Here is a 41,103-nt window from a genome sequence, read left to right as displayed (position 1 = left end):
GTGAAGCGATGCTCGAAAATTAACTTTCGTAATAATTCAACTAAATGAATTACTGCTTGGTCACTCTTCAAGACTTGATATTTTTTCGAACCCGAGGGTTCTGGATATCGTCTTGTGGAGTGCCCACACAGATTGTCTGATAAATTGTTAAAGAGCGTTCGTTACTGAGATAACTCTCGGTAACGCGGGAGGTGCATATTACGCTTTCCCGCTGAAGAGTCAAGCTTTTTTCTTATTAAGAAACGGTGTTTTCACCGGCTTGATTCTTCCTGGCTGGGCGACTGGTTCTCGTTAGAGGAGTCGTTGTTCCCGGTCAGTGGAGGCGCATTATAGGGAGTTCTCAGAAGGCCGCAACCCCTAAATGCAAAAAACTTTTCAAGCGCTCAAATAACCACCAAAAAGGCCATTTTAGGATATTTATTAGTCAGAAAATGGGAGTTTTAAGGCTGTTACCCCGCAAAAAATCGGAAGCCCAATAAAAACAGATAAAGAAAAGGGAGCGGTTTCCCGCTCCCTATTATCGTAATCACTCTATATAGACATTACTGCCTGGCGACGATGTGCTCGTTTTCCACATCCAGCGTAACCAACTTGCCTGGAATCAGTTTGCCAGAAAGGATTTGCTGCGCCAGCGGGTTTTCTATCTCCTGCTGGATAGCACGTTTCAACGGACGCGCCCCATATACAGGGTCGAAACCCGTTTTGCCTAGCAGCTCCAGTGCAGGTTCGGTCATCGTTACTGCATAACCACGCTCTTCCAGACGTTTGTACAGACGCGCCAACTGGATCTTGGCAATCTCGGCAATGTGTTTCTGACCGAGAGGATGGAACACGACCACCTCATCTATACGGTTGATGAATTCCGGACGGAAGTGGTGGCTCACCATTTCCATGACGGATTCCTTCATCTGTGCGTAGTTCATCTGACCAAAGTGCTCCTGAATGAGATCGGACCCCAGGTTAGATGTCATGATCACCACGGTATTACGGAAATCAACAGTACGTCCCTGGCCATCGGTCAGGCGCCCATCATCCAACACCTGCAGCAGGATGTTGAACACATCCGGATGCGCCTTCTCCACTTCATCCAGCAGAATCACGGAATAAGGTCTACGGCGCACCGCCTCAGTCAGGTACCCACCTTCTTCATAACCGACATAACCTGGAGGTGCACCCACCAGCCGCGATACCGAATGTTTTTCCATAAACTCGGACATATCAATACGCACCATCGCGTCGTCACTGTCGAACAGGAACGAAGCTAACGCCTTACATAGCTCGGTTTTACCTACCCCGGTCGGCCCGAGGAACAGGAATGAACCTATTGGCCGGTTTGGATCTGACAGACCAGCGCGGCTACGGCGAATAGCGTTGGATACGGCGCTCACCGCTTCATCCTGGCCAATGACCCGGGTATGTAGTTCATGCTCCAGGCGCAATAGCTTGTCACGCTCACCTTCCAGCATTCTGGCGACCGGAATACCGGTGGCGCGAGCCAGTACCTCAGCGATTTCTGCGTCAGTTACACGGTTACGCAACAGCTTCATGGTTTTGCCTTCAGCCAATGTGGCCGCAGCAAGCTGTTTTTCCAACTCAGGGATCTTACCGTATTGCAATTCTGACATCCGCCCCAGATCGCCGACGCGACGCGCCTGCTCCAGAGAGATTTTGGCCTGCTCAAGATCCGCTTTGATATTCTGCGTACCGGAAAGTGACGCCTTCTCGGCTTTCCATTCTTCTTCCAGCTCTGAATATTCGCGTTCTTTCTGCTCCAATTCACCACTGAGCATTTCCAGCCGTTTCTTACTGGCGTCGTCAGACTCTTTACTCAGCGCCTGCTGCTCCAGTTTAAGCTGTATGATGCGGCGCTCCAGACGATCAAGTGATTCTGGTTTCGAGTCCATCTGCATACGGATGCTGGACGCAGCCTCATCGATCAGGTCAATGGCCTTATCCGGCAATTGGCGATCGGAGATGTATCGATGCGACAGCGTCGCCGCCGCGACTATCGCCGGGTCCGTGATCTGCACATGGTGATGCAGTTCATAACGTTCTTTCAGGCCACGCAAGATGGCGATAGTGTCTTCAACGCTAGGCTCTGCCACATAGACTTTCTGGAAACGACGTTCGAGCGCCGCATCCTTCTCTATATACTGGCGATATTCATCCAGCGTTGTCGCACCGACGCAATGCAGTTCCCCGCGCGCCAGCGCAGGTTTCAACATATTACCTGCATCCATCGCGCCGTCGGCCTTACCTGCACCAACCATAGTGTGCAATTCGTCAATGAAAAGGATAACGCTGCCTTCCTGTTTGGACAGGTCGCTCAGCACGCCTTTCAAACGTTCTTCGAATTCACCGCGGTATTTAGCACCTGCAATTAATGCCCCCATATCGAGGGAAAGTACGCGTTTATGCTTCAGGCCTTCCGGCACTTCACCATTAATGATGCGCTGTGCGAGGCCTTCGACGATGGCGGTTTTACCCACGCCAGGTTCGCCGATCAATACCGGGTTGTTTTTGGTACGGCGTTGCAGTACCTGAATAGTACGACGAATCTCTTCGTCACGACCGATAACCGGGTCAAGTTTGCCCTGCTCAGCACGTTCTGTCAGATCAATCGTGTATTTCTTCAACGCCTGACGTTGGTCTTCAGCACCTTGATCTTCCACGCTGTCACCGCCTCGCATTTGCTCAATGGCCTTACTGATTTTATCGGTTGTCGCGCCAGCCGCTTTCAACAGATCGGTCAATGTTCCGCGATCTTCAAGCACCGCTAACACAAACAGTTCGGATGAAATGAATTTGTCCGCCCGCTTTTGCGCCAGCTTGTCGCACAGGTTCAGGACACGTACCAGCTCATGGGACGGTTGAACGTCACCACCGGTACCTTCAACTTGAGGCAGTCGAGACAAAGCCTGTTCGATTTCGGTGCGCACGCGCCCGGCATCGATACCGGCAGAAGTTAAGAGTGGACGAACCGTGCCCCCTTCCTGATTAAGCAAGGCGCTCATCAGATGTAACGGCTCAATAAACTGGTTGTCGCGCCCAAGTGCGAGAGATTGGGCATCGGCGAGGGCAAGCTGGAATTTGTTGGTAAGACGATCCAGACGCATAACACCTCCAAGTTTGGTCGAAATTGCTACTGGAGATTAAATGAGGTCATCCCTCAAATTTTCAAGGTTATTTCGACTGTATATTTTCGGTACTACATCATGCGTCTTTGGACCGTCCTAATTCAATAGGTTATATCAGCCAGATTAAACTTGCCAGACGTCCGGTTATTCCATCGCGGCGATAGGAGAAAAAATGACTCATTTCGCTCACCGTACAGCGATCACCACCGTAGATGGCGTAGATACCTGCACGCTGTAAGCGCTGACGGGCCAACAGATAGATGTTAGCCAGGAATTTATCGCCGTGTGGGATAAAGGCAGCCGCAGCGGCGCCATCAACATTTATAAACGCGGCACGCACTTCGGGGCCGACTTCAAACTGCTCTGGACCAATCGCCGGGCCGAGCCAGGCGTTAATGTTTGCTGGCTCAGTGGCAAATTCTGCCACCGTGTGTTCCAGCACACCATTACATAACCCGCGCCAACCGGCATGGGCTGCGGCCACTTCATCACCGGCCTGCGAGCAAAACAGCACCGGCAAGCAATCTGCCGTCATCACTGCACACACCTGCCCAGGCACATTACTGTAAACCGCATCCGCACGCAGATCGGTCGGCGTTCGCCCATCTAACCGCACGACACCTGTACCATGTATCTGTTCCAACCAAACCGGCATCCGCGGTAGTTCAGCCCCTTCCACCAGCCGTTGGCGGTTATCCGCGACTGCCCAAGCCTCATCACCAACGTGAGTGCCGAGGTTAAGCGAATCGTAGGGCGGCGCACTCACGCCACCACCACGGGTTGTGCTACAGGCTTTTACGCCAGCAGGCAGCGGCCAATCCGGTAAGATGAGCGAATCCATTACCAGTTCATCTGATCTTTGAATTCTTCGGTATCAGCTTTCAGCGCGTTAATCAGATCGACCATATCCTGTGGCAGCGGCGCATGCCACTCCATTTGGATACCGCTGATCGGATGATATAAACGCAGCATGGTAGCGTGCAGTGCCTGGCGATCGAAACCGCGCAGTGCGGCAATAAATGCCTCTGACGCGCCTTTTGGCGGACGCGGACGGCCACCGTAAAGCTGATCACCCACCAGCGGGTGGTTAATGTGCGACATATGCACACGGATCTGGTGAGTACGGCCGGTTTCCAGGCGCAAACGCAGACGAGTGTGCGCGCGGAAATGCTCCATAATACGGTAATGCGTCACCGCCGGCTTACCCATTGGGTGAACCGCCATATGGGTGCGTTTGGTTGAGTGGCGCGAAATAGGCTCCTCAACGGTACCGCCTGCGGTCATGGTGCCGATAGCAACCGCTTCATATTCACGCGTGATTTCACGCGCCTGCAGCGCTTCGACCAGTCGAGTTTGTGCTGGAACGGTTTTCGCCACCACCATTAGACCTGTGGTGTCTTTGTCCAGACGGTGCACGATGCCGGCACGCGGCACATCGGCAATTTCAGGATAGTAATGCAGCAACGCATTGAGCACAGTACCGTCCGGGTTACCGGCACCGGGGTGCACAACCAGATCGCGTGGTTTGTTAATCACCAAAATATCACTGTCTTCATAGACGATATTGAGGGCGATATCCTGCGGTTCCCAGCGTGCTTCTTCTTCTATCTGTGCATCAATGGCGACCGTCTCTCCCCCCAGCACCTTCTCTTTCGGTTTGTTTATCGTTTTGCCATTGACCTGCACCCGATTGTCCAGGATCCAATCTTTTATGCGAGATCGTGAATAATCAGGGAACAATTCGGCCAAAGCCTGATCTAAACGTTGTCCGAGTTGAGATTCGGCCACCGTTGCGGTGAGTTGTACTTGTTGTGCCATATGCAGCTTCTTCGTTAACGTTGGGTTTTCACGGCGATGCCGTTTAATATAATGTGCTATTGTACCTGGTCTTTGTCGGGAGCTTAACGGACAGTCTCCCGGAATAACACCCTGAGGATAATCAAAACGTCATGACGCGTATGAAATATCTGGTGGCGGCAGCCACGTTGAGCCTGGCGCTGGCAGGTTGCTCCACATCCAAGGATGCGGTTCCCGACAACCCACCTTCGGAAATCTATGCTACTGCCCAGCAAAAACTGCAGGACGGTAACTTTAAGGGCGCGATTACGCAACTCGAAGCGTTAGATAACCGCTATCCTTTCGGGCCGTACTCTCAACAGGTCCAGTTGGATCTGATTTATGCCTACTACAAATCTGCCGATTTACCGCTGGCTCAGGCGTCTATCGATCGTTTCATGCGTCTGAATCCAACGCACCCGAACATTGACTACGTGATGTACATGCGTGGTCTGACCGATATGGCGTTGGATGACAGTGCATTGCAAGGCTTCTTCGGGGTCGATCGTTCAGACCGAGATCCTCAGCATGCACGCGCTGCGTTTCGCGACTTCAGCCAGCTGATTCAACAGTATCCGAACAGCCAGTACGTGACCGATGCAAACAAGCGTTTGGTGTACCTGAAAGACCGCCTGGCCAAGTATGAGCTTTCGGTGGTGGAATACTACACTAAACGCGGTGCCTACGTCGCGGTCGTTAATCGCGCCGAGCAGATGCTGCGTGAATTCCCGGATACCAAAGCGACACGCGATGCGTTGCCGCTGATGGAAAACGCGTATAAGCAATTGCAACTGAACGGCCAGGCCGACAAAGTGAGCAAAGTGATCGCTGCCAACCCGGCATAACCTGATTGGCAACAGCAGAAAAACAAAACGGCAGCCTCGGCTGCCGTTTTCATTTGCCGAATACTTAACCAAATCAGGATAAATACACAAGCAAAAACACGGCGTTAGCACATATGCCTCACCGCTTATCCTTTCAATAATGCGCGTTCCGCTCTCTAGACTCAAGCGTTAGATAGCCAATTCAAAGCTTGAATCACAGATTGAACTAACTTTGCAAAAAGTGACAAAAAAATGTGATTTTCATCACGCATTTAAGCAAAAAGCGGGGTATGCTGGACTCATCCAAGACGGAAAGACAGAGAGGTAAGTTATATGACATTGAACATTACCAGCAAACAAATGGATATCACTCCCGCAATCCGCAGTCACGTCGAAGACCGTCTCACCAAACTGGAAAAATGGCAGGCCCAACTGATTAACCCGCATATCGTCTTATCGAAAGAACCGAAAGGGTTTGTTGCCGACGCCACCATTACCACACCTAACGGCCCGCTGGTTGCCAGCGCCAAACATGATGACATGTACACCGCCGTTAACGATTTGATCGCCAAGTTAGAGCGCCAGTTGAACAAGGTGCAGCATAAAGGCGAAGCACGCCGTGCCGCGACCAGCGTGAAGGACATTATTCCGGAAGTAGAGCCGGAACAGGAATAACCGTTTAGCGGCTGTTTCACATCGAACGCGCCTGAGGGCGCGTTTTTTGTCTGGTTTTTTTATTGACGAGATAAAAGCCTGCGGTTACTTTAAAACCTGTCACACACACTTTGGATATCACATGGCTCGTAAACCGTTTTTCTTCGCATTCTTTTTTACCTTCCCCTGATTGGGAGGCGTTTCGTCGTGTGATAAAGAATGCGAAGACGAACAGCAAAGCCTCCTGAAAACAGGGGGCTTTTTTTATGGCTATTTTACAACGTATAAAAATACAAGGCAGAAGCTGATTATGACTGACAACCCGTTACTCGTGCTGCGCAAACGCATCAGCGCACTGGATCTGAAATTGCTGTCCTTGCTGGCAGAGCGCCGTGAGCTGGCGGTAGAAGTAGGGAAAACCAAACTTCATTCCCATCGGCCAATCCGCGACAAAGAGCGTGAACGCGATCTGCTGGATGCCTTAATTGCCGCCGCCAAGCCCTACGACCTGGACGGATTTTACGTCACTCGCCTGTTCCAACTGATTATTGAAGATTCTGTGTTGACCCAGCAGGCGCTATTACAGAACCAACTCAATCAAGTCAGCCAACATTCTGCCCGTATCGCGTTCCTTGGCCCTAAAGGGTCCTATTCACACTTGGCAGCACGTCAATACGCCGCCCGCCATTTCGATCAATTGATCGAGTGCGGCTGCCATAAATTCCAGGACATTTTCACCCAGGTCGAAACTGGCCAGGCGGATTACGCTATTTTGCCCATCGAGAACACCAGTTCAGGTTCGATTAACGACGTCTACGATTTACTGCAGCACACAAGTTTGTCTATCGTCGGTGAATTGACTAATCCTATTGATCACTGCGTCCTGGTTGCCAATGACACTGATCTTGCCCAGATCGAAACCGTGTATAGCCACCCTCAGCCATTCCAGCAGTGTAGCCAATTCATTAACCGCTACCCGCACTGGAAAATTGAATATTGTGAAAGCACCGCAGCCGCGATGGAAAAAGTGGCCAAATTGAACTCGCCAAAAGCCGCCGCATTAGGCAGCGAAGCTGGCGGTGCTCTCTATGGTCTACAGGTGTTGGAACATAATCTGGCCAATCAACAGCAGAACATTACTCGCTTCATTGTGCTGGCGCGCAAAGCGATTGACGTCTCGGAACAAGTTCCCGCTAAAACGACGCTGATTATGGCCACAGGCCAGCAGTCTGGCGCGTTGGTGGAAGCATTGCTGGTGCTGCGCGATAACGGCATCATCATGACCAAACTGGAATCTCGCCCGATTAACGGTAACCCGTGGGAAGAAATGTTTTATATCGATGTGCAGGCAAACCTGCGTTCTGAAGCGATGCAGAAAGCATTGAGGGACCTGACGCCCATCACGCGCTCGTTGAAGGTGCTGGGTTGCTACCCGAGTGACACCGTAGTACCCGTCAATCCATCCTGATAGAGATAAAAAAGGGTTCGGCATTTGCCGAACCCCGATACATTATTATTGCCGGCTGTCGTTCGCCTGACGTAACAACGAGCGGCTTTCCACCAAGAATCGCTGCGCATAGTCACCAAACCAATGCTCGACCTTCTGGAAGCTCTGAATAAACGCCTGTTTGTCGCCCTGATCCAGCAGCTTTATCGCCTCACCAAACCGTTGGTAGTAGCGTTTGATCAATGCAATGTTCTCTTCCGAGGACATGATGATATCCGCGTACAGCTGCGGATCCTGAGCAAACAGACGCCCGACCATCGCCAACTCTAACCGATAAATCGGCGAAGAAAGTGCCAGCAACTGTTCCAACTGAACGTTTTCTTCTGCCAAGTGCAAGCCATAGGCAAAGGTTGCAAAATGGCGCAGTGCCTGAATAAAGGCCATGTTCTGGTCGTGCTCAACCGCGCTAATACGGTGTAAACGTGCCCCCCAAACCTGCAACTGCTCCAATAACCATTGGTACGCCTGCGGCTCGCGACCGTCGCAATACACCACCACTTGTTTGGCTACACTGCCAACGTCAGGGCCAAACATCGGATGCAGACCCACCACAGGGCCAGTATGCGCAGCCAACATGGCATTCAGCGGACGATTTTTTACGGAGGCCAGATCAACCAGGATGCAATCTGCTGGCAGTGGCGGCAACCGCTCAATGACCTGTTCTGTCACGTGAATAGGTACGCTGACAATCACCATGCCAGCATCCGCCAGCAAAGTGTCAGCCTGCGCCCAATCTTCCTGATCCAACACTTTGACCTGGTAGCCGGACAGCGTCAGCAGACGATTAAACAGCCGCCCCATTTGGCCATTACCGCCAATAATGACAATCGGGCGTAATTGCGGATGCAGCGTTTTAAAACCTTTGTCGTTCTCGCTGACGTAAGACTCGCGCATAACACGACGTAATACGTCCTCAATCAAGTCAGGCGGTACACCAAGGTTTTCCGCCTCTTTACGTCGTGAGGCCAGCATTGCGGCCTCACGCTCAGGAACATATACCGGTAAGCCGTGGTGGCTTTTCACCTCCCCCACTTCCGCCACCAGGTGCAGGCGTTTCGCCAGCAGCTCTAACAGCGCCTTATCCACTTCGTCAATTTGATCGCGCAGCGCGGTCAGTTCAGCCACCATAACTTACTACTCTCCAGTGCGTGCCGTCAGTGCGGCGCCGAGTTCCTGGTGCATATGACGCAGCAGCGTCTCTGTACTTTCCCAATTAATACAGGCGTCAGTTACAGAAACACCGTAGCGCATATCTGCACGCGGTTGCTCAGATGACTGGCTGCCTTCGTGCAGGTGGCTTTCCAGCATGATGCCGGTGATCGAACGGTTACCCGCTTTGATCTGCTCTACCACGGACTCAGCAACTGCCGGTTGACGACGATAGTCTTTATTCGAGTTGCCATGGCTGCAATCTATCATCAAGGACGGATGGAGTCCCGCGTCCCGCATCTGTTTTTCACAGGCTGCAACGTCCTCAGCACTGTAGTTTGGCGTTTTACCACCACGCAAAATCACATGGCCATCCGGATTGCCCTGCGTTTGCAACAGACATACTTGGCCAGCCTGATTGATACCCACAAATCGATGCGGCATTGCCGCGGCGCGCATGGCATTGATTGCCGTACCCAGGCTGCCATCCGTGCCATTTTTGAAGCCGACCGGCATCGACAACCCTGAAGCCATTTCGCGGTGAGTTTGTGATTCCGTCGTGCGCGCACCAATCGCTGACCAGCTAAACAGGTCGCCAAGGTATTGCGGGCTGTTTGGATCTAATGCTTCTGTTGCCAACGGCAAGCCCATACCAACCAGATCAAGCAGCAGGCGACGCGCGATATGCAAACCTGCTTCAACATCAAACGAACCATCCATGTACGGATCGTTAATCAAGCCTTTCCAGCCAACAGTGGTTCGCGGTTTTTCAAAATAGACACGCATAACGATATACAGCTGATCGCTCAATTCAGCCGACAGGGTTTTCAAATGACGGGCGTAATCCAGTGCAGCATCCGGGTCATGGATAGAACAAGGCCCACACACCACCAACAGGCGATGATCGCGCCCCTGCAAGATATCGGCGATGGTTTTGCGCGCGGTAGCGATTTCATTTTCATCGCTGGCGCTAAGCGGGAACTGGTTCTTCAACTCTTCCGGAGTAATCAGAATTTGTTCTGCACTGATATGAACGTTATTGAGCGCGTCTTTTTGCATGATGCTATTCCTGTCGTTTGCCGTTATGCGTAAGCGTTGAGAGTACGTTGAGCGATTCAGGACCTTACCATATCACGTGATGTAAAGTTTTCAATCCGATATCTGTAAATAAAAAATTACCAATAAGATTACGCATACCAAAAGATGATATTAAAAAACAAGAAAATTTATTTAAATAACTGATTTTAAATGGATAAAATCAAGGAAACACTAGAGTCCTCTTTTCAATTCTTCATAGCTACCCAGCCTACACCACCACCGAAAAACGTAAAGATAAATTTACATAAATGATATCAATACACCCCAGGAGCAAGGCTCTACCGAACATAATAGCCAGGTACATCTCACCATTCGGTTGCCTCTAAGCGACAACCTCACGTAATGCCCCGTTAAATGCTAAGGACACTCAGCATGATATGCCACTGGACGGGGTTAATTAAGTAGAAGAAAAGTGAATAAGTGATGATGAGAAATTAAAAACTTAAGCTAATCGTAGCTATTTTGGTCGCCATGACGAACCGATATAATGTGACCGAAATCACCTATAATCACTCTTAACAACTGGATCCAAAATGCTCTCTTTACGCGCTCGTCGCGCTATTCCGCTGTTCATTAGCTGCTTAACGACTTTCACCAGTGTTTCAGCCCTTGCCGACAATACACTTTTTACCGCGATGGACGACCCAGCCACAGCTAAAAAGCCATTTGAAGGTAACGTCCAGGCTGGTTACAACTCTCAGTCAGGCAACTCGCAAAGCTCAACACTGTTGGCTAACACCAGCATGACCTGGTTCAACAGCGATGCTGCCTACAGCCTCTGGGGAGCAGCCAACAACACCACGTCGTCCAATGTGCGTTCGTCAGAAAAGTATCAAGCCGGTGGCCGTACCCGTTATAACCTGAGCGATCGTAACTATCTGTTCGGCCAAGCAAGCTGGCTGAGCGACCGCTTCAACGGCTATGACTCCCGTTCAACACTGACCGGTGGTTATGGCCGCCAGATTCTCAACGGACCGCTCAGCGATCTGCGTGTTGAATTTGGTCCAGGCGTTCGTCACGACGAATACCATGGTGGTGGTCGTTCAACCAAAGCGCTGGCCTACGGTGCTGCTAACTATTCGTACCAGCTAACCGACAACACCAAGTTCTCCGAAGGTGTTTCCGCACTGGCGAACGAAGAAACCACGTTGAACTCCGAAACTGCATTGAGCGTCGCGATTAACGAGAAATTTGCACTGCGCCTGGCCTACACGGTGACTTACAACAGTAAGCCACCTGCGTCTGCACCAAAGAATACCGATACGACCACCTCAATCAGCCTGGTCTACGGTCTGTAATTCCCTCGGCTCTACAATCCAATTGTATCTAAGCCCATCATTGATGGGCTTTTTTTATGCCCAAAGGTTAAGTTTAAACATTTTGCTAAAAACATCGCACACGCTATTGACGACTTTAGCAAATAGCTTAATACTGTATGTATACACAGTAGTTATCAAATAGGCAAGAGCACGATCACTATCAATTATCACAGCTGATGCTACGAGCATCACGCTTAGGGACACTGATGCCACTTTCTGTCCAATGGACAGGACAGTTGTCCAGGCTTTTGATTTTGGCCCATGCCTAATCCGTTCTCACTTAATACATTGCAAGGGGGTTTTATGATGCATTGTCCACTCTGCGGTAGCGTGGCCCATACCCGCTCTAGCCGTTACCTCAGCGAAGCGACTAAAGAACGCTATCACCAATGCCAAAACATTAACTGCAGCTGCACCTTTGCCACGCATGAGTCCGTCGCGCGAGTAATTGTAAAGCCTGGTGATATTATTCCAGCTCAGCCGCACCCGGAAAAAAACAAGCCGCGTGCCGCCGCGCTGTAATGCAAAAAGTCCGCCTGCGACGGTGGACTTTTCTATATCGACATTTCCGCGCATAAAAAAAGGGGTCGGCATAATGCCAACCCCTTCATAGCTATTAACTTTTGGATGCAGCGTTAGCCGACGCGGTTCAGACGCTCTTTGATACGAGCAGACTTACCAGTACGCTCACGCAGATAGTACAGTTTGGCTTTACGAACGGCACCACGACGTTTAACAGCAATGCTGTCAATTACTGGTGAGTGAGTCTGGAATACACGCTCAACACCTTCGCCGTTGGAAATCTTACGAACAGTGAATGCAGAGTGCAGACCGCGGTTACGGATAGCGATAACCACGCCCTCGAATGCCTGCAGACGTTTTTTGCTACCTTCAACGACCCATACCTTCACTTCCACGGAATCACCCGGACGGAATGCAGGTACGTCTTGTTTCATCTGCTCTTGTTCAATTTGCTTAATAATGTTGCTCATAATATGTCTCTTACCCTAGGTAAACTGATATATCGGTCCCGTCGAGCCAATTGCTCAGACGTTCCCTTCATAGTCCTGCTGCTTGGGCTGATGTTCTCGTTGGAACTCAGCCAGCAACACCGCTTGCTCGTCAGTCAGAGCTAGGCTTTCTAGAAGTTCAGGTCTTCTAAGCCAGGTACGGCCCAGCGACTGCTTTAAGCGCCAGCGACGTATCTCAGCATGGTTGCCCGACAGTAAAACCGGCGGAACCTCCATCCCTTCCAACACCTCAGGACGGGTATAGTGCGGGCAGTCCAGCAATCCATCGGCAAAAGAATCTTCTTCTGCTGAAGCCTGATGGCCCAGTACACCCGGGATAAAGCGGGCGACTGAATCGATCAAAGTCATTGCCGGCAGTTCCCCACCGCTGAGTACGTAATCGCCGATTGACCATTCTTCATCAATTTCGGTTTGGATTACGCGCTCATCTACCCCTTCATAACGACCGCACACCAGAATCATCTTCTGGTTGGTCGCCAGTTCGCACACACCGGTTTGATCCAGCTTGCGCCCCTGAGGTGACAGATAAATCACCTTTGCTCCCTCGCCTGCCGCTGCTTTTGCTGCATGAATAGCTTCCCGCAAGGGTTGCACCATCATCAACATTCCCGGGCCGCCGCCATAAGGGCGATCGTCCACGGTACGATGCCGGTCGTAGGTGAAGTCACGAGGACTCCAACACTGCACGCTCAGCAGGCCATTTTTTACTGCCCGGCCAGTCACCCCGTAATCGGTGATTGCGCGGAACATCTCAGGAAACAGGCTTACAATACCAATGAACACAAGCCAATCCCCATACTGTCATTCCACTTGTTTCGACCGTTTAATTCGGAGGTCAAAAACCAGGATCCCAATCTGCTTCAATCACGCGAGCAGTGAGATCGACTTTCTTGATAACCTGCCCATGAAGAAACGGGACCAACCGCTCCTTCATGCCGAACGCATCTTTCAGGTTAGCTTTCACAACCATCACATCATTAGAACCGGTTTCCATCATATCGATGACTTTACCCAGCTCGTAGCCGGTGGTTGTGACTACCTGGCAACCCATAAGGTCTTTCCAATAGTAATCATCACCCACCAACGCAGGAAGTTGTTCCGAATCTACCAGTATCTCGCGATTGGTCAGTAGATTCGCAGCATCCCGATCATCAACGCCTTTGACTTTGATGATCAGATCCTGACTGTGGCGCTTCCAGTCTTCCAACTCGACAAGCTGCCATTGACCCGCCTGCTGGATAAACCAGGGCTGATAGTCAAAAATGCTTTCGGCGTTCTCGGTGGATGAAAATACTCTGAGCCAACCACGGATGCCGTAAGTAGACCCCATTTTACCGAGTACAATCGGCTGCTTAGGTGCTACCGGTTTGAGTTGCTTGCTCATTGCCACCACCGCGACAGATTAAGCTGCTTTCTTAGCGTCTTTGATCAGCGCGTGAACGCGATCAGAAACGGTTGCACCCAGACCGACCCAATGTTCGATGCGGTCCAGGTCCAGACGCAGTGCTTCAGCCTGACCAGATGCGATCGGGTTGAAGAAGCCTACGCGCTCGATGAAACGACCATCACGAGCATTGCGGCTGTCGGTCACTACTACTTGATAGAACGGACGCTTTTTAGCGCCGCCACGTGCCAAACGAATTGTTACCATAACATCCTCTTTAGTTAATAAAACAGCCGGGCCCCATTGAGGGAACGGGGCCCGGTTGCAATATAAAAAGCCCGAAAATTTTACTCATTTTGGCGCAAAAAGCAATCGAAAGCGTAGTTCGTCGTCAACAACTTTTTACGGCCAGTCATATTTCGGGCGGTTTTCACCGCGAACGGCAAATGCTTAAACGCGCTCACCCCAGAGGGCAAGCACCTGTCAGCGGCCTGGGAAGCCCGGCGGCATCATACCTTTCATGCCGCGCATCATCTTCGCCATTCCGCCTTTTTTCATCTTTTTCATCATGCGTTGCATGTCGTCAAACTGTTTTAACAAACGGTTAACGTCCTGCACCTGCATGCCGGAGCCCACCGCAATGCGACGCTTGCGCGAGCCTTTGATGATCTCCGGTTTAGCGCGCTCTTTCAGCGTCATCGAATTGATGATCGCTTCCATGCGCACCAGAACTTTATCGTCCATCTGCGATTTCACATTGTCCGGCAATTGGCCGGCGCCAGGCAGTTTGCTCAGCATGCTAGCCATACCGCCCATGTTACGCATCTGCTTCAGTTGTTCCAGGAAGTCGGTCAGATCGAAACCGTCACCCTTCTTCAGCTTGTTAGCCAGTTTTTCCGCCTGTTCGCGGTCAACTTTGCTTTCGATATCTTCGATCAGCGATAGCACATCGCCCATGCCGAGAATGCGTGAAGCCACACGGTCTGGATGGAATGGCTCCAGCGCTTCCGTCTTCTCACCCACGCCGAGAAACTTGATTGGTTTACCCGTGATATGACGGATGGACAGCGCAGCACCGCCACGCGCGTCACCGTCGACCTTGGTCAACACCACGCCGGTTAACGGCAGGGCTTCGTTAAAGGCCTTGGCGGTATTGGCAGCATCCTGACCGGTCATGGCGTCGACCACAAACAGGGTTTCCACCGGCTTTATCGCCGCATGCACCTGTTTGATTTCGTCCATCATCGCTTCGTCAACGTGCAAACGGCCCGCGGTATCGACGATCAAGACATCGTAGAATTTCAGCTTGGCCTGTTGCAGCGCTCGATTAACGATATCGATCGGTTTTTCTTTAACATCCGATGGGAAAAAGTCGATGCCGACACTTTCTGCCAGTGTTTCCAACTGTTTGATCGCCGCAGGGCGATAAACGTCGGCGGAAACGACCAACACTTTTTTCTTCTGTTTTTCTTTCAGGAACTTGCCGAGTTTGGCAACGCTGGTGGTTTTACCCGCCCCTTGCAGACCCGCCATCAACACCACTGCCGGCGGTTGTGCCGCCAGATTCAGCTCGGTGTTCACTTCGCCCATAGCGGCAATCAGCTCGCTCTTGACGATTTTGACGAACTCTTGCCCAGGCGTCAGGCTTTTGTTGACCTCATGACCGACCGCACTTTCTTTTACGCGATTGATAAAGTCCCGTACCACCGGCAGCGCAACGTCCGCTTCCAGCAAAGCCATGCGCACTTCACGCAGGGTTTCTTTGATATTTTCTTCGGTCAGCCGCCCACGGCCGCTGATATTGCGCAGGGTGCGCGACAAACGATCAGTTAAATTTTCAAACATCGTCTCATGCTCAACGTGTAATGACAGGCCGCTCTGGCGACATAATTGCGGCGATTATAACACGAAGCGCAGAGGATCTCTGCCTCAGCGTTGGAGATCGGTTGGAGTGGGACGCGCTGGACGCTATACTGACAATCCAATTCACCACGCCGAAGCAAAATTAAACGCTATGCCAGTTTTCTCCATTGTGGCTTTGATCGCCTACCTGCTCAGCCTTGGACTGATTATTCCCAGCTTGTTGCGGAAGAACAGCGCATACCGTCGGCTTGCTCTCGTCTCGGCGGTGGTAGCGCTGGTTTGCCACGCCATCGCACTGCAACAGCGTATTTTTGACGTCAGTGCCGGGCAAAATCTCAGCTTGCTCAACATCGGCTCGATAGTCAGCCTGATCATCTGCTCGGTTATGACGTTTGTCGCTTCACGCGATCGCGGCTGGTTCTTGCTACCTATCGTTTATAGCTTCGCGATGATCAATCTCGCCTTTGCCAGCTTTATGCCTGGCGAGTTTATTACGCATCTGGAAGCCAGCCCTGAACTGATGGTGCACATCGGCCTGGCGCTGTTTTCCTACGCTACGCTGATCATCGCCGCGTTGTATGCATTGCAGCTCGCCTGGCTGGACTATCTGCTGAAAAATAAAAAGCTCTCCTTCAGCGCCGATATGCCGCCGCTGATGAGCATTGAGCGCAAAATGTTCCACATCACCCAAATCGGCGTCGTGCTGCTCACTCTCACGCTGTGCACTGGCCTGCTTTATATGGACAATCTGTTCAGCAAAGAGAATGTGCACAAAGCTGTGCTGTCCATCATGGCATGGTTTGTCTATATCGTTTTGTTGTGGGGTCATTACCATGAGGGTTGGCGTGGCCGCCGTGTCGTCTGGTTCAGTTTTGCCGGTGCCTTCTTGCTAACATTAGCCTACTTCGGCAGCCGTCTTATCCAACAAGTGATGGTTCGTTAACGTCTCTGGCTCTCTTTCTCCATACATAAGGAATACCGCGTTGGAGCATGTTTCGACAGGAACCCTGATCATCATCTTGGTGGTTATGATTGTGGTTTCCGCTTACTTCTCAGCATCCGAAACCGGCATGATGACGCTAAATCGCTATCGTCTCCGTCATCTTTCCAAGCAGGGTAACCGCTCTGCCCGCCGGGTCGAGAAGCTACTGAAAAAGCCAGACCGTCTGATTGGCCTGGTGCTGATCGGCAATAATCTGGTGAATATTCTCGCCTCCGCGCTGGCGACCATTGTCGGTATGCGTCTCTATGGTGATTTTGGTGTCGCTATTGCCACCGGTGTATTGACGTTTGCCGTGCTGCTGTTCGCCGAAGTGCTGCCGAAAACCTTTGCTGCACTGTATCCGGAACGGATCGCCTTCCCCAGCAGCTTTTTACTGGCTCCGCTGCAAAAGGTCATGTTCCCGCTGGTATGGCTGCTCAATGGCATCACCACCTTGGTCCTGCGCCTGTTCGGCATCCACACTAACGTGCGCGTCAGCGACGCCGTCAGCAAGGATGAGCTGCGTACTATCGTTAACGAATCACACTCGCAGATATCTCGTCGCAATCAGGACATGCTGATTTCAGTCCTGGATCTCGAAAAAGTGACCGTGGACGACATCATGGTACCGCGCAATGAGATCGTCGGTATCGACGTCAACGACGATTGGAAATCGATCATGCGCCAGCTCACACACTCGCCGCACGGCCGCATTGTGCTGTACCGCAGTTCGTTGGATGACGCCATCGGAATGCTACGCGTACGTGAAGCCTACCGTCTGATGACCGAGAAGAAAGAGTTCAACAAAGAGAACCTGCTGCGTGCCGCCGATGAGATTTACTACGTGCCTGAAGGGACTCCGCTGAATGTCCAACTGGTGAAATTCCAGCGTAACAAAGAAAAGGTTGGCATCGTCGTTGACGAATACGGTGATATTCAGGGGCTGGTGACGGTTGAAGACATTCTGGAAGAGATTGTCGGTGATTTCACTACCTCCATGTCACCCACATTGGCGGAAGAGGTCAATCCGCAGAGCGATGGATCAGTCTTGATAGACGGTACTGCCAACGTGCGTGAGTTAAACAAGGCATTCAATTGGACCCTGCCAGCTACTGATGCGCGTACGGTTAACGGTATGCTGCTGGAGGAGCTCGAAGAGATCCCCGACGTCGGCACCCGAGCCCGGATAGGCCACTATGATATCGATATTCTCGACGTGCAGGACAATATGATCAAACAGGTGCGGGTCACGCCGATAAAGTCACTGCAATCCAGCGTTCAGCAACACTGACACCCCGCCAGAAAGGAAAAAGCCGCGTAATGCGGCTTTTTTTATCGCTGCAACAGGGACCGAACTAGATGTGCAGTTCTTGCAACTTCTCTTTCGGCAGTGCCAACTCGTCGTTGTGGTTCACCACCACGTCGTGATCAAGAATATGCTTAGCGATTTCCTGCGCTTCTTCCAATGAGTGCATGTGGTAAGTCCCACACTGGAACTCATTCAGCTCAGGAATTTTACGCTGGTCGGTCACTTTCAGCACATCGCTCATCGCGGCTTTCCACGCATCGGCAACACGCTGCTCTTCCGGCACACCAATCAGGCTCATGTAGAAGCCAGTACGGCATCCCATCGGGGAGATATCGATAATCTCAACACCCTGACCATTCAGGTGGTCACGCATAAAACCCGCAAACAGGTGTTCCAGCGTATGAATGCCACGCTCAGGCATCACTTCCAGGTTCGGCCGGCAGAAACGCAAATCGAACACGGTGATGGTATCGCCATGAGGCGTTTTCATGGTTTTCGCTACGCGGACAGCCGGAGCTGCCATGCGAGTATGGTCTACGGTGAAGCTATCCAGCAATGGCATTTCGTTACCTCCTCGTAAAAGAGTATTTATTTCGAAACTTTTTTATCTAACCAGGAAACCTTTTCTAACTCAGCGAGTCTGAATATGTGAAAGACGCGCATTTGTTATCATCATCCCTGTCATCAGAGATGCATATTTGGCCACATTGATGTGGCCTTTTTCTTTTTCAGCCCCCACCATGTTGCTTCAGGAACTCTTCAAAGCTTAGCGTATCACTGGCTTCTACGTTACGTTGACGCTCCCACGAGGCTTCCTGTTCTTTCGCCAAGTCGGCTTCAGTCAGAATTTCCAGCGGCTCTTCTATCAGCATCTGGCGGTATTGTTCAGCCAGTTCCAGACCCACACGCCCCGTTCCTTCTTCCTTCATGGCTTTTAGGATGCGGGCAGAGAATGTCAAATCCGGATCGTCAAACGCCGCGACCAGTTCATCGCACACCTGTTGATATTGGCTATCACCGGCTTCGCTATCGAGCACTTCCGCCACGCGGCGCAGATCGTCAAACAGCGCTTTGCCTACTTTTGCCAGCGGCTCACGGCTGTCATCACACCCCATGCCAATCGTCTGACCCGGCTTGCGGCCTTCAAGGATCACACGATTCCAGTTTTTACGCGTGCACAGCAACTCATCGCTGCTCATCTCTGGCGCATCGGCCAGCACACACCACACCAGGAACAGGTCCAGGAAGCGCGCCTGTACGGCATCTACGCCGATGGGTGAGAAGGGGTTGATGTCCAGCGAGCGAACTTCAATGTATTCGATACCGCCGCGCAGCAGCGCATCTGACGGAGTCTCTCCGCTGTTGGTTACACGCTTCGGTCGGATTGGCGCATAGAGTTCGTTTTCGATCTGCAACACATTGCTGTTCAGTTGCAGATAACGATCGCCGTCCTTCACGCCCAACTTGGCAAACTCTTCTGATGGCGTGGCAATTGCCCGCTTCAGGCCTTCAACATAACTTTGCAGATCGTTGAAAGTAATGCCCAGGTTGCTCTGCGATTTATTGGTGTAGCCGAGATCGCTCAGACGCAACGACGTGGCATACGGCAGATAGCACATCCCTTGTTCAGTACGTTCGAACGGCAACGTAGTTTCACGCCCCTTCAGGAATGAAGAACAAATTGCCGGCGATGCGCCAAACAAGTACGGAATGACCCAGCCAAAACGGTAATAGTTACGGATCAGACGGAAATATCCCGCGGAGATCTGCTCTTTACCACTTTCAGCATCTTTAACACCCGCCCACGCCTGCCAGAACTCCAGCGGCAGTGAGAAATTGTAGTGCACACCGGAAATAGTTTGCATCAACGCGCCGTAGCGGTTCTTCAACCCTTCGCGGTATAGCGTTTTCATACGACCGATGTTCGACGCGCCGAACTGCGCCAGCTCAATGTCCTGCTCCGCTTCAATAAAGCACGGCATGCTGAGCGGCCACATACGCTCGTCACCCAGGTTACGCGCTACGTGACGATGAATATCACGTAAGAACGTCAGCAAGTGATCGAGGTTGTCGTCAACTGGCGTAATGAACTCTAACAATGCCTCAGCAAAGTCTGTGGTTATCCAGTGGTGCGTTAATGCCGCCCCCAATTTCTCCGGATGTCCGGTTGTTGCAAGCTTACCGTCCGCGGTAACACGCAGCGTTTCACGCTCAATGCCGCGGCGGATGCCTTTTAATGCATGGGGATGGGCTTCCAACCAAGAAAGCGCCTGAGATACGTCCGGGATCAAATTGACCTCCCGCTTCTAAAAACAAGAACTCGTAAGCATACTGAATCCGCACCCGAGAGAATATTGAGTTATATTCACGTCGTTAATGCCACCAGGCCATTCCCTGTAACGTTATCATCGCAAGAATGATGTAACGCACCGCCTTTCCGATACACAGAAACAGCGCGACAGGGCCCCAGGGCATGCGCAGCCAACCTGCCAACACGCACAATAAATCGCCCACTACCGGTACCCAACTGAGCAACAGCGCAGCCGGGCCAAAGCGTTGCATCCACCCGAGCGCGGTATCCAGACCTCGCTGCGGTTTCAACGCCGGTAGTAAGCGCCCGATAATGACATTGGTCAACCCACCGAGCGTATTCCCCAACGTCGCGGCCAGCACCAGTAATTCCGGTGAGACACGGCTGTTGGTCAGCAAGGCGACCAAAACAATTTCTGAATTTCCCGGCAGCAACGTCGCACTGAGGAAGCTGCTGCCAAACAACGACATAACGGCCAGCGTACTACTCACAGCGTACGAACGTCTACCACAGCCATATTGGCGCTTTTCGCGGCCTGAATACCGAAGTCTGCGTCTTCAAATACCACGCATTTCTCCGGCGGCACGCCAATCAGTTCGGCGCAGCGCAGGAAGGTGTCCGGCTCCGGCTTGTGGCGTTGCACGTCATCGGCGCCAACGATCGCATCAAAGCAATGGAACAGACCCAGATGGCGTAACAAGGTTTCTGCCATGCGGTGCTCGCTGCCGGTGCCAACCGCCATAGGACGGCGCCCATGGTAGGCTTTCACCACCTCAATCAACGGCAGGGGGCGAACACTGTCCAACAGCATCGCTTCTACCGCGCGGGTTTTCTCTGCAGCCAACTGATGGGGATCGAGATCGGCCTGGTGGCTGGCAATTATCGCCTGGGCAATACGCCAGGTCGGTGAGCCGCTCAACGCCACCATCGCCGCCTCATCAAACGTCATACCGTAACGGGACAACACCTCGCGCCACGCTTTGCGGTGCGTTGGTTCAGTATCGAGAATGGTGCCGTCCATATCGAAAATAAGACCTTGATAGCGGTCGTACATCGTTACTCCATGATCGTTGAGGAAAGAAAACTACTTTAGCGTAAAGCCGGCAGGTTGTCGCTGATCGCGTAATAGCGGAATGTGCTGTGCAGGTGCCTAAGGATGACACGATAACAGCGACGTTCGCTGAATGCCAAAAAGCAAAAAACCCGCCGAGGCGGGTTTTCTTAGAGGGTGCATCCAGGAGGATAATTCGGCTGCGCCTCTCCCTGCGGGCCGTTGCTAAAGCAACGTTGTCTCGCTACGCTCGGCTCGAACCTCCAACCGCTCTGCTCGCAGTCGGAAAAGCGAAAAACCCGCCGAAGCGGGTTTTTCTTAGATGGTGCATCCAGGAGGATTCGAACCTCCGACCGCTCGGTTCGTAGCCGAGTACTCTATCCAGCTGAGCTATGGATGCATTACTATTTTTGGTTTGTCTGCTTGAATACAACAAGTTGACAGAAAGAATGGTGCATCCAGGAGGATTCGAACCTCCGACCGCTCGGTTCGTAGCCGAGTACTCTATCCAGCTGAGCTATGGATGCACAGGAATTCTTTTTTGATACCGTATGGTACGTTGTTACTACCCCACCATACTGCAAAATATGGTGCATCCAGGAGGATTCGAACCTCCGACCGCTCGGTTCGTAGCCGAGTACTCTATCCAGCTGAGCTATGGATGCAAATGGCGGTGAGGCGGGGATTCGAACCCCGGATGCAGCTTTTGACCGCATACTCCCTTAGCAGGGGAGCGCCTTCAGCCTCTCGGCCACCTCACCATACGCTTCTTTCGAATTGTGCCTAACTTGCTTTAGAGAAGCTCATCGGCACTGCGTGGCGCACATATTACTTTCTCCGACTTTTAAGTCAAACAATTTTTCCCAACTCACGTGCGTTTGCACAATTCACGCTCAACATGGGCGATTTCACGGCAAAAAGAGTGTTTTATCAACAAGCCGCTACAGTGAAATAGCAAACAAAGTGAAGGAGAGAGCAGGAAGATTTTGCAGAAGAAGACAGGGAATGGTTTGTGATGGGTATAAAAAAGCGCAGTAGCGTCTCGCTGAGCAACGAGACGCTGCTTCGAAATCAGTAAGTCGTCTGTTGAGACTTCTCTGCCTGAATGCGCTGATAGATTTCTTCGCGGTGAACTGACACCTCTTTAGGGGCATTCACACCAATACGAACCTGGTTGCCCTTGACCCCTAACACTGTGACCGTGACCTCATCGCCAATCATGAGGGTTTCACCAACTCGACGAGTCAGAATTAACATTCTTTGCTCCTTGAAAGATTAAAAGAGTCGGGTCTCTCAGTTTCCCCGTCATTATCCATCATATGCTGTGAAAACGTAAGTCATGTTACCCACAATAAATGTAAGCAGACTTGGTCTCACCTCAGATAATGATAAGTTTAGCCGACCTGAAAAACTTTGTTCCCGGAATTGTAACCAAATTGTGTTAGCACAGTATAAAAACGCCATAATCAGTAATGAGTTATGGCGTTTGTAAGTGCTATTTATTTATATTCACAGTTTCGAGGCCACCCAGGCCTCTACGCTGTCTAATGCCGCTGGCAGGGCACTGACATCTGTTCCCCCGGCCTGCGCCATATCAGGGCGTCCGCCCCCTTTACCGCCAACCTGCTGTGCTACGTTACCGATCAGCTCGCCGGCTTTCACTCGGTCGGTCAGATCTTTGGTCACGCCAGCAATCAAGCTCACCTTATCATCAGCCGTAGTGGCCAGCACGATAATCGCAGAACCCAATTGATTTTTAAGATCATCAACCATGGTGCGCAGCATTTTGGCCTCAACGTTATCAAGCTGGCTGACCAACAGGCGTACGCCGTTAACCATTTTCGCCTTGCTGGACAACGATGCGCTCTCCTGAGCCGCCTGCTGGTCCTTCAACTGCTGTAGCTCTTTCTCCAACGCGCGGGTGCGATCGAGCACCATACGCACTTTGTCCGTCAGGTTGTTACTGTCACCTTTCACCAGATGCGCAACGTCCTGTAACAGATCGCTTTGCTGATGCAGAGTGGCAATCGCACCTTCACCGGTTACCGCTTCAATACGACGGATACCCGCAGCAGTCCCTGACTCACTGAGGATCCGGAACAAACCGATATCGCCAGTACGGCTGGCATGAGTACCGCCACACAGTTCAGTCGAGAAGTCACCCATGGTCAGTACACGCACGCTGTCGTCGTACTTCTCACCGAACAGCGCCATTGCGCCCTTCTCTTTGGCATCTTCCAGCGCCATTACTTCAGTTTGCACAGGCAGGTTACGGCGCACTTGCTGGTTAACCAAGTCTTCCACCGCACGAATTTGCTCTGGCTTCATCGCTTCGAAATGTGAGAAGTCGAAACGCAGGTATTTATCGTTAACCAACGAACCTTTCTGCGCTACGTGCTCACCCAGCGTCTGGCGCAGTGCTGCATGCAGCAAGTGCGTCGCAGAGTGGTTCAGGCGAATGCGATTGCGGCGAACCTTGTCGATCTGCGCGTCAACGCGATCTTTCACTTTCAGAGACCCCTGAGACAGCTTGCCCTGATGGCCGATGGCCTGGCCGTATTTCTGAGTGTCGCTTACCTCAAAATCAGCACCCGCAGCTTTCAGCACGCCTTTGTCGCCAACCTGACCACCGGACTCACCGTAGAACGGGGTCTCATCCAGCACCACTACGGCCTCTTCACCAGCGTGGATCTCATCCACTGGCTGGCCATCGCGGAACAACGCGGTCACCGTTGATTGCTGTTGTTCGTGGTCATAGCCGCTGAATTGGCTGGCACCATCAACACGGATCATGCTGTTGTAGTCAGCACCGAAGCCGCTGGATTCACGCGCACGACGGCGTTGTGCTTCCATTGCCTGTTCGAAACCAGCTTCATCCACTTTCAGGCCACGTTCACGGCACACGTCTGCAGTCAGATCGATCGGGAAACCATAGGTGTCGTACAAACGGAATGCGGTTTCGCCATCCAGAGTATCGCCTTCCAGCTTGGCTAGCGCCTCGTCCAGCAGGATCAAACCACGCTCCAGAGTGCGCGCAAACTGATCTTCTTCGGTTTTCAGCACTTGCTCAACCAGTGACTGCTGGCGCTTCAATTCGTCGGCTGCCGGCCCCATTACGTCGATCAATGGCGCAACCAGCTTGTAGAAGAAGCTGTCTTTCGCGCCCAGCATGTTGCCATGGCGAACAGCACGACGAATGATACGGCGCAGCACATAACCACGGCCTTCGTTCGATGGCGTCACACCGTCGGAAACCAGGAAGGCACAAGAACGGATATGGTCGGCAATAACGCGCAGAGATTTGTTATTCAAATCTGTCGCACCTGTCACCTTGGCCACTGCGGCAATCAACTTGCTGAACAGGTCAATTTCATAGTTGGAGTTAACATGCTGCAATACTGCGGCAATACGCTCCAGGCCCATACCGGTATCTACCGACGGCTTTGGCAGTGGCAACATGGTACCGTCTGATTGACGGTTGAACTGCATGAACACAAGGTTCCAGATCTCAATATAGCGATCGCCGTCTTCTTCCGGGCTACCCGGAGGACCACCCCAAATGTGATCACCGTGATCGTAGAAAATCTCGGTGCATGGGCCGCATGGACCGGTATCGCCCATCTGCCAGAAGTTATCGGAGGCAAAAGCCCCGCCTTTATTGTCGCCGATGCGGATAATGCGTTCTGCCGGTACACCAATCTGTTTCTGCCAGATGTCGAAGGCTTCGTCATCGGTTTCATAGACGGTCACCCACAGCCTTTCTTTCGGCAGGTTAAACCAGTTTTCACCGGTCAGCAGTTCCCATGCGTAGCTAATGGCATCGTGTTTGAAATAGTCGCCGAAGCTGAAGTTACCCAACATTTCAAAGAAGGTATGGTGACGTGCGGTATAGCCGACGTTCTCCAGATCGTTATGCTTACCGCCCGCACGCACGCAACGCTGTGAGGTCGTCGCTCGGGAATAGGCGCGCTTGTCCAGCCCCAGGAAAACATCTTTAAATTGGTTCATGCCGGCATTGGTAAACAGCAATGTCGGATCATTGTCAGGCACCAGGGAGCTGCTTGCTACAACCTGATGGCCCTTACTATGAAAGAAATCGAGAAACGCTTGACGGATCTCAGCGGTGCTCTTGCTCATAATTTTCCCGGAAAGGCTAGAATAACGACACGTGAGCAAGATACGTGACATCCTGACGATGACATCTAGCTCACGAACAAAAAGTGGGGATAAGATAAATTTTCTTCAAGGGGAAGTAAAACCCCGTGTGCGTTCATTGCGCAAAATCACGGTAAATTGACTGAATTTCTTCCTGGAAGAAGCCACGATAGAGCAGATAACGCTGCACTTTGGCTTTCTCTTTCCAGTCCGTTGGTAGCTTGTCGCCAAATTTACGCTGCGCCACCTGTTTGGCCTGCTCACACCAGTCAATATCGCACTCTGCCAGCGCGGCCTGCGTTAGCTCTTTATCCACGCCTTTTTGCATCAGTTCAGAACGGATTCGCTGCGCGCCATAGCCTTTACGGCTGCGGCTACCAATGTAGCTGATGGCAAAACGTTGATCGTCTAGCCAATTATGCTGATAGCAATAAGCGATGACCTGTTCAATAACGGCAGGATCAATGGGTTCTTCAGGAACAGGGGCAGAGGATGCGGGGGTTTTGGTACCGAATTTGGCTTTCGCCATAAATGGCTGCGCCGCAAGCTTGCGGCGCAGTTCAGCTTCACTATGATCGCGTTGCGACAGCAGGCGCATGGCGCGGCTTAGCAAGTCATTCATTATTCAAGCCTGATTAAATTGATGTTCGTGCTGCCTTACACAACGGCACTCACGAACATCAGCAGCGATTAAAACTCTTCGCTGGTTTCAGCTTCATCGTCGAAGCCTTCATTAGTTGCAGAAACCAGTTCACCGCTGCTGTGCAGCAGCAGGTCACGCAGTTTTTTATCCAACTCAGCGGCAACTGCAGGGTTTTCTTTCAAGAAATTACAGGCGTTTGCCTTACCTTGGCCAATCTTATCGCCGTTGTAGCTATACCAAGCGCCCGCTTTCTCGATCATCTTGTGCTTAACGCCCAGATCGACCAGCTCACCACGGCTGTTGATGCCTTCACCGTACAGGATTTGGAACTCAGCCTGCTTGAACGGAGCTGCGATTTTGTTTTTTACCACTTTAACGCGGGTTTCACTGCCGATGACTTCGTCGCCTTCTTTCACCGCGCCGATACGGCGGATATCCAGACGGACAGAAGCGTAGAACTTCAATGCGTTACCGCCGGTGGTGGTTTCCGGGTTACCGAACATCACACCGATTTTCATACGGATCTGGTTGATGAAAATCAGCAGCGTGTTGGCGTTTTTCAGGTTACCGGCCAGCTTACGCATGGCCTGGCTCATCATACGTGCTGCCAGACCCATATGTGAGTCGCCGATTTCGCCTTCAATTTCTGCTTTTGGCGTCAGCGCGGCTACGGAGTCAACGATGATCACATCAACCGCGCCAGAGCGGGTTAAAGCGTCACAGATTTCCAAGGCTTGCTCACCCGTATCCGGCTGAGAACACAGCAGGTTGTCGATATCAACGCCCAGCTTTTTCGCATAAACCGGATCCAGCGCATGCTCGGCATCGATGAACGCACAGGTTTTGCCTTCGCGCTGCGCCGCAGCAATAACCTGCAGGGTCAGCGTCGTTTTACCGGAAGACTCCGGACCGTAAATTTCAACGATACGACCCATTGGCAGGCCGCCCGCACCCAATGCGATATCAAGTGACAGTGAGCCGGTGGAGATCGTTTCTACGTCCATAGAACGGTCTTCACCCAGACGCATGATGGAGCCTTTGCCGAACTGTTTCTCAATCTGGCCCAGTGCCGCAGCTAGCGCCTTTTGCTTGTTCTCATCAATAGCCATTTTTGCTCCTTCGTTACGCAATGTCGGTGTTACCCCACACTGCCACTGAATGTATGTTGTGCAGGAAATGTCACTAATTATACTGTATGGTCATACAGTATCAAGCCTAATTTTACAAAAATTCATCAAGGGCGGTTTGCAGCGCGAAAATCGTCGCCTGAAGCCGCACTGCATCACGATCGCCGGCAAAATGCATCTTACGCGCCAACACCCGCCCAGAGCGTTCAGCGAAGCCAAACCAGACAGTACCCACCGGTTTTTCCGCACTGCCGCCATCCGGTCCGGCAATACCACTGACCGACAGTGCCACGTTGGCCCGTGCCGCATGCAATGCTCCCTGCGCCATTTCACGCACCACTTCTTCGCTCACTGCACCGTGCGCCGCCAATGTGTCTTCAGCCACGCCCAGCAGCTCATGTTTCGCGGTATTGCTGTAGGTGACAAAACCACGATCGAAATAGGCGGAACTGCCAGCAATATCAGTGATTGCTTTGGCGATACCGCCGCCAGTACAAGATTCCGCGCAGGTGATCCACTGACCATTGGCCTTCAGTTTTTCCCCTACCACCATGCTGAGTTTACGCAGTTGGTTTTCACTCATGACCTCTCCTTAGCGAATCAAGGTATATGCGCCCGATAGTAGCATTTATCAACCTTGCCTGAGGGGGTGATGACAGAAATGCGCGGCACTTCGCAAGGGGTGCGGTGTTAAGCCGCGGGCCAAACTGCTAGTATCGAAGGTAAGGCCCGAGTTAACGGGCAGTGTTTTGCATGAGGGATATCACCGGATTGCCTATGCCACCAGCATAGCCAGCTCCAGGGCAAATCAGAATAAAAGATTAGGATGATAGAGTGAAAAAAACGTTAGGTGTTTTCTTTCCGTTGTATACCACCACCCTACTCATGCTATTGGGTTCAGGGCTACTCACGACGTACATCTCCTTGCGTTTAACCTCTATCCACGTAACCGGTGCGTTGATCGGTGCGCTTATCGCCGCCAACTATATCGGCTTGGTGATCGGCGGCAAAGTCGGTCATTTTCTGATTGCTCGCGTCGGGCATATCCGCGCCTACGTCTCCTGTGCCGGTATAATCACGGCCGCAGTGCTGGGGCACGGACTGACGGAATACATCCCCGTGTGGGTCGTACTGCGGTTGATTATCGGCTTGTGCATGATGTGTCAATTCATGGTGCTGGAAAGCTGGCTGAACGATCAGGCGGAATCCAACCAACGCGGCATGGTTTTCGGCTTCTATATGGCAGCCACCTATCTGGGCATGTCATTGGGCCAGGTGGTCTTAATGCTGCAGACCAATCTTGGCATCGCCACGTTGCTGGTTATCGCCCTGTGCTTTGCGCTGTGCTTGGTTCCTATCGCCCTGACAACCCGCACCAACGCCCGCCATATGTCACCCGCGCCGATGGAGCTGCGCTATTTTATCGGTGCTATACCCAAAGTACTGGCGACCACATTGGTGATCGGTATGGTGGTCGGTTCTTTCTATGGGCTTGCGCCGGTGTACGCGAGTATGCAAACGCTGACCACTCAGCAGACTGGCTTGTTTATGGCGATAGCCATCTTTGCCGGGCTGGTGGCCCAGTTCCCGCTCAGTTGGCTGTCGGACCGCTACAACCGCACACTGTTGATGCGTATCAACGCTATTTTATTGATCGTCGCATCACTGCCGCTGGCACTGGTGCCGCACATTGACTTCCCGGTGTTGCTGGTGTTGGGCTTTATCGTCAGCATGTTGCAGTTCACGCTGTACCCACTGGTGGTCGCTCTGGCGAACGATTTGATCGAACCGGAACGGCGCGTTTCTCTGGCGGCCTGTTTACTGATGGCCTTCGGGGTCGGTGCCAGTATCGGCCCTTTGGCTGTCGGTGCGCTGATTGAGCCATTGGGTGGCAATATTCTGTATGCCTTCTTCGCGCTTTGCGGTGTGTTGCTGGTCGCCTTCAGCCGGACGGTAAAACAGGACGAATCGCAGTTCGTGCAGGATGCACCATTACCCCATATTCCCCTGCCGGACAGCCTGACCAGTTCCCCGTTGTCCCCAGCGCTGAACCCAACGTTTGATGAGCAGATCATCCATGACACTATGCCACCACCGGAAGCGGCCCCTGATCCGATAGAACGACAGGACACGGACGCATCAGGGGAAGAGGAATCTGAAACGCCTATCCCCCAAGGGGCCGATCCCGATGAGGATACCGGGCTGAAAAAAGCGCATTCGATGCTGTAAGTTATTACAGATCCAGGAAAGAGCCCAAACGATAGCCACGCTCCGCTATCGCGTTTTTAATGCCTGGCGATGTCAACACCTCCACTTCGGCAAGCCGCGGGTAGCAATACTTGCTCGCCAAAATGGTTTTATCCAGAAACGCCGGATGGCACATCATCTCTACCGATCTCGCACCGCGCTGGTCAGTACGTTCAAGCACCTGCAAAAACAGCGCCTCGGATATCCCTTCACCATAAAAACCAGCATCAAACCACTCGGTGCTGTGATCGTAGTGCAACGGAATATCTTGTCGTTCCACGTCCTGGCGTCCTATGCGCAATGGGATGGATTTGGATTGGGCAAATGCCTCCACCAGCGGGTAAATCTGCGGCAGCATATGCACATGATGGTGGCTATCAATGTGGGTTGGCGCACGACCAAACACGGCAATAAATTTGTCGTATTGGCTCACCAACTCATCATGGATTTCATTCAGATCAAGCCGTGCAGTTTCGGCCCTTTCCCATAGCCACTTGCCCAGTTCCCCACGTTCATTCACCAACGACGGCATGGCGGTCAGCGGATGCCCATGGGTCAAGACAAAGTGCAGACCAATCTGTAACCCAGGATAAAGCTGACTGAGCCTGGCGGCATGCTGTATATCCGTGCTATTGACCATCGCAGTAGTTGAAGAGACAACGCCATAGTGAAACGCCTCAATAACGCCATAATTCTGGCCCTTGCTCAGACCAAAATCGTCGGCATTCACTATCAGTAACTTTTCCATTTTGGCATCCATTTAACAAATTTTTGGCAAGGGAATACCGTCCGTCAGGTACGGCAGTTCCCCTTCGCTTAAGCAAAGAAATTTATTTTGTCAGGCTATTGCCGGCCTGAAAGTATTCGGAATATCAGCGTTAATGCTTATCGGGAGCGGCCCTAAATCGGGCCGTAGAACTTTTTTCGGTAATTACCTGGCGTCACTTCCGTGAGTCTTTTAAAGTTTTTAATAAATAAGCTCACGTCGCCATAACCAGAATCAAAGGCAATATCCGAAACCGAATAGTTGGTGACCTCAAGCTGCGTTTTGGCAAAGTTGATGCGGATTTCATTGATCACCTGCATTGGCGTTTTATGGTAATAACGCCGCATTGCCCGAGTCAGGTATTCCTGCGTTTTCCCCGATAATTCAACCATATTGAGCAAGGCTTTTTCACCGAACATCGCTTTATCATGCATGCCTGCCAACGTATTCTTCAGCCACTGCGGGATATCACCCCCCTCGCCGCTATCTTCTTTATAGTGGCGAATACGGCTGATGATATAAAAGGTCAGTGTTTCCAGAAACTCAGCAAAATCATCCTCGCGAAACTGCGGTGACCCCACCACCGACTCAATATACGCAAGGAATTCATTCTTCAGGCTATACGCCTGAGAAGCGACGAAACAACGTGGCAACTGTTGCAGATAGTTCTCTTCAAAGAAAACCTTGCCGATAGCCACGTTGAAGATTTTTGCGGCGCCAAACTCATAAAAACTTTGATGATGCGAACCAATAGGGATAAAAACAAAGTCCCCTCGCTCCAGCAGCACTCGTTTGCCGTTAATCTCCTGGTAGCATTTACCGCTCAGGACGATAGTGAACTCGTAGTAGTCATGCTGATGTAGCCCGGTAGCGCTTTCCACTTTGTTATAGATAAACAAATGGAAGTCTTTGCAGTTAAAGAAATCCTGCTCCCGAATCAGCTTAACGTCGTTCGCATTTAGCGAAACCAGGTTCTCAGACACCGCGTGCGCCCTCATTAGTCAAAGCCATTTTGCCTGGCTGTCTCGGCAAACCAATAACCGCTTTTCTTAATCGTGCGTTGTTGGCTTTCTCGCTCCAGCCGCACTAACCCGTAGCGATTCTTGTAGGCATTCAGCCAGGACCAGCAGTCAATAAAGGTCCATAAATGGTAGCCTTTGCAGTTGGAACCGTCTGATAATGCCTGATGCAGCCATTTCAAATGGTCGCGAATGAAATCGATTCTATAATCATCTTCCACCCGGCCGTTGGCGCCGATAAAAGCCTCTTCCCCCTCAACGCCCATACCGTTTTCTGAAATATAGCAGGGAATATTGCCGTAGTTTTCCTTCAGATCCATCAGGATGTCATACAGGCCTTTCTCATAGATCTCCCAGCCACGGTGCGGGTTAATCTTGCGTCCCGGCATCTCGTAGTAGCTGAACACATCCTCCGGCATGGTCACTGGGTCTTCCGCCCGGTAGCCTTCCTTCGATTTGACTCTACGCGGTTGGTAGTAATTGACACCCAGAATATCCACGACCCCGTCGGCAATCAGCTGCGCGTCTTCCGGCATCGTCTGCGGCAACAGATCATGGGTGCGCAGTAAATTCACCAGGTCGTCCGGGTAGCGCCCCTTGGTTACCGGGTCGAGGAAACTCTTATTCAGCAGCAGATCCGCATAATGCGCCGCCACGCGATCTTCTTCACTGTTCGAGCGAGGATAAGTCGGGCTCAGGTTCAAAATAATGCCTATTGTGCCTGCATTACCCAACGCCCTGAACTCACTCACCGCTTTGGCATGAGCCAAAACGCTGTGATACGCCACCGCGATCGCTCTTTTGAAATCGACCACACAAGGATAATGCAGGTCGTTCAGATACCCAGCTTCCACCGGTACAATCGGCTCATTAAAGGTGAACCAATGGGTGACTCTATCGCCAAACAAGCTGAAGCAGATTCTGGCGTAACGGGCATAAGCCTCAACAACGGCCCGATTTTCCCAGCCCCCTTGCTGCTGCATACACATTGGCATATCGAAGTGGTAGAGATTGATAAATGGCGTGATGCCTTGGGCTAGCAGGCTGTCGATCATCGCATTATAAAAAGCCACCGCTTTTGGGTTCACTTCACCATCCCCCTGCGGGATCAATCGAGACCAGGAGATGGAGGTTCGGAAAGTATTATGTCCGAGAGTCTTTAACAGCTGGATGTCTTGTTGGAAATTGTCATAAAACGTGGAGGTTTCGGACGGGCCAACCTGATGATGAAAACGCTCAGGTGCAATCCCATACCAGTAATCGAAGATATTTTGGCTTTTGCCATCCCGTGCAGATGCCCCTTCCGACTGTGGTGCAGAGGTGGCACTGCCCCACCAGAAATCGTCAGCAAATTGATAGTTCATCCAAAGGCCCTCTAAAACTGGGGCAGAAAAGTCTGCCCCAGACTGCAGTTAGAATTTCAACGCCTTGGCGATGTCTTCTTCGCTTTCCGTCGCTTGATCGATCTGGCTCTGTGCTTTGTTGGAGATCATGACGAACGGCAGGTAAATCAGGGTCGCTACACCCAGGTTGAAGAAACTCAACAGCATGGCGACGATACTGCCGTTGGTGTTGAAGAATGCCCCCAAACCCACCGGCATGGTCCAGGGTGCAATATTGGTGATTGGCGGAATCAACCCGGTGTAATAAGCCACCGTGGTGATAATCGTCAATACCGGCTGAACCAGGATAAACGGAATAAACATCACTGGGTTCATGATGACTGGCAGGCCGAACAGGATGGGTTCGTTGATCTGGAAGATACCTGATGGCGTTGCCAGCTTAGCGACCTGGCGATAATCCTCGCGGCGTGAAGCAATAAAGATAGCGATAATCAGGCCCAGCGTTGAACCTGTCCCGCCCAGGTAGATGTAGGAGTCAACGAATGGCTTCGCCCACATGTGGAACTCTTTACCCGCAGCCACCGCAGCTTCAACAGAACCGTACTTGTTGTAAAGTTCGACGTTCTCCAATGCGAATGGCGTCATGATACCGCTGTCTAACGCAGCCAATGCCATCGAACCATGCACCCCGAAGAACCACAGCAGTGAGGAGAACATGACATATACCCATCCCACCACGCTGCCCATTTTCGCCAACGGCGCAGAGATGCTGTCCATGATAATTTGGTGGAAGTTGGTTCCCCACAGCGTAAGGCAGTAAGCCAGCACGCCCATGATGGACAAAATGAGGAAGCCCGGGATCAGTGCAGAGAACGAGCGCGACACTGAAGAAGGTACACTGTCTGGCAGGCTGATCACCCAGTTGCGGCGAACCACAAAGGTAAACATCTCGGCCACGACCAGGCCGATCACCATACCAGAAATGATGTTGGCACCCCCTAGCCAGTTAGCGCCAACGGCATAGGCCTCTCCGACACTGAACGGGGTAACAGTCATAAAGGCAGCCACCGCCAGCAACGCTGCCGCTAATGGGTCGACCTTACGCTCTTCAGCCAAAGCCATACTGATAAAAAATGGCGTCATCAGGGACATAATGCCCAAGGTGCCGTTATAAACGCTGCCTCCGATGGCCTTCAAGCCATTGAGCGTTTCAATGGTGGACGGATCCAGCCGCACCCCCAATGAAAAGAAGAATGATCCTTCACCGAAACTGAGAAACACGTTGTTGATCAGAACGAACATCGCCCCAGTCAACGTCAGTGGCATTAAACGAATGAACCCGTTTTTGATGGCATTAACATGGGGCTGTTTACCAATTTTCACAGCAAAAGGCAGTATGACCTTTTCCAACGAGGCAATTAACGTATTCACGGCAGACCCCTTTATTGGTTAGCTTTTTTGATGGTGGCGACCGCAGCCTTCAACACCCCAAGGCCATCGAGCTTGCCGTATAAACCGGAGTCGATCACTTCGACGGGCTTATTGGGTAACTGTTTTTGCACTTCGGCGAGCGTGTAGGCAATCTGTGGCCCCAGCAGGATCAAATCTGCTTCAGCGCCCTTTTCTGCAGCCAGCGCCTCAGGATAAGCGGCAATGATCACCGGCACTTCGTACTTCTCGGCTTGCGCTTTCATTTTTGAAACCAGCAGGGAAGTCGACATACCAGCAGAACAAAACAGATAGATTTTTTTCTTTTCCATACCAAGTCCCTCAAGATAATCAAAAAAGCCCCGTGTCATTTGTTTGCCAGATGCAATAGTTATTGCCTCACGCACATTCCTTATGAAAACTTCCGTTACGTTGCCCTGGTTGCAGACAGTATACGGAGGCATTGAAGTGGACCGGTAAGCCACCAGCACAAAGAACCGTCTCTGCTTGACCTACCAGATTGACCCTCTTCACATTTCATATAAAAAAATAGTGTGACCTGACTCACAAACAACCTTTAATTACTGAATTTATTCGCCATAAAAGAACAAATAACAATTATAAACAATACGTTATAAACATGCAGAATGTTTATGGATAATTCCATGCGCAGGGTCATTCATCGGTTGATTGGTGAACAGAAATAGTTCGCCCTTGATTAGCGCGCATCATCAAGATAAGACGAGACAAGCGGTGGCAAAGAGTCGGTGTTTTTGAGGGAAAGGCATTCGACGGACCAGCCACAGGCAGAGCAAGATTACGCTTCGGGACTGATCGTCTGGCTGGGATAACGCACTACGTTAATTACCGTAGTCAATGCGACGGGGTGGTTTCTGCGGTTCGGATAGTAAAGATAAAAACCTGGGAAGGGTGCGCACCAATCGGCCATCACCCGCTCCAGCCGCCCTGCTGCCAGATGTTCCTTTACTTCTTCCTCGATGGCGAACGCTATACCTGCATGCGCTAATGCTGCTTGCAACATCAGTCTTGCATCATCAAATATCAGCGGGCTATTCACCGAGACGGAAAGTATCTGGTCGCCTTTTTTAAACGTCCATTTATAGAGCTCTCCCGAAGCAATCTTTCGCCATCCAATACAGCGATGATTCAACAGGTCTTCGGGGTGGTTTGGCTTTCCATTCTGTTGGAAGTATTCAGGCGTTGCCACAATAGCCATACGTAAATCAGGCGTGACCCGCACAGCTCGCATATCGTTGTGTAGATCCTCGCCAAGCCGGATGCCGGCATCAAAGCCTTGTTCGACAATATTGGCAAATCCCTCTTCCGCCACAATCTCCAGCGTAATACCGGGGTAATCGCGGGCCAAGAGCCCCAAATGCGGCACCAGCGCAAGTTGGATAGCCGTTCGGGACGCATTGATCCGAACCACGCCCTGTGGCCGATCGCGAAAGGTATTCAAGCTCTCCAGCGCCGTATCGATATCGGCAAATAGCGGGGCCAACGTCGTCAGCAAATGCTCGCCCGCCTCAGTTGTTGATACGTTGCGGGTGGTACGATTCAACAAGCGAATGCCAAGCTGCGCCTCCAAATCGCGCATGGTATGACTGAGCGTCGGCGGTGTAACCCCTAGCCTGGCAGCGGCTCGCCTGAAACTGCGCTCTTTGGCGATGGCCACAAAGGCCGCCAGCCCTGACAAGTCGGTTTTTTTCATTTGATTGATATAAATAATTTAACAGTGAGATGAATTTTTAACGGATAGTTATCCATTTCGTAACAACATAGCATGGTTAGGTGTTTAATCACTGGGTATTAATGCTATGACTCAATACGCTGATTCTGTACATACCACCCCGCACAAACGCCTGGAAGGCAAAGTCGTCCTGGTCACCGGAGGGGGGACAGGTATTGGACGCGCCGCAGTACTGGCCTATGCGCGAGAAGGCGCAAAAGTGGCTTTGGCTGGGCGTCGTTCCGCAGAGATAGATGCCACTGCTCATGAGGTTATGCTCGCTGGCGGAGAGGCGCTGGCCGTCGTGGCGGACGTTTCGCAAGAAGAGGATGTCCGCCGCCTGCTCACCACAGTGACCTCTCACTACGGGCGGCTTGACATCGCTTTCAACAACGCCGGCATTCTCGGCAATTTTGTCCCTATCCATCAGCAAACTAGCGCAGATTTCGATGCGGTGATTGCCACCAATCTCAGGGGCGTCTGGTTATCGATTAAGTACGAGGTTGAGGCTTTTCTGGCGCAAAACTCAGGCGGTGTGATCGTCAATACCTCGTCCTGGCTTGCCAAAGGCGCGCTGGCTGGCTCATCAAGTTACTCTGCCAGCAAGGGAGCACTCGATGCGCTGATCCGTGCGATAGCACTCGAATATGGCAATCACGCTATCCGGATTAACAACATCAATCCCGGCATCATCGACACACCGATGGCCCATAGCAGCCTATCTGATCCATCCGCTTTCACCCCGTTCATCTCGCATACGCCTGCCCAACGATTGGGCCAGTCTGAAGACATCGGCGATGTCGCCGTCTGGCTCTCGACGGATGACGCCCGCTTTGTCACCGGGCAAAGCATTTTGGTCGACGGCGGTTACACCATCGCAGGAATGCGCTGAAAGCCACCACTATCGACAGCCCCTGGAGGTAAGACGATGAACTACGTTCGCCTTGGTCATAGCGGCCTGAAAGTTTCCAGACTTTGTCTGGGGTGTATGACCTATGGGGAACCGACCTGGCGCCCTTGGGTATTGCAGGAGGAGCAAGCTCGCCCTTTCATCCGGGATGCACTGGAATCCGGTATTAACTTTTTCGACACTGCAAATATCTATTCCTCCGGCGGGAGCGAACGTATTCTCGGGCGCGCGCTGAAGGACTTTGCGCGCCGCGACGATATGGTGATCGCTACCAAGGCGTTCTTCCCGATGAGCGAACACCCCAACAACCGCGGGCTATCACGCAAACATATCATTCAAAGCGTTAATGCCTCGCTACAACGCTTGGGGACAGATTATATCGATCTGTTCGTGATACACCGTTTCGATGAGGAAACCCCGATTGAGGAAACGGCCGAAACGCTCGATAACCTGGTGCGTGCCGGCAAGATCCGTTACCTCGGTGCGTCTTCAATGCACGCCTGGCGTTTTATGAAAATACTGGCGTTTCAACGTCATAATAATCTGGCCAGCTTTATTTCCATGCAAAGCCAATACAACCTGGTCACACGCGAGGATGAGGCGGATTTACTCCCGCTTTGTCTGGAGGAAGGTGTCAGCCTGACCCCTTGGTCGCCGTTGGCAAGGGGCTTACTGGCCGGCGCGAGAAAAGCCGGGACGCTTCGGGCCGAAACTGACGAACAAGCTCCACGCTGGTACGGCGGCAGAAATGAAGTGGAGCACACCATTAAGGCAGTTGAAGCCATCGCGACTGCCCGCGGCGTACCAACGGCACAGGTCTCTCTTGCATGGGTGTTAGCCAAAGAGTCAGTTGCCGCCCCCATTGTAGGCCTGTCCAAGTCACACCATCTTCAAGATGCACTCAAAGCGCTCTCACTCACGCTGTCAGATGAAGAGCTCGCAACACTTGAGGCTCCCATGAACAAACACGCTCGCCCCCAACGGTGGTAGTACTTCGCCCCACCCTTATCAAACTCAGGAGAGGCCAGATGTTATACGCAATAAGATATCGCACGGCGCTGGCCGCGCTAACAGCCCTACTATTCGCCATCGCAACGCCTGCGGCTTCCGCGGCCGTTCCCCCAAACGCCACCTGCACACCGACCAGCATGACTTTACCGCCAGGCGCGCTGTACCCTAATGGCATCGCCCGCGCTTCCGACGGAACCCTGTATGTTGGCTTAGTGACTAGCGGCCGTATCTTGCGAAAACGGCCGAACGAGAATTGGGAGACCTTTTTTTCCGGCGCCGAAACGGTTTTTGCCTCAACCACGCTGAGATTGGATGAGCAGCGTGGGCTGTTATGGGGAAACTCCCCGGACTTCCTCCCCACAGGACAAACTCGTGCCCATCGTGTTTTTGCCCTGAATGTCTCGGATGCGACGATTAACCGCAGTCTAACCTTACCGGAAGGAGGAATGGGTAATGACTTGGTTATCGCCAAAGATGGCACGGTTTATCTGACAGAAACCAAAGCAGGAAGCATCATGAGGCTTCGTCCTGGGGAGGCCAATTTTCAGATAATCTTCCGTGACAAACGCCTGGCTGGCCCCAGTGGCATCGGCGCTGCAGGTATTGTTCTGATAGATGGCAAGGTGATGGCGATTGCCAATTTTGGCAGCGGGAAGCTCTACACCCTAAGCTATGGGGAGGAACAGCCGAGCCTGTCAGAAATCCTGCTACCAAGAACCATCGAAAACCCAGATGGAATGGGATTGGCACCAGACGGCTCTCTTATCGTACTCGAGAATGGGATTAACAGCGGTCAGGGTAGAATCCTGCGAATTTCCGATCCGAGTAGCACTGGCTTACACCGCATTGAAATCATCCGTGAAGGTATGGAGTCCCCGGTCAACCTGGACATCACCCCACAGGGCTGTGCCTTTGTCAGCGAGGCCCGCATTCGCCACCGTTTACTCGCCGGACACGAGGCCGAAGTCCCCGGCAGCTTCCGCATTTACCAACTCCCCCTGCCTTTATCATCCGCCACTCACTGATACTCCCCTCGGGCTTGATGAATGATGGCAACCTCAAGCCCGCCTGTAGGCAATGTCCTTATTCCCTCATATTCTGATGACATTACAGCGAAAAATACGTTCTATCGATTGCAACGCTATTCTCTGGCTTAAAAACCAACTTTGCGCAAAGCTCCCCATTTTTACCTGTGACAGCCGATTGCCCGCTGGGCTAGTATAGCGGCAGTATTAAGGGCTTATTGATCCTTACCGCCGTCAACCACCAGTCCACGGCGTGGTTTTTTTGCAACGGCTTGACCCCTAATGATGGCACCCAACATCACAACCAACTTTAAATTCAATGGATTGGAAACAGTAATCTTATGAATAGCACCAATAAGCTCGATTCACACACGCCCATGATGCAGCAATACCTGCGCCTCAAGGCCGAACACCCTGAAATCCTGTTGTTCTATCGCATGGGTGACTTTTACGAGCTGTTTTACGATGACGCCAAGCGCGCTTCTCAGCTGTTGGATATTTCGCTGACCAAACGCGGCGCCTCAGCAGGCGAACCTATCCCAATGGCTGGTGTACCGCACCATGCGGTAGAGAACTATCTGGCCAAACTGGTGCAGCTCGGTGAATCTGTCGCCCTGTGTGAGCAAATCGGCGATCCCGCCACGAGTAAAGGCCCGGTTGAGCGTAAAGTCGTGCGTATCGTCACCCCAGGCACCATCACCGACGAAGCGCTGTTACAAGAGCGTCAGGATAACCTGCTGGCCGCCATCTGGCAGGACGCACGCGGCTTTGGCTACGCTACGCTAGATATCAGCTCCGGCCGTTTCCGGGTTGCCGAACCGGCAGATATCGAAACCATGGCGGCAGAATTGCAGCGCACGAATCCTGCCGAATTGCTTTACCCTGAAACCTTTGAACAAATGTCGCTGATTGAACAGCGCCACGGCCTACGCCGCCGCCCACTGTGGGAATTTGAACCCGAAACCGCACGCCAGCAGCTTAACCTGCAGTTCGGCACCCGCGATCTCACCGGCTTCGGCGTTGATCAAGCCCATCAGGCACTGCGAGCCGCCGGCTGTCTGTTGCAGTACGTTAAAGATACCCAACGCACCTCATTACCCCATATTCGAGGCATCACCATGGAACGCCAGCAGGACGGCATTATCATGGATGCCGCCACACGGCGTAACCTTGAACTCACCCAGAGCTTGTCCGGCGGCACTGAAAATACGCTTGCGGCAATCCTCGATTGCAGTGTGACCGCGATGGGCAGCCGTATGCTCAAGCGTTGGTTGCATATGCCCACTCGCGATATCAAGGTGCTGAATAATCGCCAACAGGCGATTGGCGCACTGCAGGATATCTATGCCGACCTTCAGCCTTCTCTGCGACAAGTTGGCGATCTGGAACGTATATTGGCTCGTCTGGCTCTGCGCAGCGCCCGCCCTCGTGACCTGGCACGGATGCGCCACGCTTTCCAGCAGTTGCCGGATATCCACGCACTGCTGAAGGGTGTGGATACCCCGCATGTACAGCACTTGCTATCACAAGTCGGTCAGTTTGATGAACTGCAGGATTTGCTGGAACGTGCCGTGGTTGAAGCCCCACCGGTTCTGGTACGTGACGGTGGTGTTATCGCGCCCGGCTACAACAGCGAGCTGGACGAGTGGCGCGCCCTGGCCGATGGTGCCAGCGACTACCTCGACCGTCTTGAAATTCGCGAACGTGAAAAGCTGGGGTTGGATACGCTGAAGGTCGGCTTCAATGGCGTACATGGCTATTACATCCAGGTTAGCCGCGGGCAAAGCCATCTGGTGCCAATCCACTACGTGCGCCGACAGACGTTGAAAAACGCCGAACGCTACATTATTCCCGAACTGAAAGAGTATGAAGACAAGGTTCTCACGTCGAAAGGGAAAGCACTGGCGATCGAAAAAGGGTTATACGAAGAGCTGTTCGATTTGCTGCTACCACATTTAGGTGAATTGCAGCAAAGCGCCGGGGCACTGGCCGAACTGGACGTACTGGCTAACCTGGCCGAACGTGCAGAAACACTGAATTACGCCTGCCCGACCATGAGTGAACAGCCGGGAGTTCGCATCACCGAAGGCCGCCACCCGGTAGTCGAACAGGTACTGAGCGAGCCCTTTATTTCCAACCCACTGTCTCTGTCGCCTCAGCGTCGTATGTTGATCATCACTGGTCCGAATATGGGGGGTAAAAGCACCTATATGCGACAAACAGC

Annotated in this window: 38 protein-coding genes, 4 tRNA genes, 1 other RNA gene and 1 other annotated feature (1 of these 44 only partly in view); of the genes, 13 read left to right on the top strand and 30 right to left on the bottom strand. The window is 52.1% G+C overall.

The features are described from left to right. Positions 1–542: 542 nt before the first annotated feature. The 3 genes from clpB to rluD form a co-directional block, all read right to left on the bottom strand. Positions 543–3,116 carry an ATP-dependent chaperone ClpB gene (gene clpB, locus JOE25_RS11580; RefSeq protein WP_209635253.1) on the bottom strand — a complete coding sequence of 858 codons (2,574 nt, stop codon included), beginning with the start codon at positions 3,114–3,116 and terminating at the stop codon, positions 543–545. A 130-nt stretch (positions 3,117–3,246) separates the two neighbouring features. Then, positions 3,247–3,978, bottom strand: a complete 732-nt coding sequence (gene yfiH, locus JOE25_RS11575) for a purine nucleoside phosphorylase YfiH (protein ID WP_209635251.1) — start codon at positions 3,976–3,978, stop codon at positions 3,247–3,249. Beyond that, entirely contained in the window at positions 3,978–4,955 is a 978-nt protein-coding gene (gene rluD, locus JOE25_RS11570; RefSeq protein ID WP_209635249.1) for a 23S rRNA pseudouridine(1911/1915/1917) synthase RluD, read from the bottom strand. The genes yfiH and rluD overlap by 1 nt, the downstream gene beginning before the upstream one ends. 131 nt (positions 4,956–5,086) lie before the next feature. Between rluD and bamD the strand changes: the two genes are divergently transcribed. The 4 genes from bamD (at position 5,087) to pheA (ending at position 7,919) form a co-directional block, all read left to right on the top strand. After that, entirely contained in the window at positions 5,087–5,818 is a 732-nt protein-coding gene (gene bamD / locus JOE25_RS11565) for an outer membrane protein assembly factor BamD (protein ID WP_209635248.1), read from the top strand. A gap of 312 nt (positions 5,819–6,130) precedes the next feature. Continuing rightward, positions 6,131–6,472: a ribosome-associated translation inhibitor RaiA gene (gene raiA, locus JOE25_RS11560; protein ID WP_209635246.1), complete on the top strand. Its 342-nt coding sequence runs from the start codon at positions 6,131–6,133 to the stop codon at positions 6,470–6,472. Positions 6,473–6,592: 120 nt separating this feature from the next. After that, positions 6,593–6,719 (top strand) — a sequence feature (Phe leader region). After that, the gene (locus JOE25_RS11555) at positions 6,594–6,641 is read left to right on the top strand and encodes a hypothetical protein (protein ID WP_193378397.1); all 48 of its coding nucleotides are present in this window, start codon (positions 6,594–6,596) and stop codon (positions 6,639–6,641) included. Its footprint overlaps the feature before it by 48 nt. Positions 6,720–6,761: 42 nt before the next feature. Beyond that, on the top strand, positions 6,762–7,919 hold the full coding sequence (gene pheA, locus JOE25_RS11550; protein ID WP_209635244.1) for a bifunctional chorismate mutase/prephenate dehydratase: 1,158 nt from the start codon (positions 6,762–6,764) through the stop codon (positions 7,917–7,919). A 45-nt stretch (positions 7,920–7,964) separates the two neighbouring features. Here the strand turns inward: pheA and tyrA are convergent, their stop codons facing one another. Together tyrA and JOE25_RS11540 are read right to left on the bottom strand one after the other, a co-directional pair. Continuing rightward, complete coding sequence (gene tyrA, locus JOE25_RS11545) at positions 7,965–9,086, bottom strand: bifunctional chorismate mutase/prephenate dehydrogenase (protein WP_209635242.1); 1,122 nt, start codon at positions 9,084–9,086, stop codon at positions 7,965–7,967. Between the two features lie 6 nt (positions 9,087–9,092). Continuing rightward, complete coding sequence (locus JOE25_RS11540; protein WP_209635240.1) at positions 9,093–10,166, bottom strand: 3-deoxy-7-phosphoheptulonate synthase; 1,074 nt, start codon at positions 10,164–10,166, stop codon at positions 9,093–9,095. Between the two features lie 572 nt (positions 10,167–10,738). On the opposite strand from JOE25_RS11540, the gene JOE25_RS11535 reads away from it, so the two are divergent. Continuing rightward, on the top strand, positions 10,739–11,503 hold the full coding sequence (locus JOE25_RS11535; protein WP_020825294.1) for a DUF481 domain-containing protein: 765 nt from the start codon (positions 10,739–10,741) through the stop codon (positions 11,501–11,503). A gap of 324 nt (positions 11,504–11,827) precedes the next feature. Further along, the gene (locus tag JOE25_RS11530) at positions 11,828–12,046 is read left to right on the top strand and encodes an ogr/Delta-like zinc finger family protein (protein WP_112348060.1); all 219 of its coding nucleotides are present in this window, start codon (positions 11,828–11,830) and stop codon (positions 12,044–12,046) included. 113 nt (positions 12,047–12,159) lie between these two features. Here the strand turns inward: JOE25_RS11530 and rplS are convergent, their stop codons facing one another. The 5 genes from rplS to ffh all read right to left on the bottom strand — a co-directional run bounded on the left by rplS (position 12,160) and on the right by ffh (position 15,784). Beyond that, positions 12,160–12,516, bottom strand: a complete 357-nt coding sequence (rplS, locus tag JOE25_RS11525; protein WP_012005300.1) for a 50S ribosomal protein L19 — start codon at positions 12,514–12,516, stop codon at positions 12,160–12,162. 54 nt (positions 12,517–12,570) lie between these two features. Beyond that, positions 12,571–13,338 carry a tRNA (guanosine(37)-N1)-methyltransferase TrmD gene (gene trmD / locus JOE25_RS11520; protein ID WP_209635238.1) on the bottom strand — a complete coding sequence of 256 codons (768 nt, stop codon included), beginning with the start codon at positions 13,336–13,338 and terminating at the stop codon, positions 12,571–12,573. Between the two features lie 52 nt (positions 13,339–13,390). Continuing rightward, positions 13,391–13,939 carry a ribosome maturation factor RimM gene (gene rimM / locus JOE25_RS11515; RefSeq protein WP_209635235.1) on the bottom strand — a complete coding sequence of 183 codons (549 nt, stop codon included), beginning with the start codon at positions 13,937–13,939 and terminating at the stop codon, positions 13,391–13,393. Positions 13,940–13,957: 18 nt separating this feature from the next. After that, positions 13,958–14,206 carry a 30S ribosomal protein S16 gene (gene rpsP, locus JOE25_RS11510; protein WP_004932501.1) on the bottom strand — a complete coding sequence of 83 codons (249 nt, stop codon included), beginning with the start codon at positions 14,204–14,206 and terminating at the stop codon, positions 13,958–13,960. Positions 14,207–14,422: 216 nt separating this feature from the next. After that, positions 14,423–15,784 carry a signal recognition particle protein gene (gene ffh / locus JOE25_RS11505; RefSeq protein WP_037424818.1) on the bottom strand — a complete coding sequence of 454 codons (1,362 nt, stop codon included), beginning with the start codon at positions 15,782–15,784 and terminating at the stop codon, positions 14,423–14,425. A gap of 169 nt (positions 15,785–15,953) precedes the next feature. Here ffh and JOE25_RS11500 point away from each other — a divergent pair, with 169 nt between their 5' ends. Together JOE25_RS11500 and JOE25_RS11495 are read left to right on the top strand one after the other, a co-directional pair. After that, complete coding sequence (locus JOE25_RS11500) at positions 15,954–16,745, top strand: inner membrane protein YpjD (protein WP_017891659.1); 792 nt, start codon at positions 15,954–15,956, stop codon at positions 16,743–16,745. Positions 16,746–16,785: 40 nt separating this feature from the next. Further along, a complete protein-coding gene (locus JOE25_RS11495) occupies positions 16,786–18,075 on the top strand; it encodes an HlyC/CorC family transporter (protein WP_209635233.1) in 1,290 nt (429 codons plus the stop codon). Between the two features lie 64 nt (positions 18,076–18,139). Here JOE25_RS11495 and luxS read toward each other — a convergent pair whose 3' ends face one another. The 14 genes from luxS to pncC form a co-directional block, all read right to left on the bottom strand. Beyond that, positions 18,140–18,655, bottom strand: a complete 516-nt coding sequence (gene luxS, locus JOE25_RS11490; protein ID WP_209635231.1) for an S-ribosylhomocysteine lyase — start codon at positions 18,653–18,655, stop codon at positions 18,140–18,142. 166 nt (positions 18,656–18,821) lie between these two features. Beyond that, positions 18,822–20,384 (bottom strand): glutamate--cysteine ligase, encoded by a 1,563-nt coding sequence (gene gshA, locus JOE25_RS11485; protein ID WP_209635229.1) that lies wholly within the window; start codon positions 20,382–20,384, stop codon positions 18,822–18,824. Positions 20,385–20,466: 82 nt separating this feature from the next. After that, positions 20,467–20,895, bottom strand: coding sequence for a YqaA family protein (locus JOE25_RS11480; protein WP_209635227.1), 429 nt, complete (start codon positions 20,893–20,895; stop codon positions 20,467–20,469). Then, positions 20,892–21,458 (bottom strand): fructose-1-phosphate/6-phosphogluconate phosphatase, encoded by a 567-nt coding sequence (gene yqaB, locus JOE25_RS11475; protein ID WP_209635225.1) that lies wholly within the window; start codon positions 21,456–21,458, stop codon positions 20,892–20,894. Before yqaB ends, JOE25_RS11480 begins: the two co-directional genes overlap by 4 nt. 172 nt (positions 21,459–21,630) lie before the next feature. After that, positions 21,631–21,744: non-coding RNA, RtT sRNA (locus JOE25_RS11470), on the bottom strand. A 34-nt stretch (positions 21,745–21,778) separates the two neighbouring features. After that, a tRNA-Arg gene (locus tag JOE25_RS11465) sits at positions 21,779–21,855 on the bottom strand. Between the two features lie 50 nt (positions 21,856–21,905). Next, positions 21,906–21,982, bottom strand: a tRNA-Arg gene (locus tag JOE25_RS11460). Positions 21,983–22,043: 61 nt separating this feature from the next. Next, a tRNA-Arg gene (locus tag JOE25_RS11455) sits at positions 22,044–22,120 on the bottom strand. Between the two features lie 3 nt (positions 22,121–22,123). After that, positions 22,124–22,216 (bottom strand) — tRNA-Ser (locus JOE25_RS11450). 310 nt (positions 22,217–22,526) lie between these two features. Beyond that, positions 22,527–22,712 (bottom strand): carbon storage regulator CsrA, encoded by a 186-nt coding sequence (gene csrA, locus JOE25_RS11445; RefSeq protein ID WP_004091602.1) that lies wholly within the window; start codon positions 22,710–22,712, stop codon positions 22,527–22,529. Between the two features lie 252 nt (positions 22,713–22,964). Then, entirely contained in the window at positions 22,965–25,592 is a 2,628-nt protein-coding gene (gene alaS / locus JOE25_RS11440) for an alanine--tRNA ligase (RefSeq protein WP_209635222.1), read from the bottom strand. 133 nt (positions 25,593–25,725) lie between these two features. Next, positions 25,726–26,232: a recombination regulator RecX gene (gene recX, locus JOE25_RS11435; RefSeq protein WP_209635221.1), complete on the bottom strand. Its 507-nt coding sequence runs from the start codon at positions 26,230–26,232 to the stop codon at positions 25,726–25,728. A gap of 68 nt (positions 26,233–26,300) precedes the next feature. Then, positions 26,301–27,362, bottom strand: a complete 1,062-nt coding sequence (recA, locus tag JOE25_RS11430; RefSeq protein ID WP_209635219.1) for a recombinase RecA — start codon at positions 27,360–27,362, stop codon at positions 26,301–26,303. A gap of 112 nt (positions 27,363–27,474) precedes the next feature. Next, entirely contained in the window at positions 27,475–27,963 is a 489-nt protein-coding gene (gene pncC, locus JOE25_RS11425) for a nicotinamide-nucleotide amidase (RefSeq protein ID WP_209635217.1), read from the bottom strand. A 251-nt stretch (positions 27,964–28,214) separates the two neighbouring features. On the opposite strand from pncC, the gene JOE25_RS11420 reads away from it, so the two are divergent. Further along, entirely contained in the window at positions 28,215–29,609 is a 1,395-nt protein-coding gene (locus JOE25_RS11420) for an MFS transporter (protein ID WP_209635216.1), read from the top strand. 4 nt (positions 29,610–29,613) lie between these two features. On the opposite strand, the gene chbG is transcribed toward JOE25_RS11420, so the two are convergent. From chbG to JOE25_RS11390, 6 genes are all read right to left on the bottom strand, one after another. Beyond that, positions 29,614–30,375, bottom strand: coding sequence for a chitin disaccharide deacetylase (gene chbG, locus JOE25_RS11415; RefSeq protein ID WP_209635214.1), 762 nt, complete (start codon positions 30,373–30,375; stop codon positions 29,614–29,616). Positions 30,376–30,527: 152 nt separating this feature from the next. Next, positions 30,528–31,391, bottom strand: a complete 864-nt coding sequence (gene chbR, locus JOE25_RS11410) for a transcriptional regulator ChbR (RefSeq protein WP_209635212.1) — start codon at positions 31,389–31,391, stop codon at positions 30,528–30,530. Further along, on the bottom strand, positions 31,391–32,776 hold the full coding sequence (locus tag JOE25_RS11405; protein ID WP_209635210.1) for a glycoside hydrolase family 1 protein: 1,386 nt from the start codon (positions 32,774–32,776) through the stop codon (positions 31,391–31,393). Before JOE25_RS11405 ends, chbR begins: the two co-directional genes overlap by 1 nt. Before the next feature lie 48 nt (positions 32,777–32,824). Continuing rightward, entirely contained in the window at positions 32,825–34,186 is a 1,362-nt protein-coding gene (gene chbC / locus JOE25_RS11400; protein WP_209635208.1) for a PTS N,N'-diacetylchitobiose transporter subunit IIC, read from the bottom strand. Positions 34,187–34,197: 11 nt separating this feature from the next. After that, positions 34,198–34,515, bottom strand: a complete 318-nt coding sequence (locus tag JOE25_RS11395) for a PTS sugar transporter subunit IIB (protein WP_209635206.1) — start codon at positions 34,513–34,515, stop codon at positions 34,198–34,200. Positions 34,516–35,000: 485 nt separating this feature from the next. Beyond that, a complete protein-coding gene (locus JOE25_RS11390) occupies positions 35,001–35,915 on the bottom strand; it encodes a LysR family transcriptional regulator (RefSeq protein WP_209635204.1) in 915 nt (304 codons plus the stop codon). A gap of 106 nt (positions 35,916–36,021) precedes the next feature. Between JOE25_RS11390 and JOE25_RS11385 the strand changes: the two genes are divergently transcribed. The 4 genes from JOE25_RS11385 to mutS all read left to right on the top strand — a co-directional run. Continuing rightward, positions 36,022–36,825, top strand: coding sequence for a glucose 1-dehydrogenase (locus JOE25_RS11385; RefSeq protein ID WP_209635202.1), 804 nt, complete (start codon positions 36,022–36,024; stop codon positions 36,823–36,825). Positions 36,826–36,861: 36 nt separating this feature from the next. Further along, complete coding sequence (locus tag JOE25_RS11380; RefSeq protein ID WP_209635200.1) at positions 36,862–37,833, top strand: aldo/keto reductase; 972 nt, start codon at positions 36,862–36,864, stop codon at positions 37,831–37,833. Positions 37,834–37,871: 38 nt separating this feature from the next. Further along, positions 37,872–38,879 carry a hypothetical protein gene (locus JOE25_RS11375; protein WP_245209821.1) on the top strand — a complete coding sequence of 336 codons (1,008 nt, stop codon included), beginning with the start codon at positions 37,872–37,874 and terminating at the stop codon, positions 38,877–38,879. A gap of 341 nt (positions 38,880–39,220) precedes the next feature. Continuing rightward, positions 39,221–41,103, top strand: the 5' portion of a protein-coding gene (gene mutS, locus JOE25_RS11370) for a DNA mismatch repair protein MutS (protein ID WP_209635198.1). It continues 673 nt past the right edge of the window; the window shows 1,883 of its 2,556 coding nt (coding positions 1–1,883); its start codon is at positions 39,221–39,223; its stop codon lies off the right edge, out of view.

The sequence above is a fragment of the Serratia sp. PL17 genome (assembly GCF_017832355.1).
In the GTDB taxonomy this organism is placed as follows: Bacteria; Pseudomonadota; Gammaproteobacteria; order Enterobacterales; family Enterobacteriaceae; genus Serratia.
Note: the sequence above shows the minus strand (reverse complement) of the source record. Positions and strands in the feature narration are given on the sequence as shown.

Excerpts from the sequence above, each read along its gene's own strand:
- clpB (WP_209635253.1), bottom strand. The coding sequence starts at position 3,116 with ATGCGTCTGGATCGTCTTACCAACAAATTCCAGCTTGCCCTCGCCGAT.
- yfiH (WP_209635251.1), bottom strand. The coding sequence starts at position 3,978 with ATGGATTCGCTCATCTTACCGGATTGGCCGCTGCCTGCTGGCGTAAAA.
- rluD (WP_209635249.1), bottom strand. The coding sequence starts at position 4,955 with ATGGCACAACAAGTACAACTCACCGCAACGGTGGCCGAATCTCAACTC.
- bamD (WP_209635248.1), top strand. The coding sequence starts at position 5,087 with ATGACGCGTATGAAATATCTGGTGGCGGCAGCCACGTTGAGCCTGGCG.
- raiA (WP_209635246.1), top strand. The coding sequence starts at position 6,131 with ATGACATTGAACATTACCAGCAAACAAATGGATATCACTCCCGCAATC.
- pheA (WP_209635244.1), top strand. The coding sequence starts at position 6,762 with ATGACTGACAACCCGTTACTCGTGCTGCGCAAACGCATCAGCGCACTG.
- tyrA (WP_209635242.1), bottom strand. The coding sequence starts at position 9,086 with ATGGTGGCTGAACTGACCGCGCTGCGCGATCAAATTGACGAAGTGGAT.
- JOE25_RS11540 (WP_209635240.1), bottom strand. The coding sequence starts at position 10,166 with ATGCAAAAAGACGCGCTCAATAACGTTCATATCAGTGCAGAACAAATT.
- JOE25_RS11535 (WP_020825294.1), top strand. The coding sequence starts at position 10,739 with ATGCTCTCTTTACGCGCTCGTCGCGCTATTCCGCTGTTCATTAGCTGC.
- JOE25_RS11530 (WP_112348060.1), top strand. The coding sequence starts at position 11,828 with ATGATGCATTGTCCACTCTGCGGTAGCGTGGCCCATACCCGCTCTAGC.
- rplS (WP_012005300.1), bottom strand. The coding sequence starts at position 12,516 with ATGAGCAACATTATTAAGCAAATTGAACAAGAGCAGATGAAACAAGAC.
- rimM (WP_209635235.1), bottom strand. The coding sequence starts at position 13,939 with ATGAGCAAGCAACTCAAACCGGTAGCACCTAAGCAGCCGATTGTACTC.
- rpsP (WP_004932501.1), bottom strand. The coding sequence starts at position 14,206 with ATGGTAACAATTCGTTTGGCACGTGGCGGCGCTAAAAAGCGTCCGTTC.
- ffh (WP_037424818.1), bottom strand. The coding sequence starts at position 15,784 with ATGTTTGAAAATTTAACTGATCGTTTGTCGCGCACCCTGCGCAATATC.
- JOE25_RS11500 (WP_017891659.1), top strand. The coding sequence starts at position 15,954 with ATGCCAGTTTTCTCCATTGTGGCTTTGATCGCCTACCTGCTCAGCCTT.
- luxS (WP_209635231.1), bottom strand. The coding sequence starts at position 18,655 with ATGCCATTGCTGGATAGCTTCACCGTAGACCATACTCGCATGGCAGCT.
- yqaB (WP_209635225.1), bottom strand. The coding sequence starts at position 21,458 with ATGTACGACCGCTATCAAGGTCTTATTTTCGATATGGACGGCACCATT.
- csrA (WP_004091602.1), bottom strand. The coding sequence starts at position 22,712 with ATGTTAATTCTGACTCGTCGAGTTGGTGAAACCCTCATGATTGGCGAT.
- alaS (WP_209635222.1), bottom strand. The coding sequence starts at position 25,592 with ATGAGCAAGAGCACCGCTGAGATCCGTCAAGCGTTTCTCGATTTCTTT.
- recX (WP_209635221.1), bottom strand. The coding sequence starts at position 26,232 with ATGAATGACTTGCTAAGCCGCGCCATGCGCCTGCTGTCGCAACGCGAT.
- recA (WP_209635219.1), bottom strand. The coding sequence starts at position 27,362 with ATGGCTATTGATGAGAACAAGCAAAAGGCGCTAGCTGCGGCACTGGGC.
- pncC (WP_209635217.1), bottom strand. The coding sequence starts at position 27,963 with ATGAGTGAAAACCAACTGCGTAAACTCAGCATGGTGGTAGGGGAAAAA.
- chbG (WP_209635214.1), bottom strand. The coding sequence starts at position 30,375 with ATGGAAAAGTTACTGATAGTGAATGCCGACGATTTTGGTCTGAGCAAG.
- chbR (WP_209635212.1), bottom strand. The coding sequence starts at position 31,391 with ATGAGGGCGCACGCGGTGTCTGAGAACCTGGTTTCGCTAAATGCGAAC.
- JOE25_RS11405 (WP_209635210.1), bottom strand. The coding sequence starts at position 32,776 with ATGAACTATCAATTTGCTGACGATTTCTGGTGGGGCAGTGCCACCTCT.
- JOE25_RS11395 (WP_209635206.1), bottom strand. The coding sequence starts at position 34,515 with ATGGAAAAGAAAAAAATCTATCTGTTTTGTTCTGCTGGTATGTCGACT.
- JOE25_RS11390 (WP_209635204.1), bottom strand. The coding sequence starts at position 35,915 with ATGAAAAAAACCGACTTGTCAGGGCTGGCGGCCTTTGTGGCCATCGCC.
- JOE25_RS11385 (WP_209635202.1), top strand. The coding sequence starts at position 36,022 with ATGACTCAATACGCTGATTCTGTACATACCACCCCGCACAAACGCCTG.
- JOE25_RS11380 (WP_209635200.1), top strand. The coding sequence starts at position 36,862 with ATGAACTACGTTCGCCTTGGTCATAGCGGCCTGAAAGTTTCCAGACTT.
- JOE25_RS11375 (WP_245209821.1), top strand. The coding sequence starts at position 37,872 with ATGTTATACGCAATAAGATATCGCACGGCGCTGGCCGCGCTAACAGCC.